At 64.2% G+C, this 55,286-nt stretch carries 58 protein-coding genes, 2 tRNA genes and 1 pseudogene (2 of these 61 only partly in view); 35 read left to right on the top strand and 26 right to left on the bottom strand.

Annotated features, from left to right (window positions below; genetic code table 11):
- Positions 1-212, bottom strand: the start of a protein-coding gene (locus IPK65_11385; GenBank protein ID MBK8163707.1) for an ABC transporter permease. It extends 535 nt beyond the left edge of the window; the window shows 212 of its 747 coding nt (coding positions 1-212); it begins with the start codon at positions 210-212; the stop codon falls past the left edge of the window.
- 59 nt (positions 213-271) lie between these two features.
- Complete coding sequence (locus IPK65_11390) at positions 272-1,792, bottom strand: ATP-binding cassette domain-containing protein (GenBank protein MBK8163708.1); 1,521 nt, start codon at positions 1,790-1,792, stop codon at positions 272-274.
- Between the two features lie 295 nt (positions 1,793-2,087).
- On the opposite strand from IPK65_11390, the gene tsaD reads away from it, so the two are divergent.
- On the top strand, positions 2,088-3,119 hold the full coding sequence (gene tsaD / locus IPK65_11395; protein MBK8163709.1) for a tRNA (adenosine(37)-N6)-threonylcarbamoyltransferase complex transferase subunit TsaD: 1,032 nt from the start codon (positions 2,088-2,090) through the stop codon (positions 3,117-3,119).
- Positions 3,120-3,170: 51 nt separating this feature from the next.
- Here tsaD and plsY read toward each other — a convergent pair whose 3' ends face one another.
- On the bottom strand, positions 3,171-3,755 hold the full coding sequence (gene plsY / locus IPK65_11400) for a glycerol-3-phosphate 1-O-acyltransferase PlsY (protein MBK8163710.1): 585 nt from the start codon (positions 3,753-3,755) through the stop codon (positions 3,171-3,173).
- Positions 3,756-3,877: 122 nt separating this feature from the next.
- On the opposite strand from plsY, the gene folB reads away from it, so the two are divergent.
- Both folB and folK read left to right on the top strand, forming a co-directional pair.
- Positions 3,878-4,234, top strand: a complete 357-nt coding sequence (folB, locus tag IPK65_11405) for a dihydroneopterin aldolase (GenBank protein MBK8163711.1) — start codon at positions 3,878-3,880, stop codon at positions 4,232-4,234.
- Positions 4,235-4,236: 2 nt separating this feature from the next.
- The gene (gene folK / locus IPK65_11410; protein ID MBK8163712.1) at positions 4,237-4,725 is read left to right on the top strand and encodes a 2-amino-4-hydroxy-6-hydroxymethyldihydropteridine diphosphokinase; all 489 of its coding nucleotides are present in this window, start codon (positions 4,237-4,239) and stop codon (positions 4,723-4,725) included.
- A 31-nt stretch (positions 4,726-4,756) separates the two neighbouring features.
- On the opposite strand, the gene IPK65_11415 is transcribed toward folK, so the two are convergent.
- Positions 4,757-5,512, bottom strand: coding sequence for a pteridine reductase (locus IPK65_11415; protein MBK8163713.1), 756 nt, complete (start codon positions 5,510-5,512; stop codon positions 4,757-4,759).
- Between the two features lie 98 nt (positions 5,513-5,610).
- Here IPK65_11415 and IPK65_11420 point away from each other — a divergent pair, with 98 nt between their 5' ends.
- Positions 5,611-6,795: an SAM-dependent methyltransferase gene (locus IPK65_11420; GenBank protein MBK8163714.1), complete on the top strand. Its 1,185-nt coding sequence runs from the start codon at positions 5,611-5,613 to the stop codon at positions 6,793-6,795.
- Between the two features lie 74 nt (positions 6,796-6,869).
- Here IPK65_11420 and lipA read toward each other — a convergent pair whose 3' ends face one another.
- From lipA to IPK65_11480, 12 genes are all read right to left on the bottom strand, one after another.
- A complete protein-coding gene (lipA, locus tag IPK65_11425) occupies positions 6,870-7,847 on the bottom strand; it encodes a lipoyl synthase (protein MBK8163715.1) in 978 nt (325 codons plus the stop codon).
- A 23-nt stretch (positions 7,848-7,870) separates the two neighbouring features.
- The gene (gene lipB, locus IPK65_11430) at positions 7,871-8,512 is read right to left on the bottom strand and encodes a lipoyl(octanoyl) transferase LipB (GenBank protein ID MBK8163716.1); all 642 of its coding nucleotides are present in this window, start codon (positions 8,510-8,512) and stop codon (positions 7,871-7,873) included.
- 26 nt (positions 8,513-8,538) lie between these two features.
- Entirely contained in the window at positions 8,539-8,823 is a 285-nt protein-coding gene (locus IPK65_11435) for a DUF493 domain-containing protein (protein ID MBK8163717.1), read from the bottom strand.
- On the bottom strand, positions 8,792-9,670 hold the full coding sequence (locus IPK65_11440; protein ID MBK8163718.1) for a D-amino acid aminotransferase: 879 nt from the start codon (positions 9,668-9,670) through the stop codon (positions 8,792-8,794). The genes IPK65_11435 and IPK65_11440 overlap by 32 nt, the downstream gene beginning before the upstream one ends.
- A 10-nt stretch (positions 9,671-9,680) precedes the next feature.
- Positions 9,681-10,880 (bottom strand): D-alanyl-D-alanine carboxypeptidase, encoded by a 1,200-nt coding sequence (locus IPK65_11445; GenBank protein MBK8163719.1) that lies wholly within the window; start codon positions 10,878-10,880, stop codon positions 9,681-9,683.
- A gap of 143 nt (positions 10,881-11,023) precedes the next feature.
- Positions 11,024-11,836, bottom strand: coding sequence for a septal ring lytic transglycosylase RlpA family protein (locus tag IPK65_11450; GenBank protein ID MBK8163720.1), 813 nt, complete (start codon positions 11,834-11,836; stop codon positions 11,024-11,026).
- Between the two features lie 37 nt (positions 11,837-11,873).
- Entirely contained in the window at positions 11,874-12,902 is a 1,029-nt protein-coding gene (gene mltB / locus IPK65_11455; protein MBK8163721.1) for a lytic murein transglycosylase B, read from the bottom strand.
- A gap of 2 nt (positions 12,903-12,904) precedes the next feature.
- Positions 12,905-14,032, bottom strand: coding sequence for a rod shape-determining protein RodA (rodA, locus tag IPK65_11460; GenBank protein ID MBK8163722.1), 1,128 nt, complete (start codon positions 14,030-14,032; stop codon positions 12,905-12,907).
- 5 nt (positions 14,033-14,037) lie between these two features.
- Positions 14,038-15,882: a penicillin-binding protein 2 gene (gene mrdA, locus IPK65_11465; GenBank protein ID MBK8163723.1), complete on the bottom strand. Its 1,845-nt coding sequence runs from the start codon at positions 15,880-15,882 to the stop codon at positions 14,038-14,040.
- A 24-nt stretch (positions 15,883-15,906) separates the two neighbouring features.
- Positions 15,907-16,395 carry a rod shape-determining protein MreD gene (gene mreD / locus IPK65_11470; GenBank protein ID MBK8163724.1) on the bottom strand — a complete coding sequence of 163 codons (489 nt, stop codon included), beginning with the start codon at positions 16,393-16,395 and terminating at the stop codon, positions 15,907-15,909.
- Positions 16,392-17,255 carry a rod shape-determining protein MreC gene (gene mreC / locus IPK65_11475; protein ID MBK8163725.1) on the bottom strand — a complete coding sequence of 288 codons (864 nt, stop codon included), beginning with the start codon at positions 17,253-17,255 and terminating at the stop codon, positions 16,392-16,394. Before mreC ends, mreD begins: the two co-directional genes overlap by 4 nt.
- A gap of 75 nt (positions 17,256-17,330) precedes the next feature.
- Positions 17,331-18,377: a rod shape-determining protein gene (locus tag IPK65_11480; GenBank protein MBK8163726.1), complete on the bottom strand. Its 1,047-nt coding sequence runs from the start codon at positions 18,375-18,377 to the stop codon at positions 17,331-17,333.
- 137 nt (positions 18,378-18,514) lie between these two features.
- Here IPK65_11480 and gatC point away from each other — a divergent pair, with 137 nt between their 5' ends.
- The 3 genes from gatC to gatB all read left to right on the top strand — a co-directional run bounded on the left by gatC (position 18,515) and on the right by gatB (position 21,883).
- Positions 18,515-18,802 (top strand): Asp-tRNA(Asn)/Glu-tRNA(Gln) amidotransferase subunit GatC, encoded by a 288-nt coding sequence (gene gatC, locus IPK65_11485; protein MBK8163727.1) that lies wholly within the window; start codon positions 18,515-18,517, stop codon positions 18,800-18,802.
- Positions 18,803-18,851: 49 nt separating this feature from the next.
- Positions 18,852-20,309, top strand: a complete 1,458-nt coding sequence (gene gatA / locus IPK65_11490; protein ID MBK8163728.1) for an Asp-tRNA(Asn)/Glu-tRNA(Gln) amidotransferase subunit GatA — start codon at positions 18,852-18,854, stop codon at positions 20,307-20,309.
- Between the two features lie 143 nt (positions 20,310-20,452).
- Positions 20,453-21,883: an Asp-tRNA(Asn)/Glu-tRNA(Gln) amidotransferase subunit GatB gene (gene gatB / locus IPK65_11495; GenBank protein ID MBK8163729.1), complete on the top strand. Its 1,431-nt coding sequence runs from the start codon at positions 20,453-20,455 to the stop codon at positions 21,881-21,883.
- A 198-nt stretch (positions 21,884-22,081) separates the two neighbouring features.
- Here gatB and IPK65_11500 read toward each other — a convergent pair whose 3' ends face one another.
- From IPK65_11500 to IPK65_11515, 4 genes are read right to left on the bottom strand one after another with little or no spacing between them, the layout of a single operon-like run.
- Entirely contained in the window at positions 22,082-22,519 is a 438-nt protein-coding gene (locus IPK65_11500; protein ID MBK8163730.1) for a M67 family metallopeptidase, read from the bottom strand.
- Between the two features lie 11 nt (positions 22,520-22,530).
- Positions 22,531-23,418 carry a peptide chain release factor N(5)-glutamine methyltransferase gene (gene prmC, locus IPK65_11505; protein ID MBK8163731.1) on the bottom strand — a complete coding sequence of 296 codons (888 nt, stop codon included), beginning with the start codon at positions 23,416-23,418 and terminating at the stop codon, positions 22,531-22,533.
- Positions 23,415-24,497 carry a peptide chain release factor 1 gene (gene prfA, locus IPK65_11510; GenBank protein MBK8163732.1) on the bottom strand — a complete coding sequence of 361 codons (1,083 nt, stop codon included), beginning with the start codon at positions 24,495-24,497 and terminating at the stop codon, positions 23,415-23,417. Before prfA ends, prmC begins: the two co-directional genes overlap by 4 nt.
- Before the next feature lie 6 nt (positions 24,498-24,503).
- Positions 24,504-25,766: a glutamyl-tRNA reductase gene (locus tag IPK65_11515; GenBank protein MBK8163733.1), complete on the bottom strand. Its 1,263-nt coding sequence runs from the start codon at positions 25,764-25,766 to the stop codon at positions 24,504-24,506.
- 243 nt (positions 25,767-26,009) lie between these two features.
- Here IPK65_11515 and IPK65_11520 point away from each other — a divergent pair, with 243 nt between their 5' ends.
- The 11 genes from IPK65_11520 (at position 26,010) to IPK65_11570 (ending at position 35,886) form a co-directional block, all read left to right on the top strand.
- The gene (locus IPK65_11520) at positions 26,010-27,674 is read left to right on the top strand and encodes a tetratricopeptide repeat protein (GenBank protein MBK8163734.1); all 1,665 of its coding nucleotides are present in this window, start codon (positions 26,010-26,012) and stop codon (positions 27,672-27,674) included.
- A gap of 69 nt (positions 27,675-27,743) precedes the next feature.
- Positions 27,744-28,373, top strand: coding sequence for an outer membrane lipoprotein LolB (gene lolB, locus IPK65_11525; GenBank protein MBK8163735.1), 630 nt, complete (start codon positions 27,744-27,746; stop codon positions 28,371-28,373).
- 54 nt (positions 28,374-28,427) lie between these two features.
- Positions 28,428-29,342 (top strand): 4-(cytidine 5'-diphospho)-2-C-methyl-D-erythritol kinase, encoded by a 915-nt coding sequence (ispE, locus tag IPK65_11530; protein ID MBK8163736.1) that lies wholly within the window; start codon positions 28,428-28,430, stop codon positions 29,340-29,342.
- A 23-nt stretch (positions 29,343-29,365) separates the two neighbouring features.
- Positions 29,366-29,440: transfer RNA gene (locus tag IPK65_11535), tRNA-Gln, on the top strand.
- Positions 29,441-29,558: 118 nt separating this feature from the next.
- Positions 29,559-30,497: a ribose-phosphate pyrophosphokinase gene (locus IPK65_11540; GenBank protein ID MBK8163737.1), complete on the top strand. Its 939-nt coding sequence runs from the start codon at positions 29,559-29,561 to the stop codon at positions 30,495-30,497.
- Positions 30,498-30,600: 103 nt separating this feature from the next.
- Complete coding sequence (locus tag IPK65_11545) at positions 30,601-31,281, top strand: 50S ribosomal protein L25/general stress protein Ctc (GenBank protein ID MBK8163738.1); 681 nt, start codon at positions 30,601-30,603, stop codon at positions 31,279-31,281.
- A gap of 33 nt (positions 31,282-31,314) precedes the next feature.
- Positions 31,315-31,920, top strand: a complete 606-nt coding sequence (gene pth / locus IPK65_11550; protein MBK8163739.1) for an aminoacyl-tRNA hydrolase — start codon at positions 31,315-31,317, stop codon at positions 31,918-31,920.
- A gap of 21 nt (positions 31,921-31,941) precedes the next feature.
- The gene (gene ychF, locus IPK65_11555) at positions 31,942-33,030 is read left to right on the top strand and encodes a redox-regulated ATPase YchF (GenBank protein MBK8163740.1); all 1,089 of its coding nucleotides are present in this window, start codon (positions 31,942-31,944) and stop codon (positions 33,028-33,030) included.
- Between the two features lie 130 nt (positions 33,031-33,160).
- Positions 33,161-33,237, top strand: a tRNA-Met gene (locus tag IPK65_11560).
- A gap of 858 nt (positions 33,238-34,095) precedes the next feature.
- On the top strand, positions 34,096-34,932 hold the full coding sequence (locus IPK65_11565) for a hypothetical protein (GenBank protein ID MBK8163741.1): 837 nt from the start codon (positions 34,096-34,098) through the stop codon (positions 34,930-34,932).
- 24 nt (positions 34,933-34,956) lie between these two features.
- Positions 34,957-35,886 (top strand): hypothetical protein, encoded by a 930-nt coding sequence (locus tag IPK65_11570; protein ID MBK8163742.1) that lies wholly within the window; start codon positions 34,957-34,959, stop codon positions 35,884-35,886.
- 316 nt (positions 35,887-36,202) lie between these two features.
- Here IPK65_11570 and IPK65_11575 read toward each other — a convergent pair whose 3' ends face one another.
- Positions 36,203-36,499 (bottom strand): hypothetical protein, encoded by a 297-nt coding sequence (locus tag IPK65_11575; protein MBK8163743.1) that lies wholly within the window; start codon positions 36,497-36,499, stop codon positions 36,203-36,205.
- Positions 36,500-36,694: 195 nt separating this feature from the next.
- On the opposite strand from IPK65_11575, the gene IPK65_11580 reads away from it, so the two are divergent.
- From IPK65_11580 to IPK65_11590, 3 genes are all read left to right on the top strand, one after another.
- Positions 36,695-38,143: a HAMP domain-containing protein gene (locus IPK65_11580; protein ID MBK8163744.1), complete on the top strand. Its 1,449-nt coding sequence runs from the start codon at positions 36,695-36,697 to the stop codon at positions 38,141-38,143.
- Positions 38,144-38,155: 12 nt separating this feature from the next.
- Complete coding sequence (locus IPK65_11585; GenBank protein MBK8163745.1) at positions 38,156-38,902, top strand: response regulator; 747 nt, start codon at positions 38,156-38,158, stop codon at positions 38,900-38,902.
- 174 nt (positions 38,903-39,076) lie between these two features.
- The gene (locus IPK65_11590) at positions 39,077-39,703 is read left to right on the top strand and encodes a hypothetical protein (GenBank protein MBK8163746.1); all 627 of its coding nucleotides are present in this window, start codon (positions 39,077-39,079) and stop codon (positions 39,701-39,703) included.
- 66 nt (positions 39,704-39,769) lie between these two features.
- On the opposite strand, the gene wrbA is transcribed toward IPK65_11590, so the two are convergent.
- Positions 39,770-40,372, bottom strand: a complete 603-nt coding sequence (gene wrbA / locus IPK65_11595; GenBank protein ID MBK8163747.1) for an NAD(P)H:quinone oxidoreductase — start codon at positions 40,370-40,372, stop codon at positions 39,770-39,772.
- A gap of 2 nt (positions 40,373-40,374) precedes the next feature.
- Positions 40,375-40,722 carry an arsenate reductase (glutaredoxin) gene (gene arsC / locus IPK65_11600; GenBank protein ID MBK8163748.1) on the bottom strand — a complete coding sequence of 116 codons (348 nt, stop codon included), beginning with the start codon at positions 40,720-40,722 and terminating at the stop codon, positions 40,375-40,377.
- Between the two features lie 149 nt (positions 40,723-40,871).
- Between arsC and IPK65_11605 the strand changes: the two genes are divergently transcribed.
- Positions 40,872-41,333, top strand: a complete 462-nt coding sequence (locus tag IPK65_11605; GenBank protein MBK8163749.1) for a DUF4398 domain-containing protein — start codon at positions 40,872-40,874, stop codon at positions 41,331-41,333.
- 8 nt (positions 41,334-41,341) lie between these two features.
- On the top strand, positions 41,342-41,905 hold the full coding sequence (locus tag IPK65_11610; protein MBK8163750.1) for a YqhA family protein: 564 nt from the start codon (positions 41,342-41,344) through the stop codon (positions 41,903-41,905).
- A gap of 10 nt (positions 41,906-41,915) precedes the next feature.
- Here IPK65_11610 and IPK65_11615 read toward each other — a convergent pair whose 3' ends face one another.
- Positions 41,916-43,313: an aspartate ammonia-lyase gene (locus tag IPK65_11615; GenBank protein ID MBK8163751.1), complete on the bottom strand. Its 1,398-nt coding sequence runs from the start codon at positions 43,311-43,313 to the stop codon at positions 41,916-41,918.
- A 166-nt stretch (positions 43,314-43,479) separates the two neighbouring features.
- Between IPK65_11615 and IPK65_11620 the strand changes: the two genes are divergently transcribed.
- Positions 43,480-43,749: an acylphosphatase gene (locus IPK65_11620; GenBank protein ID MBK8163752.1), complete on the top strand. Its 270-nt coding sequence runs from the start codon at positions 43,480-43,482 to the stop codon at positions 43,747-43,749.
- A 116-nt stretch (positions 43,750-43,865) separates the two neighbouring features.
- On the opposite strand, the gene IPK65_11625 is transcribed toward IPK65_11620, so the two are convergent.
- The gene (locus tag IPK65_11625; GenBank protein ID MBK8163753.1) at positions 43,866-45,332 is read right to left on the bottom strand and encodes a type II/IV secretion system protein; all 1,467 of its coding nucleotides are present in this window, start codon (positions 45,330-45,332) and stop codon (positions 43,866-43,868) included.
- Between the two features lie 1,115 nt (positions 45,333-46,447).
- On the bottom strand, positions 46,448-47,311 hold the full coding sequence (gene nadC / locus IPK65_11630) for a carboxylating nicotinate-nucleotide diphosphorylase (protein MBK8163754.1): 864 nt from the start codon (positions 47,309-47,311) through the stop codon (positions 46,448-46,450).
- 187 nt (positions 47,312-47,498) lie between these two features.
- Here nadC and IPK65_11635 point away from each other — a divergent pair, with 187 nt between their 5' ends.
- The 11 genes and pseudogenes from IPK65_11635 to IPK65_11685 form a co-directional block, all read left to right on the top strand.
- Positions 47,499-48,287 carry a dienelactone hydrolase family protein gene (locus tag IPK65_11635; protein ID MBK8163755.1) on the top strand — a complete coding sequence of 263 codons (789 nt, stop codon included), beginning with the start codon at positions 47,499-47,501 and terminating at the stop codon, positions 48,285-48,287.
- Positions 48,288-48,652: 365 nt separating this feature from the next.
- Positions 48,653-51,256, top strand: coding sequence for an ATP-dependent chaperone ClpB (gene clpB, locus IPK65_11640; GenBank protein MBK8163756.1), 2,604 nt, complete (start codon positions 48,653-48,655; stop codon positions 51,254-51,256).
- A gap of 777 nt (positions 51,257-52,033) precedes the next feature.
- Positions 52,034-52,285 (top strand): hypothetical protein, encoded by a 252-nt coding sequence (locus IPK65_11645; protein MBK8163757.1) that lies wholly within the window; start codon positions 52,034-52,036, stop codon positions 52,283-52,285.
- Between the two features lie 106 nt (positions 52,286-52,391).
- Positions 52,392-52,595, top strand: coding sequence for a hypothetical protein (locus IPK65_11650; GenBank protein MBK8163758.1), 204 nt, complete (start codon positions 52,392-52,394; stop codon positions 52,593-52,595).
- A gap of 66 nt (positions 52,596-52,661) precedes the next feature.
- Positions 52,662-52,950 (top strand): annotated as a pseudogene (locus IPK65_11655) (helix-turn-helix domain-containing protein).
- A gap of 189 nt (positions 52,951-53,139) precedes the next feature.
- Positions 53,140-53,469: a type II toxin-antitoxin system RelE/ParE family toxin gene (locus IPK65_11660; GenBank protein ID MBK8163759.1), complete on the top strand. Its 330-nt coding sequence runs from the start codon at positions 53,140-53,142 to the stop codon at positions 53,467-53,469.
- Positions 53,462-53,734, top strand: a complete 273-nt coding sequence (locus IPK65_11665; GenBank protein MBK8163760.1) for a helix-turn-helix domain-containing protein — start codon at positions 53,462-53,464, stop codon at positions 53,732-53,734. Before IPK65_11660 ends, IPK65_11665 begins: the two co-directional genes overlap by 8 nt.
- 159 nt (positions 53,735-53,893) lie before the next feature.
- Entirely contained in the window at positions 53,894-54,349 is a 456-nt protein-coding gene (locus IPK65_11670) for a YaiI/YqxD family protein (GenBank protein MBK8163761.1), read from the top strand.
- 104 nt (positions 54,350-54,453) lie between these two features.
- On the top strand, positions 54,454-54,681 hold the full coding sequence (locus IPK65_11675; protein MBK8163762.1) for an addiction module protein: 228 nt from the start codon (positions 54,454-54,456) through the stop codon (positions 54,679-54,681).
- Positions 54,678-54,980 (top strand): type II toxin-antitoxin system RelE/ParE family toxin, encoded by a 303-nt coding sequence (locus tag IPK65_11680; protein ID MBK8163763.1) that lies wholly within the window; start codon positions 54,678-54,680, stop codon positions 54,978-54,980. Before IPK65_11675 ends, IPK65_11680 begins: the two co-directional genes overlap by 4 nt.
- A gap of 45 nt (positions 54,981-55,025) precedes the next feature.
- On the top strand, positions 55,026-55,286 hold the beginning of the coding sequence (locus IPK65_11685) for a MarC family protein (GenBank protein MBK8163764.1). Its footprint extends 339 nt past the window's final position; 261 of the gene's 600 nt are visible here — the first part of the coding sequence; its start codon is at positions 55,026-55,028; its stop codon lies off the right edge, out of view.

Below are 55,286 nucleotides of genomic sequence, written 5' to 3' on the forward strand. Positions count from 1 at the left end.
CCGGACCAGGAGGACCCGAACAGCACCGTCATGATGAGGATTCCCGGTACCATGAAATCCATGTAGTGTTCCGACTGCACGAAGCGCCCGAACAGCTGGCCGAAGATGATCAGCCAGATCAGCGGCTGGATCAGGGTGAACAAGGTCCACATGGGCATCCGCAGCGTGATGATCATGTACTTGTTGAACAGGTGCCACGTGTCCGCCATCATGACTTGATGCTCCGGTACGAAATCTAGAGAGAATGCAGGATGTAAATGTCGCGGCTTATTCAGCCGCGTTCTTTCTTGGTTGGGTCTTGTGACCAGTCCGCCTTGGCCTTGCCATTTTCATCGACCCATTCATTGCCTTTCCAGTCGGAAGAGTCGCCCCAATTACCGATTTGTTCGCCTTTCTTGCCGACCCACTGATTTCCCTGCCACTCGCCGGCTGAAGTTTTATTGTCGGCAATGTCCGTCGCAGGGCCGGAGGGTATTCCGGCGGCCTGTTTTGGCTGGTTTTCCCAGTTGTCCTTGGGTTTTCCGCCCTTGTCGACCCATTCATTGCCTTTCCAGTCGGGTGAAGCGCCCCAGTCGCCTTTTTGCGCGCCGTCCTTGCCCACCCATTCATTGCCCTGCCAGGACTCCGCCTCGGCGGGTGCCGCGGCAGTGGTGTCGCTGGTATTTTCGTTCAGGTCGACCTTGGGTTTGCCATCCTTGTCCACCCACTCATTGCCCTGCCAGTCGGGATTTTCGGCGTCGGCGTCGTAGCCCCACTTCTTGGCCGTCTTCTTCCAGTTGCCACCGCCGCCCTTGCCGGCCCACTGCGTCCACCACTGTTCCGGTTCTTCCTCGCCCGTTTCGACCATGCTGGTGCCGGTGTACTTGAGAAATACATCGTCCAGCGTCGGGCGCGCAAGCGAGAGGGTTTTGACGTGGATGTCGCGATGCGCCGCCTGCTCCATGATCTGGGGCACGCATCCGGCGCCATTCTCGACGTACAGGTGCAGATTGTTCCCGTCCCATACCGCGTCACGTACCAGGCGGGTCTCCTTCAGGGTCGAGGCGAGGGCACGCTCGCCGTCTCCGACTGTTTCAAAGGACACCACTACGGAATCGCCGTGTATTCCGGTCTTCAGTTCTTCCGGCGTTCCCACAATGCGGATCTTGCCTGCGTTGATGATCGATACCCAGTACGAGAGCTTGTCCGCCTCTTCCAGATAGTGGGTGGTGAGCAGGATGGTCAGGCCGAAATTCCTGTTGAGCTCCTCGATGTGTTTCCAGAGAATCTTGCGGCTCCTGATGTCGAGACCGAGCGTAGGCTCATCCAGATAGAGGATTTTCGGGCGATGGATCAGGGCGGTTGCGATATCGAGCTTTCTCGTCATGCCGCCAGAGTAGGCGGTCACCGTCTTGTCGAGGCTGTCACTGAGCTCGAAGTACTCGGCAAGTTCTTCGATGCGCGCCTTGATATCGGCCTTCTTCATACGGTAGAGCTGGCCCTGCAGGGTCATGTTCTCCCTGCCGGTGAGGAAGTAGTCGACGCCCGTCTTCTGCGCCACCACCCCGATCGTCTGCCGCACCTTCTCCGGGTCGATGTCCACGTCGATGCCGCCGACCAGGGCCTGGCCTGAATCGAAGCCGCTCAGCGTGGACAGAACGCGTATGGTGGTCGATTTCCCCGCCCCGTTCGGGCCCAGCAGGGCCATGATCTCGCCTTCCTTCACGCTGAGGTCGAGACCGTTGACCGCGCGCAGGTTCGGCGGGTAGATCTTGGTGAGTTGTTTGACGAAGATTGCGTATTTATCGGACATAGGAAATGATGCCGTCATCTTTCCCCGGGAGGCGGGCGCAGTCTGCTGCCAGACGCCGGATACGGTCAGCGGCGGTAGCAGCAGAACTCAAAACGCCGGGTCTGCCCCGTGACGCGGGGTCTCATTTATCGAAATTCTTGCCGATTCATCAGCCCGGCTGGCAGCTTAGAGTTTGCTACAATCAGCCGAACCGGGAATCGCCATTGTAACGTATCGGCGGGGTTTTTGCCCGCAAAATTTATCGACCGGCCGGCTGCACAAGGTGCGGAACGAGGGCCAGGAGGACATGAGCGGGATGCGGGTCATCGGCATAGAGACTTCCTGCGATGAAAGTGGCGCCGCCATCTATGACGCCCGCGAGGGGCTGCTCGCCCAGAGCATCTACAGCCAGTGCCGCATGCATGCCGAATATGCCGGTGTCGTGCCTGAGCTCGCGTCCCGCGACCATGTGCGCAAGCTCCTGCCCCTGGTCGGCGAGGTGATGCGCGCTGCCGGGACCGGGTGGGATCGGATCGATGGCATCGCATATACCGCCGGCCCCGGCCTGACCGGCGCATTGCTCGTCGGCGCGGCCCTGGGCCGCAGCCTGGCGTGGTCCAGGGGGCTGCCGGCGCTGGCCGTGCATCACATGGAGGGGCACCTGCTGGCGGCCCTGCTGGAGAAGCCTGCGCCGGCCTACCCGTTTGTCGCCCTGCTGGTCTCAGGCGGGCATACCCTGCTGGTCAAGGTCATGGGGGCCGGACGCTATGAAATCCTCGGAGAGACGCTGGACGATGCCGTCGGGGAGGCCTTCGACAAGACAGCCACCCTGCTTGGCCTGCCCTATCCCGGAGGGCCGGCGCTGGAGAGTATGGCGCGGGAAGGAGATCCCGTGCGCTTCAGATTTCCCCGCCCCATGGTGGACCGGCCCGGCCTCGAGTTCAGTTTCAGCGGGCTGAAAACCTTCGCCGCGAACACGATCGGCGAATATCGGCACGTCGCCGGCCAGTCTCGCCTGCGCGCGGATGTGGCGCGGGCATTCCAGGACGCCGTGGTCGATACGCTCGCCATCAAATGCCGGCGCGCCTTGCGCGCCACGCGCCTGAACCGCCTCGTCGTGGCAGGCGGCGTGGGCGCCAATCAGGCATTGCGTCAGAGACTGGCGGAGTTGGCGCGGGAAGAAGGCGGAGAAGTATTCTTCCCGCGTGCAGAATTCTGCACCGACAACGGCGCCATGATCGCATTCGTCGGATGTCTGCGCCTGCAGTCGGGAGAATGGACGCAGGGCGGATTCGATGTCAGGGCGCGGTGGCCGCTCGATGCCCTGGAGGCCATCGCCGCGGAATAAGGTATGGATGTTTTATCCCGGCGCCCACTCCTGCGCCTCCGGCAGCGCGAATCATTTTCTCCCGACCCTGGGCTCCGCGCCGCGCAGCAGATTTCGAATGTTGCTGCGGTGGCGCCACAGCAGGGTCGCGCTCATGATCATAACGACCGTGACGTAAGCTGGCGCATTCATCCAGACGATCACCGGCGCGGCGAGCGCCGCGCATATCGCGGCGAGCGACGAGTACTTGAAGACCAGCGCGGTCACGATCCAGACGGACAGGATCGCGAGTCCCGACGGCCAGGAGAGGCCGAGGATCACGCCGAGCGCAGTCGCCACACCCTTGCCGCCCTTGAAGCCGAAGAAAACCGGGAAGATGTGGCCGGTGAAGGCAAGCAGCCCGACGATGCCGACGGTCAGGGGTTGCAGCGAGAGAAACAGCGCCGCCAGCACTGGAATCAGCCCCTTGAGCAGGTCCCCCAGCAGCACGATGGCGGCCAGTCCCTTGCCGCCGAAGCGCAGTACGTTGGTGGCGCCCGGATTGCCGGACCCCTGTGTGCGTGGATCCGGAAGTCCGCTGAGCTTGCAGGCGATTACGGCAGTCGACAGGGATCCCAGCAGGTAAGCGGACAGGGCAACGCAGATGTCGATGATCATGGACGTGTGTTAGCATCCTCGTTCGTGGGGCTTACTATAATCGAGAACGCCACCGGCAAGATACCTGGCCCGTAGCGCGCGGCGCCGGTCCCCGATCTGGCCGGACGGGCAGGGCGAAGGCAATGGACACCATCTACCTGAGCGATCTCAAGATCGACACCGTGATCGGCATCTTCGAATGGGAGCGGCGCGTCAAACAGACCGTGAGTATCGATCTCGAGATGTCCACCGACGTGGCCCGTGCAGCGAGGACCGATTCGATCGACGATGCGCTGGATTACAAGGCCGTCGCCAAGGCGGTGATCGAGTTCGTGGAAAACAGCAGTTTTCAGCTCGTCGAGACGCTGGCGGAGCGCGTGGCGGAGCTCATCATCCGTCAGTTCGGCGTGGTGCAGGTGCGCCTGCGGGTTAACAAGCGGGGCGCAATCCGCGGTGCGCGCGATGTCGGGGTGATGATCGAGCGGACCCGGTCTGCCTGAGCATGGCGCGGGTCTACGTCAGTATCGGCAGTAACATCGATCGCGCCGCGAATATCCGTGCGGGCGTCGCGCGCTTGCGCGCGCGCTACGATGCTGTCGTCCTGTCTACCGTGTACGAAACCCGTGCGGTCGGCTTCGACGGCGACGATTTTTACAACATGGCGGCCGGTTTCGATACGGAGCGGGATGTGCGCGGTGTCGCCGCGGAGCTGCGCGAGATCGAGCGCGACGCGGGAAGGGGCCGCAGCGCGGAACGTTTCGTCGCGCGCACGCTCGATCTCGATCTGCTCCTCTACGACGAACTGGTGCTCGACGAGGACGGCATCAAGCTGCCGCGCGACGAAATACTCAGCTATGCCTTCATGCTCGGTCCGCTCGCCGAGATCGCCGGCGACATGCGTCATCCGGTGCTGGGCACGAGGATCGACGAGTTGTGGCAGGGATTCGCCCGGACCGGACAGGAGCTCAAGCCGGTGAAGTTTCAGTGGTGACCGGCGTGGAATGTCTGCGGCTGTGCCGGTGTCAGGTATAGAGCGAACGGCCGCCGTCGACGGCGATCACCTCGCCGCTGATGTAGGCCGCATCGCGCGCCAGGAACAGTACCGCGCGGGCGATGTCGTCCGGGGTTCCTTGGCGTTTGAGGGCGGTGCGGGCGATGATCTCCTGCTTCCCCGGGTCGTCAACGCCGTGTTCCGGCCAGAGAATGGCGCCGGGGGCGACGGCATTGACGCGCACCCGGGGGCCGAGTTCACGCGCGAGCGACTTGGTGAGCATGACCAGCCCAGCCTTGGCGATGCTGTAGACGCAGTAGCCCTTGAGGGGGCGTTCGGCGTGGATATCGGCGATGTTGATGATGCATCCGCCGGTGTCCGCGAGCGCAGGTGCGGCAGCCTGGGACAGGAACAGCGGCGCCTTGAGGTTGCTGTCGATCAGTGCGTTCCAGTGCGCTTCAGTGATGGATCCCAGTGCGGTCGGAAAGAAGCTCGAGGCATTGTTCACCAATACATCGAGCCGGCCCCAGATCGCCAGGGTCCGGTCGATGATGGTCGGGAGTGCTTCGATGCGCTGCAGGTCGCCCTGCACCAGTGCGGCGGAGTGCGCCCGGGCATGATTCAGCCGCCGTTCGAGATCATTCGCCGCTTGCGCGGAGGAGCGGTAATGCAAGACAACATTCATGCCCTGATCGTGCAGCGCGCACGCGATGGCCGCGCCGATGCGGTGGGCGGCGCCGGTAACGAGCGCCACCTTGCCTGCAATGTCCGCGCTGTCATTCGTCATACTGGCATGCGTGAAGTGCGGGCGCCGGGCCCTTCCGTCGGGCGATCTTATCACGAGAGCCGCCGCGTGCGTGCGTCCCTCGCCGCCGGTTCATGAGCATGCGCGAAACGCAGCTTCCCGCGCCCGATGCGGCAGCGCGCGAGCACAGCGGGCGGATGACGGCGCGGATCCGGGCCGAAGTGGAACGCTGCGGTGGCCGCATCCCGTTCGCCCGCTACATGGAGCTCGCGCTCTATGCCCCCGGGCTGGGGTATTACAGCGCCGGCAGCGCCAAGCTGGGCGCGGCGGGGGATTTTCTTACCGCGCCGGAGGTGTCGCCACTCTTCGCCTACTGCCTAGCGCGACAGTGCCGCCCGGCCCTGGAGTCTGCAGGGCCGGGGGAGATCCTGGAGTTCGGCGCAGGATCGGGGATGCTCGCCTGTGACCTGCTGCGCGAGCTTGAAGGGCTCGGCGTTCTGCCGCAGCGCTATGCCATCGTCGAACTCAGCGCCGACCTCCGGCAGCGCCAGCAGACACTGCTGCAGGAGCGCATCCCGCACCTGCAGGATCGCGTCGTCTGGCTCGACAGCCTGCCCGAAACTCCGCTCAACGGGGTGATGCTTGCGAACGAAGTGATCGATGCCATGCCGGTGCACCGCCTGATCAGGCAGGACGGCTGGCGCGAGCTGTACGTCGTCTGGCAGGAGGGTGCCGGGTTCGCGTACGAGCCGGGGCCGCTGAGCGATGCGCGTTTGAATGAACGCATCGGGACGATCGTCGCGGCGCTGGGCGCGGAAAATTTCCCGGAAGGCTATGAGCTCGAGATCAACCTTGCCGCGGAAGGCTGGCTCGCTGCTGCGGCGCGCTCGCTCGGGCGCGGCATGATCCTGCTCGCGGACTACGGCTATCCCCGGCGCGGGTTTTATCACCCGGAGCGGCGCACCGGAACGCTCAGGTGCTACTACCGGCACCGCATGCACGCGGATGCGCTGATCCTCACCGGACTGCAGGACATTACCGCCGACGTGGAATTTACCGCCCTGGCCGAGGCCGCGACCGGCGCAGGACTCGAGGTCGCCGGGTATACCACCCAGGCGTACTTCCTGCTTGGCGGGGGGCTCATGGAATGGGAGCAGCGTCTGGTGAACGCCGCCCCGGTCGAGCGCATCAGGCTGGCGCAGCAGATCCGGCGCCTGACCCTGCCCGGGGAGATGGGCGAGCGGCTCAAACTCATGGCGCTGACGCGCGGCTTCAGCGGGCCGCTGCCCGGATTTTCATTCAGGGATGAAAGGGGCAGGTTGTAGGGGGGTAGCCGCAAGCTTGCCGTCATCCCCGTGACCGATAAAGGTCGCGCCGACCATCGCGCCCGAAGCTTGCCTTATGTTACGGCTTCGCCGGCTGCCTGGCGGTCGGCGTGATAGGAGGAGCGGACCATTGGCCCGCTCGCCACGCTGCTGAAGCCGAGGTCGCGCGCCCGCGCGGCGAGGTAATCGAACTCCTCGGGCGGGACGAAGCGCGCCACGGGCAGGTGGAACTTGCTCGGCTGCAGATACTGGCCCAGCGTGATCATGTCGCAGTCGTGCGCGCGGAGGTCGCGCATCACGGCCTCGATCTCCTCCAGCGTTTCGCCCAGGCCGAGCATGAGGCCGGACTTGGTCGGGATCGCGGGACAGCGCTGCTTGAAGCGCTGCAACAGCTCCAGTGACCACGCGTAATCCGCGCCCGGGCGCGCCTGCAGGTACAGGCGGGGGACTGTTTCCAGATTGTGATTGAAGACATCGGGCGGCGTCTGCGCCAGCAGGGCAAGGGCCGGTTCCATGCGGCCGCGGAAGTCCGGCACCAGGATCTCGATGCGCGTGTCCGGGCTGCGTCCGCGTACCGCCTTGATGCATTCCGCGAAGTGCGCCGCCCCACCGTCGCGCAGATCGTCGCGGTCCACCGAGGTGATCACGACGTACTTCAGCCCCATGGCGCGGATCGTAACCGCCAGGTTTTCCGGTTCGGCCGCGTCGAGCGGTCCCGGCTTGCCATGGGCGACATCGCAGAACGGGCAGCGGCGCGTACAGATGGCCCCCATGATCATGAAGGTCGCGGTGCCGTGGCTGAAGCACTCCCCGAGGTTCGGACAGGAGGCTTCCTCGCACACGGTGTGGAGGTGGTGGCTGCGCAGGATCGCCTTGAGTTCCGCCACGCGGGCCCCGGACGGCGCCTGCGCCCGGATCCACTTCGGCTTGCGCGGCGGCGTTACCGTGGGTTCGATCTTGACGGGGATGCGCGCCACCTTGGCTGCGCCGCGCAGTTTGTTGCGTTCCTGAGAGGGGTCGGCCATGGCAGGTGGGCCCGTTCGGCTGTGCATGCGCCCGGGGCACCGGGCGGTGTTCAACCCGCCGTGGCGACGGGATCGGATGCGACGATTCTATCGTATTTCAACCGCCCTGTCAGAACAGCGAGGAAATCCCCGCCGATCCTGGGCAGATCCGCCGCGCTGAAGTCGCCCAGCGCGGAGAGCTGCGTCACCCTGAGCCCGGGATAACCGCAAGGGTTGATGCGCGCGAACGGCGCCAGGTCCATGTCCACGTTCAGGCTTACGCCGTGATAGCTGCAGCCGCGCCGTACACGCAGGCCGAGCGCCGCGATCTTCGCATCGGCGACGTACACCCCGGGGGCGCCGGGACGCCGGGCCGCCCGGATGTCATACCCGGCGAGCAGCTCGATGACGCATTCCTCGAGCAGGTGTACGAAATGTTTGATGCCGAGCCCGCCGCGGCGCAGGTCGAGCAGCGGGTAGATGACGAGCTGGCCGGGGCCGTGGTAAGTGACCTGGCCGCCGCGGTCGGTGCGCACGACCGGTATCGGTCCGGGATCGAGCACATGATCGGACAGGGCCGCGCGACCGAGGGTGAACACGGGCGTATGTTCCACCAGCCAGACCTCGTCATCGGAGGCTGCGGCGCGGGCCTCGGTGAATCCCTGCATGGCGGCTACGACGGGGGCGTAGTCCCGCCGCCCCAGCCGTCTCACCGTCAATCGTTGCGCCGGTTGCGGGTTCACAGCACCATGAGGATGTCGTCATGCGCGCTCAGGGCGCGGTAGATGTCGTCGAGCTGGGCGCGGCTGGTGGCACGGATTTGGACTGTGACGGACTGGTAGTTGCCGTTCCGGCTGAGCCGGCTGCTCACCGCGCCCTCGCCCAGGTCGGGCGCGTGGGCGCGCGTGAGGGTGAAGACGATGGCATCGAGGTCGCACCCCGCCTTTCCGACCACCTTGATGGGGAAGTCGCAGGGGAACTCCAGCAGACTGTCAGCGGAGGGGTCCACGGATGGCGTCGCCATGCTCCTGATAGTCGCGCTTGTACTCCTGGTACCAGTCGATCATGCGCAGCCACAGCGGTCCCGGCGCGCCGGGACCGACCGGGTTGCCGTCGAGCCGGGTCACGGGGAGTATTTCCTTGGTCGAACTCGACAGCCAGATCTCGTCCGCCCGCGCCAGGTCGTCCGCCGAGATCGCCGCCTCGCGCTGCGGTACCCGGTGGTGTGCGGCGAGCTCCATGATCAGGTCGCGCGTGATGCCGGGCAGCAGCCGCGGGCCCTTGGGCGGGGTGACCAGCACGCCGTCCCGGACGATGAACAGGTTGCTGGCGGCACCCTCGGTCGCCTCGCCGTCGCGGATCAGGATGGCCTCCGCCGCCCCGCTGTCGAGCGCCTGCTGGCGCAGCAGGATGTTCGGGAGGAGGGCGATGGTCTTGAGATGACAGTACTGCCAGCGGATGTCGGGCAGAGTAATGGCCGCGATGCCCGCCTGCCGGATCTCTGCCGGGATCGGCGCCAGGGGAGAGCTCATGGCGAATACGGTGGGCGTGCAATCGCGCGGGAAGGCGTGGTCGCGTTTCGCGGCGCCGCGCGTGATCTGCAGGTAGACGGACTGGTTGCCGCCCTGGTTGCGTTCCACCAGACCGTGCAGGATCCGCGTCCACTCCGCATGCGTGTGCGGCGATGCGAGGCGGATGCCCGCCAGGCTGCCGTCGAGGCGGAGCAGGTGTTCCTCCAGCCGGAACAGGCGTCCGCCGTACACCGGGATCACCTCGTACACGCCGTCGCCGAAGATGAAGCCGCGATCGAGCGGGGAGATCGTCGCCTGTTCGAGCGGCAGGAATTCACCGTTGAGATAGACCGTGCCCATTGCGCATTCCTTATTCGAAGAACAGCCGGATCTCATCGGTGATGCGCTGGGCGAAATTCCCTTCCGGGATCTCGCGCAACGCGACCAGCGGTCGTTCCGCGACGCTGGCGCCGTCGAGGGTCACCACAACGGTACCGAGCTGCTGTCCCTTGTGCACCGGCGCGGTGATCGTCGAGTCCATATTCATGGTGGCGTTCAGCCGCTGGTACTGGTTGCGAGGAATGGTGACATAGAGGTCCTGGGCCAGGCCGAGCGGCAGCTCCTCGGTAATTCCTTTCCACACCCGGGCCGTAGTCATCGATGACCCGGCGCCGTACAGGCGGTGGGTTTCGAAGAAGCGGAAACCGTAATTGAGGAGTTTTTGCGTCTCCTGCACGCGGGCGTCGTCGCTTTTCGTGCTCAGGACGACGGATATGAGCCGCATGTTGTCGCGCAGCGCCGAGGTGACCAGGCAGTAGCCGGCGGACTCGGTGTGGCCGGTTTTTACCCCGTCCACCGACTCGTCGCGCCACAGCAGCCGGTTGCGGTTGTGCTGGGTGATGTTGTTGTAGGTGAACTCCCGGAGCGAATACAGCTTGTAGTCCTCGGGAAACGAGGCGATCAGCGCGCGGCTGAGCAGCGCGAGGTCGTAGGCGGTGGTGTAATGATCGGGGTCCGGCATCCCGCTGCTGTTCGTGAAGTGGGTGTCTTTCATCTGCAGGGTACCCGCGAAATTGTTCATCAGTTCCGCGAAGGCGCCCTCGCTCCCGGCCACCTGTTCGGCGAGGGCGACGGTGGCGTCGTTGCCGGACTGCACGATCATCCCCTTGAGCAGGTCTTCCACGCTCACCTGTTTGTTGACTTCGACGAACATGCGCGAGCCCTGGGTACGCCAGGCATTCTCGCTGATGGTTACCGGCTGGTCCCGGCTGATCGTCCCGTTCTGCAGTTCGTTGAAGACGATGTAGGCCGTCATCAGCTTGGTCAGGCTCGCCGGTTCCATGCGCGTGCGGGAGTTGCTCTCGGCGAGGATGTCGCCGCTGTTGAAGTCGAGCAGCACGTAGCTGCCGGCGTTGATGGACGGGGGCGCCGGTGTCGACTGCGCCGGCGAGGGCGCGGCGGCGCCGGCCGCGGCGGCGTACAGGGGCAGAACGGCTGCCAGGACTGCGCACAGGCGCCTGGAAATGCATTTGCCGGTCCGGACATGGGCATCGGTTCGGTGCTGGTTCATGGTATGTGTCGACACTCGCGTAGTTCTCCTGGTTCGGTTGTTGCGGCGCGGTGCGGGCCGGCGCCGTGGGTCTGAATATGTGTCCAGCCAAGGATGGACAGGTGCATGGTGGTTTCTCCGGACGGTCGCGACCGTCCGTTGTCTCAATCGATCACGATGCGGGAATCGTCGAGGCCGAGCTGGGCCAGCTCCCGGCTCATGCGGTCGGCCTCATCGACCCCGGCGATCGGGCCAATGCGGACGCGATATACGGTGCGCTGCTCGATTTCGGCACGCACGATCCGCACGTTCGCGTGCGCCACGGTGCCCAGGCGTGTACGCAGCCGTTCGGCGTTCTCGGCGCTGCTGAAAGCCCCTATTTGCAGATAGAGGCCGGGATTGCCCGGGTGGGCGGCCATGTCAGGGACCGCCCTCCGCTGCGTCTGGTACGTCGCCGGATCCAGCGCGCGCACCTCCACCAGGCCGGTGCCTTCGGCGGTGATGCCGAGCTTGATCGCAGCCGCGTAGGAGAGATCGATCAGCCGGTTGTCCTTGAATGGGCCGCGGTCATTGATCTTGACCACCACCGTGCGGCCGTTCCTGAGGTTGGTGACCTGCGCGTAGGTCGGCAGCGGCAGGGTTTTGTGCGCTGCCGTCATTGCATACATATCGTAGGGTTCGCCGCTCGAGGTGCGCCTGCCGTGGAACTTGGTGCCGTACCACGACGCCACCCCGCGCTCGACATAACCGGCATTGTTGCTCAGCACGTAATAGCGCTGGTAGCCGACGAGGTAGGACGCGGGATTGCCGTATTTGCTGAACGGTTCGGCCCGCGGCACCGCGTCCGGGATGCGTGACACGTCCACGACATGGCCGGGGGCGCCGTCGGACGGTTCGATCCGGGTCAGGTCCGGCAGCGTGCCGCAGGCGGACAGGGCAACGGCGAAGATTGCGCCGAATACGGGGCGGATGGGCATCCGCGGGGCGGTGAGCGGAAACTCTGGCATCTGCGTCTTAGTTGGGCGCCACGATTTCCTGTGGCTGGTTCCGTATCTCCTCGCTGAGCTGATAGACCGCCATGGCGTATAACGGGCTGCGATTATAACGCGTGATCACGTAGAAGTTGTTGAAGCCCAGCCAGTATTCCGGGGCGGCCTCCCCGTCCAGCCGGATCAGGGCGGCCGGCGTATCTTCCGCCACTTCCTCCACCGGCGTCACGCCCGACCGGCGCAGCTCGGCCAGCGGGGTCCTGGGAACCATGCCCTTGTCGATGTAGGCCTGGTACCCGTCGCCCTCCACGCGGGCCGGACTGGTCACCAATTGCCGCTGCTGCCAGCCGTGCTCGCTCAGGTAGCGCGCCACGCTGCCGATGGCGTCGGTCGTATTGTTCCATAAATCCTTCTTCAGATCACCGTCGAAGTCGACGGCGAAATTGCGGTAGCTGCTCGCCATGAACTGCGGTTTTCCCATCGCGCCCGCGTAGGAGCCCTTGATCGTGAGGGGATCGATGCCTTCTTCTCGGGTCAGCAGCAGGTACTGCTCGAGTTCGCCGAGGAAATAGGCGCTGCGGGGCGGATACTCGAAGGCCAGCGTGGCGAGGGCGTCGAGCACGCGGTAGCCGCCGGCCTGGCGTCCGTAAAAGGTCTCAACGCCGATGATCGCGGTCACGATCTCGGGCGGGATCCCGTAGACCTCTTCGGCGCGCGCCAGCGCTGTGCTGTTGGCGGCCATGAATTCGGCTCCGAGGCGGATCCGCTCCGGGGTGAGGAAGATGGGGCGGTACTTGTACCAGGGCTTGCTCTCGGCGGGACGCGAGATCGCGGTGATGATGTCCTCGCGCGTGACGATCTGATCGAACAAGCCGACCATTCCGTCGCGATCGAAGGCATGATCCATCACCATGCGGTCGATGAAGCCGCTGACGTCCGGTCGCGCGGAAAACCCCGGATCCTCAGCCAGGGCGAGGCATGCGTGCGAGGCGAACAGGCCTCCGGCGCAGGAGAGGGCGAGGAGGAGACGGTAGATCTGTCTGGTTGGCTGCATCGTTATGTGGACAGCAGTTTTCTGTGAGTGTGTATCGACATTATGATGCCGAACGACGCCATCAATGTCACCATGGAAGTTCCGCCGAAGCTGATCAGAGGCAGCGGCACGCCAACGACCGGCAGCAGCCCCATCACCATACCTGTATTCACGAAAGTATAGACGAAAAAAGTCAGGATCAGGCTGCCGGACACCAGGCGCGTGAAGGTGTCCTGCGCCTGCGTCGCGATATAGAGACCCCGTATCACGATGAAGGCGTAGATTCCAAGCAGGAACAGGATCCCGATCAAGCCGAACTCCTCGCCGAACACGGCGAAGATGAAGTCGGTGGAGCGCTCGGGGAGGAACTCCAGGTGCGACTGCGTTCCGTTGAGCCAGCCCTTGCCGTATACGCCCCCGGATCCGATGGCGATCTTGGACTGGATGATGTGGTAGCCGCTGCCGAGCGGATCCCGCTCCGGGTCGAGGAACGTCAGCACCCGCATCCGCTGGTAATCATGCAGCATGTACCACAGCAGCGGTGCGCAGGCGGAGACGAGCACGGCCAGCAGCGCGACGTATTTCCAGCGCACGCCCGCCAGCAGCAGGACGAAGACGCCCGCGGCCGCGATCAGCAGCGCGGTACCGAGGTCGGGCTGCTTGGCGATCAGCAGCACGGGAACGAGGATGATCAACGCCGCGATGGACAGATGGCGCACACCGGGCGGCAGCGGCCGGTCGGCCAGATACCAGGAGACCATGAGCGGTACCGCGACCTTCATCATCTCCGACGGCTGGAACCGGAACAGCCCGACGTCGAGCCAGCGCTGCGCGCCCTTGCCGATCTCGCCGAACAGCAGCACGCCGAACAGCAGCGTCAGCGCGATGCCGTACAGCCAGGGCACCCAGCGCTCGACATGGTGCAGCGGGATCTGTGCGAGTACGAACATCACGGTGAATGCGATGCCGAGCCGCATCAGCTGGCCCAGGACAACGTCCATGTCCCGGCCGCTCGAGCTGTACAGGATGACCAGGCTCATCAGGGACAGCAGGATCAGCGCGGCCAGCAGCGGGACGTCGAGGTGCAGTCCGCGCACCAGCAGGCGGGATCCGCGCCGGTCGCCCCAGCGCGGCGGCGCACGGTGCTGCAAGGACGTCACGGCGCGAGACTCCCCAGGTACTGGTCGATCATCTTGCGCGCGATCGGCGCGGCGGCGGTGGAGCCGTGGCCGGCGTTTTCCACCATCACCGCGAGCGCGATGCGCGGGTCGTCGGGCGGAGCGAAGGCGATGAAGAGCGAATGGTCGCGCAGCCTCTCGGCGACGTCCTTTTCCACGTATTTCTCGTCCTGCTTGATGCCGAACACCTGCGCCGTGCCGGTTTTGCCCGCGATCGGGAAGGGCGCCTTGCGTCCGATGGCCTGCGCCGTGCCGCGTTCGCTGCTGACCACGTTTTTCATCGCCGTAAGGATAGCATCCCAGTTGCGCCGGTTCCGGATCGGGACGTTTTCCAGCACGGCTGCGTGCACCGGCTCCTGTTCCGTTTTCCCCGCGGCGCGTACGGTGTGCATGAGGCGGGGCGGCGTGTGCGCACCGTGCATTGCCAGAACCGCGGTGGCATAGGCGAGCTGGAGCGGGGTGGTGAGGGTGTAGCCCTGGCCGATGCCGGTGATGACGGTCTCGCCCGGATACCACGGCTGGCCGCGGCGCGTCCGTTTCCACTGGCGCGACGGCAGCAGGCCGCCTGACTCCTCCTTGAGATCGATTCCGGTCGGTTGGCCGAAGCTGAACTGCGCCAGGTAATCGTGCATGAGGTCGATGCCCAGGTTCGTGGCGAGGTCGTAGAAATAGACGTCGCAGGATTCGACGATCGCCTTCTCCATCGAGGTGAAGCCGTGGCCATGCTCCTTCCAGTCGCGGTATTTGTGCGTGTCGCCCGGCAGCCGGTACCAGCCCGGGCAGAACGTGCTGGTGTCCACGGTGACCTTGCCGCTTTCCAGTCCAGCCAGGCCGATGAAGGGCTTGAGGGTCGAGCCGGGGGGATACTGTCCGCGCAGCGCGCGATTGAACAGGGGGCGATCGATCGAGTTCTGCAGCGCGTTGTAGGTCTCGACGTCGATGCCGGTGACAAACAGGTTGGGATCGTAACCCGGCATGCTGACAAAGGCGAGCACCTCGCCGTTCTGCGGATCGATGGCGACGGCGGCGCCGCGCCGCGCGGCGAATTCCGTCTCGGCGACTCGCTGTACGCCGATGTCCAGGCTCAGGTAGAGGTTCTGTCCGGGAACCGGTGCGGTCTGCTGCAGTTCGCGCAGGGTTCGCCCGAAGGCATTCGTCTCGATCTGCTTGATGCCGACCTGGCCGTGCAGCAGGTCCTCGTAGAATTTCTCCACGCCGGTCTTGCCGATGAAGTCGGTGCCGCTGTAGTCCGAGGTGTCGAGTTCGCCCAGTTCCTCCTCGTTGATGCGGCCGACATAGCCGATCGCATGGGATGCGAGCGTGCCGTGGGGATAATTGCGGATCGCGCGGGCTTCGATCTCGACGCCCGGAAAGAGGTGGCGGTTGACCGCGAAGCGGGCGATCTCCTCGTCGTTCAGGTAGTAGCGCAGGGCGATGCTGTTGAAGGCGCGCTTCTGGCGCACCTGCTTCTGGAAGCGCCGCACGTCCTCGTCGCTGATGGCGATCAGCTTCCGCAGTTCCGCAACGGTGGCGTCCAGGTCGCGGACCTGCTCCGGGATGATCTCCAGGCTGAAGGCGGGCAGGTTCTGCGCCAGCACGACCCCGTTGCGGTCGTAGATGAGGCCGCGTGTCGGCGGCACCGGCACCAGATTGATGCGGTTGACCTCCGACAACGTGGCGAAGTGGTCGTGGCTGATGATCTGCAGATAGACCAGTCGGGCGAGGATCAGCAGCATCAGCCCCAGCACGATGAACAGCGCGACCGCCGCGCGTTCATTGAACAGCCGCGACTCACGAATGTGGTCTTTGATCGTCAGCCGCATCGGGGCAGGTTACCGGGCGTCGGGTCAGGCCACCCGGTAGCGGCGTCGCAGCCGGCGCAGGCCAAGATACATGAGTGGCCACAGCAGCATGCTGCTGAGCGCCGGCAGCAGGAAGACGAGGGCGGGGGGCGGGTTGCCCGAGATGCCCTTGATCCACAGCTGCAGCAGCAGATGGAGCAGCACCAGGATGAACACGCTGACGGCCTGCTGCCAGAGCGGGAACACGCGGATCCGCTGGTAGAGCTGCAGGGTGATGTAGGCGACGATGGCGAGCGACAGGGCGTGCTGCCCGAGCAGTCCCGCGCGCAGCACGTCGAGCAGCAACCCGATGATCCAGGCAAAGCCGACCCCGACGCGCCCGGGCAGTGCCATGCACCAGTAGATAAGCACCAGCGCGACCCATTCCGGGCGGATCATGCCGAGCCAGTCCGGCAGCGGCAGGATGGTGAGGGCGAGCGCCGCCAGGAAGCTGGCGACGATGATCCAGCCGCCGCCGTGGCCCTGGCGGATCATGGCACGCTCCCGGTCGCCGCCGTCGTGTCCGCGGATGGCGTTTCTGCCGGCAGCACCAGCAGCACGACGCGGCTGTGTTCCAGATGTGCGGTGGGTTCCGCGCTGACGATGGCGAAGGGGCTGTCGGGCTGCTTCTCGATGCGCGTGACGTAGGCCACCGGGTAACCCGGCGGGAAGCGCCCGTCCAGTCCGGAGGTGACCAGCAGGTCTCCCGTTGCGATATCGGCGTTGCTCGGCAGATGGAACAGTTCCAGGCGGCTGGGGTCGCTGGTGCCGCGCGCCACCGAGCGCAGGCCGTTGCGATTGACCTCGACCGGAAGGGCATGGTTGGGATCGGTGATCAGCATGGCGGTGCTGGTCAGCGGCGTGACGCTGACCACCTGGCCCATCACGCCGTAGGCGTCGAGTATGGGCTGGCCCTCATGTATGCCCTGCGCACCACCTTTGTTCAGCACGATCTGGCGCGAGAACGGCGCCATATCGACCGAGATCAGTTCGCTGATGAGCAGGCGCTGGTCGATCTGGGCGGTGGAGTCGAACAGGGCGCGCAGGCGGTTGTTTTCCGCCTCCAGGGATTCCAGTTTCAGGAGCTTGGATTCGAGCAGCAGGTGCTGGGCCCTGAGGGTCGCGTTTTCCCGCTCCAGCATGCGCCGCGTGGCGAGGGCCTCCGACATCCACTGGCCGGCGCGGCCGGGCAGGCTGACGAGGTACTGGATCGGGTAGACGACGTAGGCGAGGGCGTCGCGCACATCATCCATGTGATGCTGGCGGTGGTCCACGGTCATCATCGCGATCGATGCGAGAGAGAGCACGGCCACGCGCAGCGTGAGGGACGGGCCGCGGAGAAAGAGCGGTTTTATGGGACACCTCGCGCGGTCACGCCGCCGGACGCCGCCTGCATCATGGTCTGAGGTATGATCGACGCGCCGAGGGCGTCATTCGACCACGAAAATCTCCCCGTTGTGTTCATCGAGCATCTCCAGTGCCCGGCCGCCGCCGCGCGCCACGCAGGTGAGCGGGTCCTCGGCGATGATGACGGGCAGGCCGGTCTCCTCGGACAGCAGCCGGTCGAGGTCGCGCAGCAGCGCGCCGCCCCCGGTCAGCACCATGCCGCGCTCGGCGATGTCGGCGCCGAGTTCGGGCGGTGTCTGCTCGAGCGCGGTCTTGACCGCGCCGACGATGCCGGAGAGCGGTTCCTGCAGCGCCTCGAGGATCTCGTTGCTGTTGAGGGTGAAGGTGCGCGGTATGCCCTCGGCGAGGTTGCGCCCGCGCACCTCGATCTCGCGGATCTCGTTGCCGGGGTAGGCTGAACCGATCTTGTGTTTGATCATCTCGGCGGTGGATTCGCCGATCAGGCTGCCGTAGTTGCGCCGCACGTAGTTGATGATGGACTCGTCGAAGCGGTCGCCGCCGATGCGCACCGAGGCCGCGTAGACGATGCCGTTGAGCGAGATCACCGCCACTTCGGTGGTGCCGCCGCCGATGTCGAGCACCATCGAACCGCTGGGCTCGCCGACCGGCATGCCTGCGCCGATGGCGGCCGCCATCGGTTCCTCGATCAGGTAGACCTCGCGCGCTCCCGCGCCGGCGGCGGATTCCTTGATCGCGCGGCGCTCGACCTGGGTGGAGCCGCAGGGGACGCATACCAGCACGCGCGGGCTGGGGCGGAAGAAGCGGTTTTCGTGCACTTTGCGGATGAAATGCTGTAACATCTTCTCCGTCACGGTGAAGTCGGCGATCACGCCGTCCTTGAGCGGACGGATGGCGGTGATGTTGCCCGGCGTGCGGCCGATCATCAGCTTGGCCTCGGCGCCCACGGCCGCCACGGTGCGCTGCCCGCCCGCCCCCGGTTCCTGGCGGATCGCGACCACGGAAGGCTCGTTCAGCACGATACCCTGTCCGCGGACGTAAATCAGCGTGTTGGCGGTGCCGAGATCGATGGACAGGTCGTTGGAGAAGATGCCGCGCAGGCGTTTGAACATAGGGGCGTCGTCCTTGTTATGGGGGGTGCAGGCCGGGAATACTCTAACAGTGGGTCGGGTTTTCGGCAAGCCGACGGGACGCGTCGCATCGGCTGCATCGCGGGACGCAGCAGAGACTGTAAAAACAGGGGTGAGAGATGTCCTTGAATGACGGCGACGTGAAGCGGATTGCGCGCCTTGCGCGGCTCGAAATCGGCGCGGACGACGTGCCGCGCTACGCGCACGATCTTTCTGCCATCCTCGCGTTCGTCGAACAGATGGGGTCGGTCGATACCGGCGCGGTCGCGCCCATGGCGCACCCGCTCGACGCGGTGCAGCGTCTGCGCGAGGACGCGGTTACCGAAGATGATGCGCGCGCGGCCTTCCAGGCGATCGCGCCGCAGGTGGAGCGCGGACTGTACCTCGTCCCGAAAGTGATCGAATAACCTTCCCGTCCCGCGAACTTAATTTCCGCATACCCGCAGTCGAACGCCGATGCATACCCAGTCGATCGCCGAATTGTCCGCCGCGCTGCGCTCGGGCCGCTTCTCGAGCGAGGAGCTGACCCGGCACTACCTCGCGCGCATCGCCCGGCACGATCCCGGACTGAATTCCTTCATCAGCGTGACGGAGGAGAAGGCCCTCGCGGCGGCGCGCGCGGCCGACGGCCGCCTGCGCTCCGGCGATGCCGGGCCGCTGACCGGCGTGCCCTACGCCAACAAGGACATCTTCTGCACGCGCGGCGTGAAAACCAGCTGCGGTTCGCGCATGCTGGACAACTTCATCGCCCCCTACGACGCCACGGTGGTCGAGCGCCTCGGACAGGCCGGCGTCGTCATGCTCGGCAAGACCAACATGGACGAGTTCGCCATGGGTTCCTCCAACGAGACCAGCTGGTACGGTCCGGTGCGCAACCCGTGGGACCGGGCGCGGGTCCCCGGCGGATCCTCCGGCGGCTCGGCGGCGGCCGTGGCGGCACGCCTGGCCCCGGCGGCGACCGGCACGGATACCGGCGGATCGATCCGCCAGCCGGCCGCGCTGTGCGGACTGACCGGATTCAAGCCGACCTACGGGCGCGTGTCCCGCTACGGCATGATCGCCTTCGCCTCCAGCCTGGACCAGGCCGGTCCGATCGCGACCAGCGCCGAGGACGCGGCGCTTCTGTTGACCGCCATGGCGGGTTTCGATGCGCGCGATTCCACCAGCCTGGAGCAGCCGGTGCCCGATTACCGCGCCATGCTGGATGAGGCCGCCGTCGCGGGACTGACCATCGGTCTGCCGCGTGAATATTTCGGAGCGGGGCTGGACGCCGGCGTCGCGCGCGCAATCGAGGAGGCGATCGCCGTATATCGCCGCCTGGGCGCCAATGTGGTTGAGATCAGCCTGCCCAACAGCGCGCTGGCGGTGCCGACCTACTATGTGGTCGCCCCGGCCGAATGCTCTTCCAACCTGTCGCGTTTCGACGGCGTGCGCTTCGGCCATCGCTGCGCGGAGCCGCGCAACCTGCTCGACCTGTACGAACGCAGCCGTGGCGAGGGCTTCGGGGCCGAGGTCAAGCGCCGCATCATGATCGGCACGTATGTGCTGTCAGCCGGCTATTACGACGCCTACTACCTCAAGGCACAGAAGCTGCGGCGCCTGATCAGCGAGGATTTTCGCCGCGCCTTTGCCGAGGTTGACGTCATCCTGGGGCCGACGGCGCCGACCCCGGCGTTTCCGCTCGGCGCCAAGCAGGACGACCCGCTGACCATGTACCTGTGTGACATCTACACCATCGCGGTCAACCTCGCCGGGCTGCCCGCGCTGTCGCTGCCCTGCGGTTTCGCCGGCGGGCTTCCGGTCGGGCTTCAGCTCACCGGAAACTATTTCGACGACGGCCGCCTGCTGGGGCTGGGTCACGCCTACCAGCGCGAGACCGACTGGCACCGGCGCATCCCGCCGGGATACGAATGACGTGAGGCGTGAGGGGTGAGACGTGAGGAGTAAGACAAAAGGGCTGTTGAATTTTTCCACCTCACTCCTCACCCCTAACGCCTCACCTGTCTAAAATAGAGCGCAACCAGAATGGAAATCATGAACAGAGCGAGTGGTCGCTGATGGACTGGGAAACCGTCATCGGGCTGGAGACGCACGTCCAGCTATTGACGAAGAGCAAGATCTTCTCGGGCGCCTCCACCGCCTACGGGGCTGAGCCCAATACCCAGGCCTGCGCGGTGGACCTCGGCCTGCCCGGCGTGCTGCCGGTGCTGAACCGCGAGGCGGTGCGGCTGGCGGTCAAGTTCGGCCTGGCGATCGGGGCGACCATCCAGCCCCGCTCCGTGTTCGCGCGCAAGAACTACTTCTATCCGGATCTGCCCAAGGGCTACCAGATCAGCCAGTACGAGCTGCCGATCGTTTCGGACGGCCGCCTGGAGATCTCACCCGAGGGCGGGGACGCAAAGACAGTCACCATCGTGCGCGCCCACCTGGAGGAGGACGCCGGCAAGTCGCTGCACGAGGACTTCCACGGCATGAGCGGCATCGACCTCAACCGCGCCGGTACCCCGCTGCTTGAGGTGGTGACCGCACCCGACCTGCGCTCCGCCGCCGAGGCGGTGGCCTACATGAAGAAGCTGCACACCCTGGTGCGTTACCTCGAGGTCAGCGACGGCAACATGCAGGAGGGCTCCTTCCGCTGCGACGCCAACGTGTCCGTCCGCCCGCGCGGCAGTGACAGGCTGGGCACGCGCACCGAAATCAAGAACCTCAACTCCTTCCGCTTCGTCGAGCGTGCGATCGAGTTCGAGATCGCGCGCCAGATCGAGGTGCTCGAAGGCGGCGGCAGGATCGTGCAGGAGACGCGGCTGTACGACCCCGACCGCCACGAGACGCGCCCCATGCGCAGCAAGGAGGAGGCCTACGACTACCGCTACTTCCCCGACCCCGACCTGCTCCCGGTGGCGCTCGACGAGGCCTTCATCGCGGTGGTGCGCGGCACCTTGCCGGAATTGCCGGACGCCAGGCGCGATCGCTTCATGCGCGAGTTCGGCCTGACCGCGTACGAGGCGGAGGTGCTGACCGCGAGCCGCGAGCTGGCCGATTACTACGAGGCCGTCGTGACCGCCTGCGCCAGCCCGAAGCCGGCGGCGAACTGGGTGATGGGAGACCTGCTCGGCGCGCTCAACAAGGAGGGGCGCGAGATCGGCGCCTCCCCCGTCAGTCCCGCCCTGCTGGGCGGACTGGTCCGCCGTATCGACGACAACACCATCTCCGGCAAGCTCGCCAAACAGGTGTTCGAGGCGATGTGGTCCGGCGAGGGAGACGCGGATGCGGTCATCGCCAGGAAAGGCCTGCGCCAGATCACCGACAGCGGCGCGATCGAGCAGGCGGTGGACAAGGTGCTCGCCGACAATCCGCAGCAGGTCGAGCAGTTCCGCGCCGGCAAGGACAAGGTGATCGGCTTCCTGGTCGGCCAGATCATGAAGGCGACCCAGGGCAAGGCCAATCCGGCGCAGGTGAATGAGTTGCTGTTAAAGAAACTGAAGTGAGGCGTGAGGGGTGAGGAATTAGGGGTAAAAGAAGAAAAATACTAATTTAAAAAGTACTGGACAAGGAAAATGCAGCGAGCAAACTCCTGTCGCCTCACGCCTCACGCCTCACGCCTCACGCCTCACGCCTCACGCCTCACGCCTCACGCCTCACGCCTCACGCCTCACGCCTCACGCCTCACGCCTCACGTATTGTGTTCATTCTTCAATTTCCAGCGTTACTTCGCTTGCCCCTCCCGCCCGGATCCGGTATCCCCGCATCTCCAGCACCCCCTTGGTGTCGAGCGAGATGATCAGGTATACGGCATCGGGATAGCCGGCCTCGGCGATGTCGACAGTCGAGGGCGCGGCGGGGCTGGCGGGGTGCGAGTGGTAGATGGCAAGCAGATCCTCGCCCGACTCACGCATTTCGCGCAGCGCGGCGATCTGGGCCCGGGGATCCATCCGGTAGCGGGAGCTCGGATGCGGGGCGGTGTTGGCGACGCGGATGCTGCGCGAGGCGCCGCCCCCGCGGGCGCTGATCAGGCCGCAAACCTCCTGTCCCGGAAGGACGCGGGCGTGATCGAGCAGCTCGTTCACGATGCGGCGCGGCAGCCGGAGCGCATCGTCCGCATGACTGCTCCCGTCCGTCGTCAATCCCCGTGCGTTCACGTGGCGGGATCCCCCCGGTGACTGGCCGCTGTCGCCCGCCTGTGTCCGCCGATGTCGACACGGTGTTCGATCCGGTCATATCCGCGCTGCCGGAGCAGGTCGGCGACGGCGTCGGCCTGGTCGTAACCGTGCTCGAGCAGCAGCCAGCCGTCGGGGACCAGGTGCGCCGGCGCCGCGGCGACGATGCGTGCGATCGCCTCCAGTCCGTTGCCGCCGGTGGTCAGCGCCACGCGCGGTTCGTGCGGCAGGTCGCCCTGCTGCAGGTGAGGGTCGCCGGCGTCGACGTAGGGTGGATTGGAGACGATCAGATCGAACCGTTCTCCGTCGAGCGCAGCGCACCAGTCACCCAGGCGGAACTCGACCTCCGCGGCCCCGAGTCGCGTTGCGTTTTCCCGCGCAATCTCGAGCGCCGCGGGGCTGATGTCGGTCGCTACGACACGGGACGCCGGGCGCTCCAGCGCCACGGTCAGCGCGATGGCGCCGCTGCCGGTGCCGAGGTCGGCAACGCGCCGGGGTGCGCCGTCAGGCAGCCGTTCCAGCGCGAGGTCGATCAGGAGCTCGGTCTCCGGCCGGGGGATCAGCGTGGCGGGGGTGACACGGAAGCGGCGCGACCAGAATTCGCGCTCGCCGGTCAGGTAGGCGATCGGTTCGCCCTGGGCTCGGCGCGCGACGAGGTGGCGGAAGCGCAGCATGGCCGCGGGATCGGGCGCCATCTCAGGGCGCGCCAGCAACTGCGTGCGCGAGCGCCCGATGACGTGGCCGAGCAGGACCTCGGCGTCGAGGCGCGGGCTGTCGCTGCACGATGCAAGCTGGCGCGTGGCCCAGGCCAGTGTCGCCTGGACGCTGGCTGCGGCGGACAGAGCCGGGTCGGCGGTCAGGGTCATGGCGCGAGGGCCGCCAGCTCTTCGGCCTGGTGTTCGTTGATGAGGGGGTCGATGACCGGGTCCAGATCGCCTTCCATGATATCGCCGAGCTTGTACAGGGTCAGGTTGATGCGGTGGTCGGTGAGGCGTCCCTGCGGGAAATTGTAGGTCCGGATGCGTTCAGAGCGGTCGCCGCTGCCGACCTGCAGGCGGCGCGCCTGCGCCTGTTCGGCCTGCTGTTTCTCGCGCGCCTGCGCGGTCAGGCGGGCCTTCAGCAGCGAGAGGGCGCGCGCGCGGTTCTTGTGCTGCGAGCGTTCGTCCTGGCATTCGACCACGATGCCGCTCGGCAGGTGCGTGATGCGGATCGCCGAGTCGGTCTTGTTGACGTGCTGGCCGCCCGCGCCCGAGGCGCGGTAGGTGTCGACCCTGAGGTCGGCCGGATTGATGTCGACCTCGCCGACCTCCTCGGCTTCAGGGAGGATCGCCACCGTGCAGGCCGAGGTGTGGATGCGTCCCTGCGCCTCGGTGGCGGGGACGCGCTGCACGCGGTGGGTGCCGGATTCGAATTTCAGGCGCGAGTAGACGCCGCGGCCGATGACGCGGCTGATGATCTCCTTGTAACCGCCGTGCTCGCCGTGGCTGGTGCTCAGCACCTCGATCTGCCAGCGCCTGCGCTCGGCATACATCGAGTACATGCGGAACAGATTGCCGGCGAACAGCGCGGCCTCGTCGCCGCCGGTGCCGGCGCGGATCTCGAGAAAGATGTTCGCATCGTCGAGCGGATCGGAGGGTATCAGCAGGCGCTTGACCTCGGTCTCAAGCCGTTCGTCCTCCTGCCGGACCCGTTTCAGCTCTTCCTGCGCCAGCGCGCGCACGGCGGGATCCTTGTCTCCGAGCATCTCCTCCGTCGCGGCGATCTCGGCGCGGTTGTCGCGGTAGGCGTCGAAGGCGGAGATGAGCGGGCCGAGCTGGGCGAATTCCCTGGACAGCTCGCGGAAACGCTGCGTCTGGGCGATGGTGCCGGCGTCTGACAGCAGCGCCTGCAGTTCCTGCAGGCGCTCGGCCAGTGAGTCCAGCTTGCGCTCGATGGACGGCGTCAACACGGATTACTCGTCCGGATCCTTCAGGTCGAGCAGCTCGCGCGCGGCGCGCAGCAGGTCGTTGCGCCCCTCGAAGCCGGCACGGCGCATCTGCGCCGTCAGGTCGTGCGCGAGCTTGTTGGTCAGCGCGTAGGCGAGGAGCGCGAGGACCTTGTCGGGATCGGCGCCGCTGCGCAGCATGCGGCGGGCCTTTTCCAGTTCTCCCTCGCGCAACGCCTCGGCATGATCGCGGTATGCGCGGATGGCGGTGACGGCGTCGAGCGAGCGCAGCCAGCCCATGAAGCGCAGGGTCTGCGCATCGATGATGTCCTCCGCCTGCAGCGCGGCCTGCTGGCGCGAACGCAGGCCCTCGTCGATGATCTCCTTGAGGTCGTCCACGGTGTAGAGGTAGACGTCGTTGAGCGAGCCCACCTCGGGCTCGATGTCGCGCGGCACGGCGATGTCGACCATCAGCATGGGCCGGTGCCGGCGCGCCTTGACCGCGCGCTCCACCGCGCCCTTGCCGAGGATGGGCAGCTGGCTCGCGGTAGAGGAGATCACGATGTCGGCTTCGGCGAGGTAGGCCGGGATCTCGGCCAGCGTGATGGCCAGCCCGTTGACGGCTTTCACCAGGTTCTCGGCGCGCGCCAGCGTGCGGTTGGCGATGATCAGGCGCTGGATGCCGTTTTCGCGCAGATGGCGCGCGGCCAGCTCGATGGTGTCGCCGGCGCCGATGAGCAGCGCGGTGTGTCCCGCGAGCGAGCTGAAGATCTGCCTGGCGAGGCTCACGGCCGCGAACGCCACCGATACCGGGCTCGCCCCGATCGCGGTATCGGTGCGGATCTGCTTGGCGACGGAGAAGGTGTGCTCGAACAGCTTGTTGAGGAGCTTGCCTACGGTCCCGGCCTGTTTGGCCGCTAAATAGGCATCCTTGATCTGTCCAAGGATCTGGGGTTCGCCCAGGATCATGGAGTCCAGCCCGCTCGCCACCCGCAGCAGGTGCCTTACCGCGCCCTGGTCGGGATGAGTGTAGAGATAGGGTTCGATCTCCTCCGGGCGCAGCTTGTGGTACTCGCGGAACCAGTCGATGACGATGCGGCCGTCCGGCTGGTCGAGGCAGCATACCAGCTCGGTGCGGTTGCAGGTGGACAGTATGGCCGCCTCGCTGATGTGGACGTTCGATGTGAGGTCGCGCAGGATCGTCGGCAGCCGGTCGGGCGGGAACGCCACGCGCTCCCGCACCGGCAGAGGAGCCGTCTTATGATTGAGGCCGATGGCGACTAACGGCATGGATGTCCGCCCGGCGTATCCGTGCACGCCAGCAATGTCTTGGTTCGGGTTTGATGAGCAGGGACAATTTTAACTGATTTTCTTGAGATAAAAGGCTATTATTGTGCTGTCAGACTGTCCCCGGAAGCGCCTGATCAAGCCTTCCCGCTTTTGTCCACGAAGGACCGGCATATGCGAAGCTCACCTTTAACTGTTCTGGCGGGAGTCCTCTGTGCGGGGCTTTCCGCCTGTTCCACTATGGGCGTGCACGAACAGGGGGCCGCATTCGCGCCGGCGTCCGCGGCGGGGGAAACCGCGCACGGAGCCGCTCCGGATTTCCCCTCCATAGAGCTCAGCGGCGAGCTATTGTATCAGATCCTCGAGGCCGAGATCGCGTTGCAGCGCCGCCACTACGACGTCGCCGGGGCGCGTTATCTCGAATTGACTGAGGCGACACGCGATCCGCGCTTTGCAGAAATGGCGACGAAGATCGCCATCTTCTCCCGCGATGACGCCCACGCCCTTCAGGCCGCGCGGCTCTGGACGGAGCTCGATCCCGCCCAGATCGAGGCGCATCAGATGGTGGTCGTCGCCTCCATCAGGACGGGCGAGGTGGATGCCGCCCTGCCGCACATAGAATTTCTGCTGGAACCGCGCGAAGGGTTCGAAGATGGATTCAATCTCATCGCCAGCCTGCTGAGCCGCGATGAGGACGTTGCCGCCGCATTACAGCTTCTGGAGCGGTACATCGCCGGGCACGACGACAACCGGATGGCGTATTTCAATTACGCCCAGTTCGCGGTCCGCATGGGGCAGCTGGCCAAGGCGGAGGAGGCGATTGACCGCTGTCTCGCGCTGGAGCCAGGCGCGGTCGACGCCATCGCCCTTCGCGTCAGGGTGCTGCAGCAGCAGAGACGTGAAGCGGAGGCGCTCAACTTCATGGCGGAGTCGGCGCGGCGGTTTCCCGAGGATACGCGGCTCGGCCTGATGTACGCCCGCATGCTGGTCGACGCCAAACGGCTGGAAGAGGCGACCGCGCAGTATGAGCTGGTGCTCGGCCGGATGGGGCCCGACACGGACGTCCTGCTGGCTCTCGGGATGATCAACCTGCAGCTCAACCGCCTCGGCGATGCGGAGAAATACCTGCTCCAGGCCGCGCAGGACAAAGGCGCAGGCAACGATGCACTGTTCTATCTGGGCCTGCTCGAGGAAGGTCGCAACAACGCCGCCGCCGCCATCGGACACTATGCCGCCGTGGCGGGCAGCAGCCTGTATCCCGAGGCGCGGATACGCATCGTGGTTCTGCTCGCCGGTGAAGGGCGCATGGACGAGGCGCGCGAACAGCTGAACACCCTGCGTATGCAGTTCCCCGACCAGCAGAAACGCCTCTACCAGGTCGAGGGCGAGATTCTGCGCGGCGCCGGCCGGAGCGAGGAGGCGATGAAGGTCCTCAGCGCGGCGCTTGATTCCAGCCCGGGCGATTTTGACCTGCTCTACCAGCGCGCCATCACGGCGGACTCCCTGGGCCAGATGGACGTCTTCGAAGACGACCTGCGCGCCATTATCGAGCGCGATCCCGACAACGTCGACGCCCTCAATACGCTCGGCTATACGCTCGCTGACCGCACCGACCGCTACGAAGAGGCCTACGTGTACATCCAGCGCGCACTCGCCCGGAGCCCGCAGAACAACGCGATCCTGGACAGCATGGGCTGGGTGCTGTATCGCCTGGGCAATCACAAGGAGGCCATCAAGTACCTGCGCCGTTCGCTGGAGATCAAGCAGGATCACGAGGTCGCCGCGCATCTGGGCGAGGTGCTGTGGGTCTCCGGCGCGCGCGAGGAGGCGATCAACGTGTGGGAACAGGCGCTGGAGCTGTTCCCGGACGACAAGCTGCTGCTGGATGTCATGAAACGATTCGGCCAGTGAGCGCGCGGACAGACTCCATGGCCGCCGTGGATTGAGCTTCCGCCCGATGCCTTTCGTGCCCCGTATGCGATGATCCGTCGCTGCTCCTTCCCGCGAATACTGACGGGAATCCTGCTTCCCCTGCTCGTCATCTCCTGCGCCTCGGTGCCGGACGGCCCGTCGCTGCCGCACGGGGAGACCGACACCGCCTGGTCCGCGCGCCGCGCGGCCCTGCAGGGGATGCAGTCCTGGGATTTCAGCGGCCGCATCTCGGTGAGCGGCCCGGATGGTTCCTGGAACGCGCGTATCCGCTGGGCCCAGCGGGGTGATGCCTACGACATCGATTTCATGTCGCTGTTCGGGCAGAGGGTGGCGCGGATGGAGAGCAGCGGGGGCGCCGTGGCACTGCAGCTGCCGAACGAGGAACCGCTGCGCGCCGCGACCGCCGGAGAACTGCTGGCGGCGAGCTTTGGCTGGTCTGCGCCGGTTGACGCACTGCGTTACTGGGTGCTCGGGACTCCGCAGCCGCGGCATGAGGCGACGACCCGGCTCGACGGGCGCGGCCGCCTGTCCAGCCTCGAGCAGGAAGGCTGGCGTATCGAGTATCCGCAGTACATCGGCGTCGGGGGGGCGGCAGGCGACCTGCCCCGCAAGCTCACCCTGGAGGGCGCGTCCCTGAGCATCCGCCTGGTGATCGATGACTGGTATCTCGCGGAGTGAGTGAGACTCCGGTCCTTGTGGCGTATACTGTCGCGGTTTCCGCAGGCCCCGCCGATGAGTTTGACCGACACGCCATCCCGTAATGAAAATCCCGCCCCGCAGCCGGATCCCGGGCGCGGCTGGCCGGCGCCGGCCAAGATCAACCGCTTCCTGCACATCACCGGCCGCCGCGCCGACGGTTACCACCTGCTGCAGACGGTGTTCCAGTTTCTGGACTATTGCGACACCCTTGATTTCGCCCTGCGCGCCGACGGCGTCATCCGCCGTGCCACGCCCGTGCCCGGTATCGATCCCGAGGCCGACCTGGCCGTGCGTGCTGCACGCCTGCTGCAGCGCCACGCCGGGGTCCCGGACGGGGCCGACATCGGCCTGGTGAAACGCATCCCGCTGGGGGGTGGCCTGGGGGGAGGGAGTTCGGATGCCGCGACCACACTGTGCGCGCTTAACTGTCTATGGAATCTTGAAATTCCGCTGGATGAGCTGGCCGCCCTGGGATTGAGGCTGGGGGCGGATGTCCCGGTGTTCGTGCACGGGCAGGCGGCGTGGGCGGAGGGCGTGGGCGAAGTCCTCACCCCGCTGTCGCTGGACGAGCCCTGGTACCTCGTGGTGTCTCCGGATGCACAGGTATCCACCGCCGAGATCTTTGCCGCGCCGGAATTGACACGCGACAGCGATGCCCTCACAATAGGCGGCTTTCTTTCGGGCGATCATGGGGTTAATGTGTGCGAGCCGGTCGTGCGTGCGCGCTATCCCGCGGTGGCCGAGGCGCTGGACTGGCTGAGCCGTTACGCGCCCGCCCGCATGAGCGGGACCGGTGCCTGTGTGTTCGCGCCCTTCGTCGAGCGGCGCGCGGCCGATGATCTGCTGCGGCGTCTGCCTGCGGACTGGCACGCCTTCGTGGCCAGGGGGCGCAATCGTTCGCCCCTGCTGGCCAGGGTCGCGTTACACTGTGCGGGGCGTGCGCGGTGATCAGCCCGGGCGGGAGGAATGCATGGGGTGTCGCCAAGCGGTAAGGCACGGGATTTTGATTCCCGCATACCCAGGTTCGAATCCTGGCACCCCAGCCAATTATGCCCGGGCGACGCCGCGGGCCGGGATGACACATTTGAACATGCAGTGTGATACCAGGGGTGCGCAGGCGTGAACTTTACCACTGACAGCGAATCCGGCGGGATCTTCCGGCAGATGGTGGTGTTCAGCGGAACAGCACATCGCCTGCTGGCGCAGAGCATCGTCGCCCGCCTGAATCTGACGCTCGGCCAGGCCAACGTCGACCGCTTCAGTGACGGCGAGGTCCACATCGATATCGCCGAGAACGTGCGCGGCAAGGATGTGTTCATAGTGCAGCCGACCAGCGCGCCGACGGATACCCACCTGATGGAGCTGCTGCTGATGGTGGATGCGATACGCCGCTCCTCGGCCTACCGCATCACGGCGGTGATCCCGTATTTCGGCTATTCGCGCCAGGACCGGCGTCCGCGTTCGGCGCGCGTTCCGATCAGCGCCCGCGTGGTGGCGGACATGATCACCAACGTCGGCACCGACCGCGTCCTGACAGTGGACCTGCACGCCGACCAGATCCAGGGATTCTTCGACATCCCGGTGGACAATGTGTACGCCTCGCCGGTGCTGCTGACCGACATCTGGCGCAGCAAGTATCCGCGCGTGATCGTGGTGTCGCCGGACGTCGGCGGGGTGGTGCGCGCGCGCGCGATGGCGAAGCAGCTCGGCGGCGCCGACCTGGCGATCGTCGACAAGCGCCGTCCCGGTCCGAACATCGCCAAGGTAATGAACATCATCGGCGACGTACGCGACCGCACCTGCGTCATGCTCGACGACATGGTGGACACGGCGGGCACCCTGTGCGAGGCGTCGCGCGTACTGAAGGAGGAGGGCGCCGCCAAGGTGGTCGCCTACTGTACGCATCCGGTGCTGTCGGGAGCGGCCGTGGAGCGCGTCAACACTTCCGTGCTCGACGAGCTGGTGGTGACGGACACCATCCCGCTGTCGGCGGACGCGGTGCTGTCTCCCAGGATCCGCCAGCTGTCGGTGGCGGACATGCTGGCCGAGACCATGCGCCGCATCAATGCGGAGGAGTCGGTCAGCTCGATCTACATGGATTGACCGGCGGTCCGCGGCCGCGGGGCGCGGGGTTCTACGGGGTTTTTTGGGTCGGTTCCGGCTGGTCGCGGCCGGTGCCGGTGTTGGGTAACTGAGGAGAAATATCATGAACGTGAGTTTTGAACTGAATGCGCAAGTCCGTCACGACAGCGGGAAGGGAGCGAGCCGCCGCCTGCGCCGTGAAGGCAAGGTGCCCGCCATCATGTACGGCAGCGGGCAGCAGCCCGTGAGTCTTGTGCTGGACCATGACGCGGTGCGGCACAGCCTGGAGAACGAGGCCTTTTACTCGCACATCCTCACCGTCAACGTCGACGGCCAGGCGGTGCAGGCGGTGCTCAAGGATCTCCAGCGCCACAGCTACCGTCCGATCATCATGCACATGGATCTCCAGCGCATCAGCGAGACCGAGGAACTGCGCATGCATGTTCCGCTGCACTTCATCGGCGAGGCATCAGCCCCCGGCGTCAAGCTGGGAGGCGGTATCGTTTCGCACCTGGTGACGGACGTCGAGGTTACGTGTCTGCCCAGGCATCTGCCGGAATACCTCGAGGTGGACGTCAGCAGCCTGCAGCTGAACGAGACCCTGCATCTTTCCGACATCAAGCTGCCCGAGGGCGTCAGGATCATCGCGCTGACGCACGGGGCCGAGCATGACCTGCCGGTGGTGTCGATCCATGTCCCGCGCGCGGCCGTCGAGGCCGAAGCCGCACCTGCAGCGGAGGCCGTGGCGGCCCCGGCCGCAGGCGAGGCCAAGCAGGAAGGCGAGGCGAAGGGCGGCAAGGGCTAAAAGGGCTAAGACACGAGCGCCGGGGCGGCCTTCTTGTCGGCGCCGATCGAAGTCATCGCCGGCCTGGGAAACCCGGGCGGCGACTATCAGGATACGCGCCACAATGCGGGTTTCTGGTTGCTCGACGATCTTGCGCGGCAACTCGGTGTCGAGTTCAGGGCGGAGCGCCGTTTCCATGCGGAGACGGCGCGCGCCGATCTGGACGGACACCCCTGCCACTTGCTCAAGCCCGTCACCTTCATGAACCGCAGTGGCCAGGCGGTCGCCGCGCTCGCGCGTTATTACCGCGTTCCACTCGAGAGGATCCTGGTGGTGCACGACGAGATCGACCTGCCGCCGGGGATTGCGCGGCTCAAGCGCGGCGGCGGGCACGGTGGGCACAACGGGCTGCGCGACATAATCGAGGTGTTCGGCGGCGCGGCGGATTTCCTGCGCCTGCGCCTGGGGGTGGGGCGGCCGGCCAGCAGCGACGACGTGGTGAACTATGTGCTGCACGCACCCTCGGTTACGGACCGCGCCCTGATACGCACGGCGATCGACGATGCCATCGCGGTGCTGCCGCTAGTCGTGTCCGGTGAGGCCGGGCGCGCCATGAACCGGCTCCACCGCCGCAGGGACGACAACGCAAAGCCGGAATAGCAACGGCAGGAGCTTTCGAATATGGGATTCAAATGCGGCATCGTCGGACTGCCCAACGTGGGCAAGTCGACGCTGTTCAATGCGCTGACCAAGGCCGGCATCGACGCGAGCAACTATCCGTTCTGCACCATCGAGCCGAACGTGGGCGTGGTCCCGATGCCGGACCCGCGCCTGGCGGCGCTCGCCGCCATCGTCAGGCCGCAGCGCGTGCTGCCGACCACCATGGAGTTCGTCGACATCGCGGGTCTGGTGGCCGGCGCCTCCAAGGGAGAGGGGCTCGGCAACAAGTTCCTGGCGCATATCCGCGAGACCCAGGCCATCGCCCATGTGGTGCGCTGCTTCGAGAACGACGACATCGTGCACGTCGCGGGCCGGATTGATCCGCTGGCGGACATCGAGACGATCGATACGGAACTGGCCCTGGCGGATATGGAGACTGTGGAGCGCGCACTTGAGCGTATCGCGCGCCAGACCCGCAGCGGGGACAAGGAGGCCCTGGCGCGGCAGGCCTTGCTGGAGAAACTGCGCGCGCATCTCGATACTGCGGCACCGGTGCGATCCCTGGGACTGGGCGACCAGCTGGACAAACTGCAGGATCTGCACCTGTTGACAGCCAAGCCGACGATGTACATCGCCAACGTGGCGGAGAACGGCTTCGAGAATAATCCGTTGCTCGACCGCGTGCGCGCCTTCGCCGCGGCGGAAGGCGCCGAGGTGGTGCCGGTGTGCGCGGCGATCGAATCCGAGATCGCGGAACTGCCGGATGAGGAAAAGGCGGAGTTCCTCGCCGACCTGCATCTGGACGAGCCCGGCCTCAACCGGGTGATCCGGGCCGGTTACCGCCTGCTGAAGCTGCAGACCTATTTCACCGCCGGTGAGAAAGAGGTGCGCGCCTGGACCATTCCGGTCGGCGCCACCGGCCCGGAGGCGGCCGGGGTGATTCACACGGATTTCCAGAAGGGTTTCATCCGCGCCGAGGTCATCGCCTATGCCGATTTCATCGCCTGCAATGGCGAGCAGGGCGCGAAGGAGGCGGGCAAGTGGCGCCTGGAAGGCAAGGAGTACATCGTCCAGGACGGCGATGTCATCCACTTCCGGTTTAACGTCTAGGCGAGGAGGCTGTCGGACGGTAATCTAAAAAAGAAAAGTCGACGACCCGGCCGTTTCGTACTTGTCGCGCTGCGAGCGAATTCGGTATGATTATCTGCCGCTTTCCTCTCTATCCTTCGCACTGCATTCCGGCTATGTAGCTCAGTCGGTTAGAGCACAGCATTCATAATGCTGGTGTCCCTGGTTCGAGTCCAGGCATAGCCACCATCTTTCCATCCGAATAATGGCTCATGGCATCGGGCGCATGCTGCCGTTTGAGAATCAGGTTCTCAGGCGGCGCCATGAGCCCATGCGGATAGCGCCTTCTCATGTCCGCGCGACGCGCTTCCAGCCTGTGGTTTCAGATGTTCATCGCAGTAGCTCCCGGGGAAACGACGTTGTCGGCTTACAGTAAATTCGCTTTGTTCACGGAGGAATGCCTGGCATTTCACAACGATGTTCCGGTGGGGCGTGGTGCTGGTGGTGCTAGAGGTACACCGCTGATCGCCACGCCACCCTGTGTTCAAACGTCCGGGTCTCAATGCCTCATACATAGCGCGATTGACAGGCGCGGATCGTGAATGTGGCTTCTTATTGATATCTAAAAAAATTGATCCGATGTGCAAAATTCATTGATATTTAAGAAACTAACAATGTGCAAAAATTATGGAGAAATTAAGGAAAAACTTTGACTGCAATCACCAATTGTGATTAAACTTGCCCTGAGTGTCTGGTCGGAAGGCGGTTCTGAGCGATTCCCCGGATGGAAGGTTGTGTAGCCCAGTGTTGCGCATGCACTCGGTTTCTCAGGGAGGTTTCTCATTAAGGACAATATAAGACACTGTTATATATATAATTTATAACAGTTTCTGCTCATAATATATTCATTGGGAGAGACAAATGAAGAAACTAACTTCTCTGTCCTTGGCGCCAGCCGCGATTTTCATCAGCGGCGCTGCCATGGCGGCACCGATCGGTGGCTACGACGCGTGGACGGTTAACGCGGGTACCATCACGGCGACCTGCCCGGCGGGCCATACGTGTTCCAACCTGGATGCCACCGGCAACGGCATTCTGCAGCAAAAGATGGTGGACAACGCTGACACCACCGTTTCCTACTTCCGTACCATCGTAGTCGACGAAGGCACCACCGCGACGGACCTGGCCTCGGTACAGGCCCTGGGTTTCCGCGTTGAAGGCCAGATCGGCATCGACGGCGGCGGCGGCAACAACTACACCAACCGCAGCGTGATCAAGGGCGGCTCGATCCTGGGCAACGACCAGATGTCGACCATGGCCGAAGTCAACAGCGGCGCCCTGCAGGCGGGCAGCCTGGCCCCTGTCGTATTGGACCAAGAGCAGGGCCTGGGCTCGACTGCCCGTCGCATGGACTGGCATTTCCATGAGAACGGCGTGCACTACCTCGAGTTGAACGCCTACTCCTCCGGCGGTGTTGCCGGCGGCGGCACGGGCAACGAGGGCGCCATCACGGTGCGTCGTTCAGGCAACCTGACCCTCGGCGGCACCCTGACGCTGGATCCGAGCATCACTGAAGGTTCCCAGACCTTGGCCTATGCGGCCGGCAACTCCGTCACGGCGGTGTGGCTGACGCAGGCGGCCTCGGGCGTCGGTTCCTTCACGAACCGGACCCTCGGTCTGCAGCGCTATACCGTGGTGACGGGCGCAGGCGGTCCCAAGACCAACGTCGGCGGCACCTCGATCGACGCGAGCAACAGGGATGGCGCGGGTAACTTCGCGATCACCCTGAATGCCACCGGCTCCGAGATCAGCGGTACGCAGTTCGGCTGGAACAATGCCCTGTTCGGTAACACGCCCCAGGAGTACTTCACCAACTCGCTCAACAGCGCGTTGGCAGCTCCCCCGGCGCCGGGTACCTACACCAATGACTTCGTCATTCCCTAACGACGCCTAGACAGGAGAGTAATCATGAATCGCAAATATATAGCTTTGGCGATGGCGTCCGCGGGAGGGTTGCTGATTTCGGGTTCAGCCCTGGCGGGTTCCGCCGCAGCACACAATGCACCATTGAGCTTTGACCAGTACTCGGTCACCAACGGCACCATCACCGATACCTCGGTTGAGTGCGCCTCCACGTGGACCTGCGTGTCCCTGGATGCCACCAGCCCCGGTTTGCTGATGCAGCAGGTCACCGATCCGGGTAACGGCGTCTCCTTCATCCGCACCATCGTGGTGGAAGAGAACGCGAACGGCACGACGGCTGCGGGCCTGACGTTCTGGCAGGAAGCCCAGACGTATGCCAGCGGTGTCCTCAACAACAACATTGCCTTGACACAGGGAATTGTGGATGGCGGCATGGACTTCCGCGTCGACATTTACGAGCAGGCCTTCCGTACGGACGGGGATATCTCCATCCCGACCAGCGGCGGCGGCGGCGCGGAGATGTACATGAACCAGACGATCGCCACGGCCGGTCAGACCTTCCAGCAGGATGGCGTGAACGGCAACGCGCGTCAGCGCATCGACCAGGTCCAGGGCACCAACCCGGGCAAGTTCACCTATGCCTCCATCGACGGCGCGGCGTTCATGCCGACCGTGGGCGGTACGCTGGGTGGCACGGTGATGCCGGCGCTGGCCTATGCCTCGACGGACGGCATCAGCGTGGTGTGGATCGGTGCGGATCAGCCGGGTAACTACGCGGCCTCGCTGCGTCAGTTCGGTTACCAGGAATTCCGCAACTGGGGTTCGATCGCGGTGACCGCTCCGGGCACCAACGTCGCGGCCGGCTCCTCGAGCTACATGGCGCAGGGCCCTCTGGGCCAGTTCACCGCCAACGGCTCGTGGGACTGGGATGCGGCGCTGTGGGATCTGGGCGCTGCGCCCTCCGGCCCGCCCTGATCGTAGTTTTGTAGCAGTACGGGTCGCAGTCTGACCCAGGATATATCATCCCAAAGATATATCCGCGTTAGTGGTAGCAACGTCAGTTAGGGGGGGCATTGCCCCCCCTTTTTTTGTTTCCGGTTTCCTGCGACTTACCGAAATCCTCCAGATGCACCGGGCTGAAACGGGGTGCGATCCTCCATTCTGCGCATCGAGGTAATGGGGAGGATAAGTATCTATCCCGTCAGGACCGGCGCGTGCAATACCGTTCGAAGCGGCCTGGATGACGGCTTCTCCGGCTCATGTGAGCGATACGACTGGCTCGCGGGTTGATTTACAGACGCAGCAGATTCAGTATGCGCAAGCCGCCGCCTTCAATGACCTCGTAGGATACTTCCACCATATCGTTGACCGAGAGAGGGATCAGTGATTCCCGGGATGCGATGAAACGGATCGGCGCTTGCGACTCGGCGTCAAGGATGACGAAGGTGTTGCCGGCCCGGTCGATGGACACGATGTTGCCCATATGCATATTCTCGCCCAGGCTGTCGCAGGCGTTCGCCGGACCTGAAGCAAGCAGGACGGCGGATAACAGTGCAGCAGTTGAATATTTCATGACTTGATCCTCCATGGGTTGGCCCGGTCTGCCCCAGATTAACCCCATGGAGCATCATTCGCCAAGCCGCTGCGCCATCTCTATGGCGTTCCAGGTGGCGGTTCAATAAACTGATGCCATGTACGTGAAATCGCACGCCGCGTGTCTGCATCTGGCGCCGTATCGGCGTGCGCACCTCATTGGATACCCGCGCCTTTCCTGCAAGCGTGTATGAATCTGTCGATACGGCATAAGATCTTCCTGATATTGCTGTTATCGATCGGTCTCGTGGTGACGAGCATGACGGTGCTGATGACCTGGTCGCTGGAGCAGGTATTCGTACGCTTCATCGATGGTCAACAGCAGACGAGGATTCAAGGCATCGCGCAGCGCATCGAGAGGGAATACATCGAGGGTAGCGGCTGGGAGCGTCTCGATGAGAATCAGCTTCTGTGGGCGCAAATGCTGCTCGGGAACATCGATAATACGGTACAGCACCGTCCCGAGCTGTTCACGCCATCATCCACAGGGCACGCCGAGATCGTCCGGGACCGTGATCTGCTGCTGGCCCAAATCAAGCTTACCGAAGGCGGCTTTCTGCAGGCGGACCGCCGGGTCATGCTGCTCGACGCGGACAAATCGATCATCTACGGCGAGCCCGAGCTGGCGGACCTGCTTACCCTGCGTCCGATCACCGTCGACAAGCGCACCGTCGGCTACCTCGGAGTACTGCCCGGACCGTCGCTGGCGGACCTGAGCGCAGCCCATATACTCGACCAGCAGACCGACGCCTTCGCGTTCATTGCGCTGACGGTGATGCTGGTATCCGCGCTGCTGGCCTACGCGTTTGCGGACCGCCTGATACAGCCATTGCGCGCCATTACCGAAGGTTCGCACGCCCTGGCGGCCGGGCATTACGATTCACGCGTCCCGGTCCGGGGTTCGGATGAGCTGGGCCGGCTCGCACGGGATTTCAACAGCCTCGCCGAGGCGTTGCAGCACAACGAAGGGATACGCCGCCAATGGGTTGCGGACATCTCGCACGAAATACGCACGCCGCTGGCTGTATTGCGCGGGGAACTCGAGGCCCTGCAGGACGGCGTGCGGTCACTGGATAGCAAGGCGGTCAATTCCCTGCATGGGGAAATCCTGCGCCTTAATCGCCTGGTGGACGATCTTTACGAGCTGTCCATGACCGATCTCGGCGCCTTGCAGTACCGCAAGACCTTGGTGGATCCCGTCGCCATCCTGCTCGACGACCTCAAGTCGCACACCGAAGAGTTCCGCGCCGTCAATATCGATGTCACGCTGGAGAACCGGCTTGCCGAGGCAATATCCCTCAGCGCGGACCCGGACAGGCTGGAACAGCTGTTCTACAACCTGCTGGGCAATACGCTGCGCTATACGGACGCCGGTGGCCGCCTGCTGATCCGGGTGAGCCGGGACGAGCAGCAACTGATCCTGGATTTCATGGATTCCGCGCCGGGTGTTCCGGAGGAGGATATGCCGCGCCTGTTCGACCGGCTTTACCGCGTCGAGTCCTCCCGCAGCCGTGCCTTCGGCGGTGCGGGACTCGGGCTGGCCATTTGTCGTAATATCGTGCATGCCCATGGCGGGACCATCTCCGCGCAGACTTCCAGCCTGGGCGGACTGTGGGTGCGTGTCACGCTGCCTCTGTAGGAAAGGATCGAAATGAATGACGTGAGCTCTCAACGGATACTGGTGGTCGAGGACGAGGACAAGCTGCTTCAGCTGCTGCAGGACTATCTCGCCGACGCCGGGTTCACCCCGTCCGGGCTCAGGGACGGCAAGAAGGTGATCCCGTGGGTGCGCGAGCACAAGCCGGATCTCATCCTGCTGGACATCATGCTTCCCGGCCAGGACGGCCTGGAGATCTGCCGGGCGATACGCTCCTTCAGCCAGGTGCCGATCATCTTCATCACCGCGCGGGTGGAGGAGATCGACCGCCTGCTGGGACTGGAACTGGGCGGGGACGACTATATCTGCAAGCCGTTCAGCCCGCGCGAAGCCATCGCGCGCATCAAGGCGGTACTGCGGCGGCTGGCGGCCGCGGAGCATCCCGCCGCCTCTTCCGGAAATATATTGTCGCTGGACCTGAACAGCCACCGTGTCTGGGCGGGAGAGCGCAGCGTGGTGCTCACCACGGTCGAGTTCAAGCTGCTGGAGACCCTCCATCGCGAACCGGGCCGGATATATTCCCGCGCGTACCTGATGGATCGCATCTACCAGGACAGCCGAATCGTTTCCGACCGCACGATCGACAGCCATATCAAAAAGCTGCGGAAAAAACTCGCAGCCCTGATCCCCGACATGGAGATCATCCACTCGGTGTACGGCGCGGGATATCGTTACGAGCCCGTAGCTTCCGCGGGGGATACATCCACAAATCACAAGGATACAGCCGAGGTTTCACGATAGTTACCGATTCTTTCCCGAATTCATGCGCAGTCCGCCCGCATCCTTGCACTGGTCACGGCGGACGCCATTCGACCTGCGACTCACGACGAGTCATCGTCAATCCCTCTGAGGGCAGCTCACCGATTGTCCGCCTGAACATCCCAGCAACCGCGTCAGTAGAGCGGGGATCAGGCCATGATCGATTACAACCGGCGGCTTCTGTTCGTCCATATCGCCAGGACCGGCGGCACGAGCATCGAAACCGTGTTCGCCGGCATCGACTGGTGCCATATCGATCTGCCGACGAAGCACCTGTCCGCCGCGCAGGCGCGCGCCTGCTACGGTGAGGAAATCTGGAACAGCTTCACCAAGTTCACCGTGGTGAGAAATCCCTGGGACAGGCTGGTGTCCATGCGGGCGGCGGGATCATGGTGCTTCGATGAGCGGTGCGCCCGGGGCTGTGACATGAAGGCATTCCTGGAGCAGCTCAGGCCGCATCCGAACGAGAGGTATCAATCGCTTTTCTATCACGAGGTGATTGATGAAAAACTGGACCACGTGCTCCGCCATGAATCCCTGCAGCAGGATCTGTCGCGCATGTTGATGGGCCGGGGGCTCGCGCCCGTCGTCCTGCCGCATGTGGAGGCCACGCGCAGGGAACACTACAGCCGCTATTACACGCCGGAGTCGGCGAAGATGGTCAGGACGATGTTCAGGACGGACATCGACGACTACGGTTACCGCTTTGAGCTGGCCACTTTCGCGCGGGACGCCGCCAGCGGTCCCCTGTCACGGTATCCCGGCATGCTCTCGGGCGCCTGACCGCGCCTCTCACCGTCGATCTCCCTCAGAATCATTTACAGGCAACGGTGCGCAATTTAGCAAGGGCTATGCGCCGCCGCGTCCGAGGCTGGCCGCGGTCTCCGCGACTCGCCGTCCAAGCGCGCGGCAGAGGCGTTTTTCCTCCTCGGTCAGCGGTCGTATCCCGTCGAGCCCGGCGGTATGGCTGGGACCGTAGGGCGTGCCGCCGCTCACGGTGTTCATCAGGTCGGACTCGCTGTACGGAAGACCGAGCAGCAGCATGCCGTGATGGAGCAGGGGAAGCATCATGGATAGCAGCGTGCTTTCCTGTCCGCCGTGCAGCGTCCCGGTCGAGGTGAATACGGCGGCGGGTTTCCCGATGAGCGCGCCCGACAGCCACAGGGAGCTGGTACCATCCAGGAAATACTTGAGCGCGGCCGCCATGTTGCCGAAGCGCGTCGGGCTGCCCAGCACGAGCCCGGCGCACTCCGCCAGGTCGTCATGGGTCGCGTAAGGCGGCCCGTCGGCCGGGATGGTGTCCTCCACCGCCTCGCAGACCGTCGAGACCGCGGGCACCGTGCGCAGGCGCGCGCGGAAACCGGGCACCTCCTCCACCCCGTGAGCGACCTTGTGGGCCATGGCGGCGACGTTGCCATGGCGGCTGTAATACAGTACGAGGATCTCGGGCATGGTTACAGGATGTCCAGAACCTTCTCGGGCGGACGGCCGACGACGGCGCCCAGATCCGTCACCACGATCGGACGCTCGATCAGGACGGGATGCTCCGCCAGGGCGGCGATCAGCTGATCGCGGCTGAGGCCGGGGTCGTCCAGCCGGAGGTCGCGGTAGGCCGACTCCTTCTTGCGCATGAGATCCCGCGGCTCCATCCCCAGGCGGTCGAGCAGTTCCTTCAGCCGTTTCTGCCCGGGCGGATCCTTCAGGTATTCCACGATTGTCGGTTCGATGCCGTACTTGCGCAGCAGTTCGAGCGCCTGGCGCGATTTGGAGCAGCGCGGATTGTGATAGAGGGTGACGTCCATGGGCTTCCCGGCGGGCCGTTGGGTGATTGCGTCATTCTACTCCGCCGTTTCTTGACAGCCTATAGGTCGGGTGATAGTTTGCCAATAAAAACGAGACCTTGGCGATATCCGCCGAGCGTTTCCCAGACCTCCCGATGTGTGCGCATGGCATGTTCGCAACGATGATCAGGATTGCCGGTTTCGCCGTCCTCGCGGCGATTGGCCTGGCGGGCTGTGCCACTGCGCCGATGCAGGAGATGAGTGACGCCCGCCAGTCGGTGCAGGCCGCGCACGAGGCCGGCGCCCGCGACTACGCCTCCCACAACCTCCGCATCGCCGCCGAATACCTGGAAGAGGCCGAACGCGAACTCGAGCTGCGCTATTTCAGCCGCGCGCGGCACGACGCCGTGGTGGCCAGGAGCGAGGCGCAGAAGGCGCGCAACGTCACCCTCGCCATCCGTGAGGCCGAGGGCGAGATCGACCGATCCGGCGCCTCAGAGGACGTGGTGCGGCAGGCCACCGACCTGCTGCTCGACGCGATGCAGGCGGCTGTCGAGGGCAAGGACAAGAAGGCCATCCGCCTCGCCGACGAGGCCAGGACCCTGCTGCAACAGCCTGCTGCCGCGCCCTGATCTCGCGGATGAAGCGCATCGAGCGGATCTTTGAAGGGGCGCTGTGGAACAGCCGCTACATCGTGCTGCTGGCGGTGATCTCCAGCCTGCTGGCCGGCGTCGCGATGTTCTACATGGCCACCATCGACGCCGTCTTCATGCTGGCGCACCTGGGCGACTACGCCTCGCCCGCGCTCGAGGACGACGCGCGCAGCGAGCTGCGCGGCGCCGCCATCACCCATGTGGTCGAGATCGTGGACGGTTACCTGCTGGCGACGGTGATGCTGATCTTCGCGCTCGGCCTGTACGAGCTGTTCATCAGCAAGATCGACCAGGCGACGCACGCGGAGAATTCCTCCAACGTGCTGCTGATCGACAGCCTGGACGACCTCAAGGCCCGCCTCGCCAAGGTGATCCTGATGATCCTCATCGTGAAGTACTTCGAGCATGCGATCGCGATGGAATTCGAGTCCCCGCTCGACCTGCTCTATCTGGCCGGCGGCATCACCCTGATCGGCCTTGCCCTGTATCTGACGCACGCCGGCGAACACAAGGACGGGGCGTCCGCGGACCGGTCCGGCGCCGCGCACTAGGCGCCGCGGCCTAGTCGATACGACCGTCGCGCGCCGCCTTCAGCACCAGCGCGTCGAACTCCTCCGCCGACAGCAGCCCGCGTTCCGCCACCAACTCGCGCACCGGGCGTCCGCTCTGCTCCGAGGCCTTGGCCACCTCGGCCGCAGCCGCGTAGCCGATGCGCGTATTGAGCAGCGTGGCGAGGCCGACGCTGGCGTGGAGGAATTCCCGGCAGCGCTCGCGGTCCACGCGCAATCCCTTCAGGTTGCGTTCCGTCGCGGCTCTGATCGCGTTCGTCAGCCAGTCCATCGCGTCGAACAGGGCCGAGCCCAGCGCCGGCATCATCACGTTCAGTTCGAGCTGGCCGGCCTGCGTCATCGCCGCCACCGCGGCATCCTGGCCCAGGACCTGGTAGCACACCTGGTTCAGCATCTCGAACATCACCGGATTGACCTTGCCGGGCATGATGCTCGAGCCGGGCTGCACCGCCGGCAGCACGATCTCGCCCAGGCCGGTGCGCGGGCCGGAGGCGAGCAGGCGCATGTCGTTGGCGATGCGCGTCAGCTCCAGCGCGAGGTCACGGATGGCGGAGGACAGCTGCTGCACGTCGTACATCGACTGCATCTGCGCGGCGAGGTCGGCTGCCGGGCGGATGGGCTCGCCGGTCAGGCGCGCCAGTTCGGCGGCGACGTTGGCGACATAACCGGGCGCGGTATTGAGGCCGGTGCCGGCGGCGCTGCCCCCGAGACCGATCTCGCACAGCAGCGGGCGCACGGCCTCGATCCGGCCTGCGCAGCGGCGCAGCGTCCACGCGTAGGCGGCGAATTCGCGTCCCAGCGTGGTCGGTACCGCATCCTGCAGGTGGGTGCGGCCGCTCTTGACGGTATCTCCTTCGCGCGCCGCAATTGCAGCATATTCGTCCGCCATCGCGCGCACCGCCGCGCACAGGCGCGGCAGCTTGGCGAGCGCCGCGAGACGGATGGCGGTCGGGATGGTGTCATTGGTGCTCTGGCCCATGTTGACGTGGTCGTTGGGGTGCACCGGCCGGTATTCGCCGCGCTTGCCGCCGAGCGCGACGCTGGCCAGGTTCGCGATCACCTCGTTGCTGTTCATGTTGTGGCTGGTGCCGGCGCCGGCCTGGAAGCGGTCGACGACGAACTGGTCGATAAACTCGCCGGCCAGGATGCGGTCGGCGGCGGTGATGATCGCCGCGGCGAGTGTGTCGTCGAGCCAGCCCGCCTGCCGGTTGGCGGCCGCCGCGGCGCGCTTGATGCGTACGTGGGCGAGCACGAAGTCGCGGTCCGGGCGCCTGCCGCTGATCGGAAAGTTGTCCACCGCACGCTGGGTCTGGATGCCGTACCAGGCGCCGTCGTGGACCCGGATCTCGCCCAGGCTGTCTTTTTCGTTGCGAAACGTGCCGCTGCTCATGCTGTCGCCTTCTGCCGGATGATATGGGAATGAGACGGGCGCGGACGCTGGCCGCGCCGCCGCGTATACTGGCGGTGCAATGGGGCAGATATTACGTGACGGCCGCATGCATGAAAAGCCGTTTCCCGCGCGGCGCGCGCAGGTTCCCGCCATGACACAGACGACCATGGTTCCATGCATCCGCTGCCAGGTTTCCGGGCGCGTGCAGGGCGTGTACTACCGCGCCGCGACCCGGCGCCAGGCGCAGGCGCTCGGACTGACCGGCTGGGTGCGCAACCTGCCCGACGGCCGCGTCGAGCTGGTCGCGATGGGGGATGAGCGCCGCTTGCACGAGCTGCGCGACTGGCTGTGGCAGGGCCCGCCGCGCGCCGAGGTCGTCGCCGTGGAGTGCGCGCGCGCGGAGCATCCGCCGCTGCCGCAGTTCGAGGTCAGGTGAGACGGTGACGGGAAAGAAATGGGGACAGATTTATTACCCTCGGACGGGGACAGATTTATAAATCTGTCCCCTATACCGCTTCCGGGGAAAATAAATCTGTCCCCATTTTTAGATGATTACTTGATGCACACCGTGCGTACGGTGTGCAGGTCGGTGATGCCCTGGAGCACCTTCTCGATACCGTCCTGCTTCAGGGTGCGCATTCCCTCCTGCAGGCCCAGCGCCAGCATCTCCGAGACCTGGGCGTGATCCAGGATCTGCTTCTTGAGGGCGTTGGTCGCGTAGAGCAGCTCGTGGATGCCGAGCCGGCCTTTGTACCCTGTGTCGTCGCAGGTCTTGCAGCCCTTGGGGTGGTAAAGCGTGAACTTGCCGTTCGTGGTGAACTTCTCCCGCCATTCCTTCAGCACAGTGTCGTATAACGCCTGTTTCTCGTCCTCCGGCGCTGTGGGCGCAACCAGCTCGTAGCAGTATTCCGCGACCATTTCCCGGATTTCCTCCTCCGTCGGCTCGAACGGTACCTTGCAGGCGACGCACAGGCGCTTGGCGAGGCGCTGGGCCAGGATGCCGATCAGGGCGTCGGCGAAGTTGAACGGATCCATGCCCATGTCGAGCAGGCGGGTGACTGTCTCCGGCGCCGTGTTGGTGTGCAGGGTGGACAGCACCAGGTGGCCGGTGAGCGAGGCCTCGATGCCGATGCTGGTGGTCTCCTTGTCGCGCATCTCGCCGACCATGATGATGTCGGGGTCGGCGCGCAGGAAGGAGCGCATCGCCGCCGCGAAGTTGAAGCCGATCTTCGGCTTCACTTCCACCTGGCGCAGGCCGCGCTGGGTGATTTCGACCGGGTCCTCCGCGGTCCAGATCTTCACGTCGGGTGTATTCAGGTATCCGAGCACGGAGTGCAGCGTGGTCGTCTTGCCCGAGCCCGTCGGGCCGCACACGAAGATCAGGCCGTAGGGTTTGGAGATCATGCGCTTCAGGGCGGTCATGTTGCGCTCCGACAGCCCGATCTTCTCCAGCGGCACCGGCTCGCCGCTCGCCAGGATGCGCATGACCACGTCTTCCATGTCGGCCGCCGTCGGGATGGTGGCGACGCGCAGCTCGATCTTCAGCATGCCGAATTTCTTGAAGTCGATCTTGCCGTCCTGCGGCTTGCGTTTCTCCGAGATGTCGAGTTCGGCCATGATCTTGATGCGCGCGACCACCGCGCTGCGCATCTTGGCCGGGATCTCGTAGTAGTTCTTCAGGTCGCCGTCCTTGCGGATGCGCACGATGGTCTTCTTCTTGCCCGGATAGGGTTCGATGTGGATATCGGATGCGCCCTGCTGGTAGGCATCGATGATGATCTTGTTGACCAGCTTGACGATGACGTTGTCCTGCACCGAGGTCTCGCCGTATTCCTCCTCCTTGCCGTCCTTTTCGGTGTCGTCATACCCGAGGGTGAAGTCGTCGAGCGACTCGCTTTCGATGGCGGACATCGAGTACAGCGTCGTGATGGTGTGCTCGATCTCCTCCTTCGAGGCCATCACCGGCTCGACATACAGGTTGGAATGGAAGCGCACGGCGTCGAGCGCCTCGCGGTCCATCGGGTTTTCCAGCGCGATGACCAGCTTGTTGTTGAAGTAGTGCACCGGCACGATGCCGTGCTTGCGCACCAGGTCCTCGGGGATGTACTTGATCGCCTCCGGGTTGATCTTGAACTTGCCCAGGTCGATGAACGGGATGCCGAGCTTTTCGGACAGGGCCTGCATGATCTCGCCCATGTTGATGGTGCCGAGCTCCATCAGCACCTGGCCGATCTGCATGTTCTTGCCCTGGGTGCGGTACAGCTTCTGCGCCTCCAGGGCGTCGTCGAGATTCTGCTGCGTGATGAACTTTTCCTTCACCAGGATTTCGCCGAGGCGTAGCTTGGGGGCCGCCTTGTGGTGGCGGAGCACCTCCTCCAGCGCCTCGGTGGTCTCGACGTTCTTCAGCGCGGCGGCGTGCACCTCGGCCGAATCATCCACTAACGGCACCTCCACCGCCTCCGCCACCTCCGCCGCGGCGTCGGCCGGCGCCTCCGCGGGCGTCAGGCGATACTGCTCCGTCGAGGTGTGCGGCACGAAGGCGTGGCAATAGCGCTGGTTCGGCAGCATGGGGTACAGGTAGAGCCCGCCGGCATCGCTGCGGTATCCGAGGGTGACGTCCGACAGCGTGCTGCCATCCTTCAGCTCGATCCGGTACTGGAGGATGCGCGAGCCCTGGTTGGCGGGTTGCGCGGCCTTTTCCGGCGCGAGCTGCTCCGGCGCCCACGCGCGCGGTTGCGGGAGCTGGAAATACCTGAACCTGGTGAAGGCGATGTCCTGGGTCGCCCCGCCGTCGACGGCGACGGAGATGGATTTTTCGTCGCGCTGGAACTTCTGCAAAGTCCCGGAGAGGGTGGTGCCGTCATGCAGGACCAGCTCGATCTGCTCCCCGGCCTTGAGGGCATTCTTGATATCGATCTCCGCCAGCGGTGGCGGCAGGATCGGAAGGATATGGCTGGGCTTGAGCTTCTGTGCCGGGGACGATGACATGGCTTGTTCCTGAGTTTTCCCTTCATTATCAAGGGTCTGTGAGCGAATGGCCGGCGCACCGGCGTGCCGGCGCGGCCGGATGGCCGTTCCCTTCCAGGCCCCTGAGGCCGGGCAGCTATGCCCGGATTTTCAGACCCTTAGGCTATTTATCGGACAAAGCGCAAACGCATTGAGAGGTCGGTCGCAAAAACATCCTTGGTCAGTGCGCCGATGGAGATGCGATCCACCCCGGTCAGGGCGATCGCGCGGATATTGTCGAGCGTAATGCCGCCCGAGGCCTCGAGCAGGGCCTGTCCCTGGTGGCGGTCAACGGCCTCGCGCAGGGTATCGAGGTCGAAATTGTCCAGCAGCACGATGTCGGCCCCGGCCGCGATGGCCTCGGCCGCGCCGTCGAGGTCCTCCACCTCGGTCTCGACCGGCAGGCCGGTGCCGAGCGCGCGGGCGGCCTCGATCGCCCGCGTGATCGAACCGCTGGTCGCGATGTGGTTCTCCTTGATCAGGATGCCGTCGTAGAGCCCGAGGCGATGGTTGGCGCCGCCGCCGCAGCGCACGGCGTATTTCTGCGCGCGGCGCAGCCCCGGCAGTGTCTTGCGCGTGTCGAGCAGGACCACCGGAAGGTCCCCTATGCGCGTGCGGTAGGCCGCGGTCCGGGTCGCCGTGCCGGACAGCGTCTGCAGGAAGTTGAGCGCGGTGCGCTCGCCGGTGAGCAGCGTGCGCGCCGGCCCGTGCAGGCGGCACAGCGTCTGTCCCGCGGAGATCGCTGCGCCGTCCGCCAGCGTCCACTCCACCGTCACACCGCCGCCGAGCTGTGCGAATACCGCCTCGAACCAGGCCTGGCCGCACAGCACGGCCGACTCGCGGCTGATCACCGCGCCCTCGGCGCGCAACTCCGCCGGCACCAGGCGCGCCGTCACGTCGCCGCCGCCGACGTCCTCGGCCAGCGCGCGCGCGACATCCTCGCGCACGATGGAAGCCTCCGGCCCCGCCATTGTCCGGGAGTCTGTCTTCATATCCCTGTTTCCTCGCCGCGCTGCGTCGTCGGATACGGCCGATTGTCACATATCCGGCGGCCGGATGAATTCCATTTTACATGCCCTCCGGATCGCGTCACCGCCGCCCCGGATCGCCATGGCATCCATGGGCGCAAATGCGGATAATTGGGGCACGACCCCAAACGGCACGGCAAGGAGAGAAGGCATGAAACCGCTCTGGATCGGCACGCTCTTGTTCACCCTCGCGCTCGGCGCGGCAAACGCCGCCGTCGTCACGAAGGAGATCGACTACACGGTCGACGGCACCACCCTGAAGGGCTATCTGACCTATGACGACGCCGTCAAGGGCGCGCGCCCCGGTGTCCTGGTCGTCCACGAATGGTGGGGCATGAACGACTATGCCCGCAAGCGCGCGCGCATGCTGGCGGAGCTCGGTTACACCGCCTTCGCCCTGGACATGTACGGCGACGGCAAGCACGCCCATCACCCCGATGAGGCCGGCAAGTTTTCCAGCGAGGTCATGAAAAACCAGGAGCTGGCGCGGGCGCGTTTCAACGCCGCGCTGGAGGTCCTGCGCAAGGTAAAGACCGTCGATCCGCAGCGCGTCGCCGCCATCGGCTACTGCTTCGGCGGCGCGGTGGCGCTGCAGATGGCCCGCTACGGCACGGATCTCGCGGGCGTGGTCAGCTTCCACGGCAGCCTCGCCCCGGTCAGCCCGGCCGAGCCCGGCGCCATCAGGGCGAAACTCCTGGTCCTGACCGGCGGCGACGATCCCTTCGTCCCGGCGGAGCAGGTGGAGCAGTTCAGGCAGGAGATGGACACCGCGAAGGCGGATTACCGGGTGATCGTCTATCCCGGCGCCAGGCACAGCTTCACCAGCGTCGAGGCGGACAAGTACGGCAAGGAATTCAACCTGCCGCTGGCCTACGACAAGGCGGCCGACGCGGCCTCCTGGAAGGAGATGCAGGACTTTTTCGATCAGGTCCTCAAGTGAGCTCAGATCTCGCCCTGTCCGCTCTCCCGTAGCCCGGATGGAGCGTAGCGGAATCCGGGGGTCTCAGGATTCCCCGGATTCCGGCGCTTCGCGCGTGCATCCGGGCTACATGGTGCGCTTGAATGTCCCGCGCAATGGCCCTATATCAGTCGGGGAATAACAAGGCGGACGGCCCGGGCAATACCGCGCCGCCGCCGGGGATCCGGAAGACACGGATATTCGATCAATTCCGGGGGCCTCTGATTAAGTATTGACCGTCATTCCCGCGGAAGCGGGAATCCAGGAAGGTAATACTGGATGCCCGCCTGCGCGGGCATGACGAATTAATCGATTCTCCCCGTTGCCATAGACCGGAGTGCATTGCCATGCGCATGGACAAGCTGACCACCAAATTCCAGGCGGCGCTCGCCGACGCCCAGAGCCTCGCCGTCGGGCGCGACCACCAGTTCATCGAGCCCGCCCACCTGATGACCGCGCTGCTCGACCAGCAGGACGGCACGGTCAAACATCTGCTCGGGCGTTCCAATGTCGACGTGAACGCGCTGCGCGCCCAGCTCGGCAACCTGCTCGACCGCCTGCCCAGCGTCGAGGGCACACCCGGCGAGGTGCACGTCTCGAACGACCTCGGCCGCCTGCTCAACGTCACCGACCGGCTGGCGCAGAAGCGCAACGACCAGTACATCTCGAGCGAGCTGTTCGTGCTCGCCGCGCTGGAGGACAAGGGCGAGTTCGGCACCCTGCTGCGCAAGGCGGGTGTATTGAAGGCCGCCATCGAACAGGCGATAGACGCCATGCGCGGCGGCCAGAAGGTCGACGACCCCAACGCCGAGCAGACGCGCCAGGCGCTGGAGAAATACACCATCGACCTGACCGAGCGCGCCGAGCAGGGCAAGCTCGACCCCGTCATCGGGCGCGACGACGAGATCCGCCGCACCATCCAGATCCTGTCGCGCCGCACCAAGAACAACCCGGTGCTGATCGGCGAGCCGGGCGTCGGCAAGACCGCCATCGTCGAGGGCCTCGCCCAGCGCATCATCAACGGCGAGGTGCCGGAAGGCCTCAAGGGCAAGCGCGTGCTGTCGCTCGACATGGCGGCGCTGGTAGCCGGCGCCAAGTTCCGCGGCGAGTTCGAGGAGCGCCTGAAGGCCGTGCTGAAGGAGATCGCGCAGGACGAGGGCCGCATCATCGTCTTCATCGACGAGCTGCACACGATGGTCGGCGCCGGCAAGGCCGAGGGCGCGATGGACGCCGGCAACATGCTGAAGCCCGCGCTCGCCCGCGGCGAGCTGCACTGCGTCGGCGCCACCACGCTGGACGAGTACCGCAAATACATCGAGAAGGACGCCGCGCTTGAGCGCCGCTTCCAGAAGGTGCTGGTGGATGAGCCGAGCGTGGAGAGCACCATCGCCATCCTGCGCGGCCTGCAGGAGCGCTATGAGCTGCACCACGGCGTCGATATCACCGACCCGGCCATCGTCGCCGCGGCGGAGCTGTCGCACCGCTACATCACCGACCGCTTCCTGCCCGACAAGGCCATCGACCTCATCGACGAGGCCGCCTCGCGCATCAAGATGGAGATCGACTCCAAGCCGGAATCGATGGACAAACTCGACCGCCGCCTGATCCAGCTCAAGATCGAGCGCGAGGCGGTGAAGAAGGAGAAGGATGAGGCCTCGCGCAAGCGTCTCGCGCTGCTCGAGGACGAGATCGCCAAGTTGGGCAAGGAATATTCGGACCTGGAAGAAATCTGGAAATCCGAGAAGGCCCAGGTGCAGGGCAGCGCCCACATAAAGGAGGAGATCGACCGCGTGCGCGCCGAGATCACCCGGTGGCAGCGCGAGGGCAAGCTCGACAAGGTCGCCGAGCTGCAGTACGGCAAGCTGCCGCAGCTCGAGGCGCAGCTGAAGCACGCCGAAAAGGCGGGCGGCGGCGCGGCGCAGAACAGGCTGCTGCGCACCCAGGTCGGCGCCGAGGAGATCGCCGAGGTGGTGTCACGCGCCACCGGCATCCCGGTGTCGAAGATGATGCAGGGCGAGCGCGAAAAGCTGCTGCAGATGGAAGATCGCCTGCACGCGCGCGTGATCGGCCAGGACGAGGCGATCAAGGCCGTGTCCAACGCGATCCGCCGCTCGCGCGCCGGCCTGTCCGATCCGAACCGCCCCAACGGCTCCTTCCTGTTCCTCGGCCCCACCGGCGTCGGCAAGACCGAGCTGTGCAAGGCGCTCGCCGCCTTCCTGTTCGACACCGACGAGGCGATGGTGCGCATCGACATGTCCGAGTTCATGGAGAAGCACTCGGTCGCGCGCCTGATCGGCGCCCCGCCCGGCTACGTCGGCTACGAAGAGGGCGGCTACCTCACCGAGGCGGTGCGGCGCAAACCGTATTCCGTGATCCTGCTCGACGAGGTCGAGAAGGCGCACCCCGACGTGTTCAACGTGCTCTTGCAGGTGCTCGACGACGGCCGCCTGACCGACGGCCAGGGCCGCACCGTCGATTTCCGCAACACCGTCATCGTGATGACTTCAAACCTCGGCTCGCAGGTGATCCAGGAACTTGCCGGCGAGGAGAATTATGAAAAGATGAAGTCCGCCGTGATGGAGATCGTCGGGCAGCACTTCCGCCCCGAGTTCATCAACCGCGTCGACGAGGTGGTGGTGTTCCATCCGCTGACATCACAGCAGATCCGCGCCATCGCCGACGTCCAGCTCGCGAACCTGAAGAAGCGCCTGCGCGAGCGCGGCATGGACCTCACCGTCACCACCGCCGCCCTCGACCAGCTCGGCGCGGCCGGCTTCGATCCCGTCTACGGCGCGCGCCCGCTCAAGCGCGCGATCCAGACCGCGATCGAAAACCCGCTCGCCAACGAGATCCTCGCCGGCCACTTCATCGAGGGCGACGTGATCGAGGCGGATCTGAAGGACGGGGTGCTGGTGTTCAAGAAGAAGGTGAGGAAGGCGAGTGCGGCGTGAATGATAAGCTGCTTGCTATTAGATAGGGTTCTACAATGTTGGAAATCTTCAGCGACATAAAAAGCCATTTCGACAGCTTGCAAGATCGCCTTGATGTATTTGGGAAATATGGAGTTCAGGTTGAGGGGTGGTTGAAAGGAGAGCTCCTGTTTAAGCTAAGTAAAATGAAGGACGAAGGCCTTATATTCGATTTCGATCGAGAAGTGTTAATTATGGGGACTAAGAAAAGATAGATCTGAGGATAACAACTAACGATAGGGCTCAGCATTGGGTAGAGTTAAAGAATTAGACCAGTAAACAAAAAAGGAAGGTCTTATGACCCAAAATTCTACTTTGGTGATAAACACGTAGGCATTTTTAATGATGTCGAAAAACTTAAATCTATATCGGAACCAAAATGGTTGGTGATATTAATAACGCCCAATACGACTAATGAAAAATGGGAAGAAGGAGTTCGGATTTTTGAGATTAAATACAATATCAATATTGAATCACATCAATCGCCTTCAATGTTCCAGGAGAATTATTTCTTAGGGTTGATTAGCATAAAATAAACTGCGGAAGAAAAGCCAATGTAACGGTGTAAAGTCTTGCGCCGCTACAATTTCTTACTATAAGACTTAGCGTCGTTATTTTAAGGGGGGCAATCCAATGCGATATAGTTATTGGGTTACTAATAAGCATCTTCTGATATGCGCAGCATTCATCTTTACAATTCTTGTCGTATCATCCCAAGTCGTTGCAGGTAAATTATATAGCCCCGCTGAATTACGTAGCATGGTAAAAAGCGGTAATTATCCACCTCAAGGAAAGGTTACGGATACTGAGACCCAAGCAATGAGCTTTCGTGCTTGTACGGAGCAAATCAATCAGATTATAGGCTCCATAACGCCAGAATATCCTGTAGAAATAATTGTCGATACGCAGATCATGAAAATGATAAAAGCGTGGACTAATGACGGAGCGATTACACTTACATGTAGCGGACCTGATGAAAAATTTACTTTCACCACGGCACCGTATAAATGAGCAAACAGAATAACATCATCAAAAGGGTCAGTACCCTTTGTTGATCGAGCTTTGATTCCCTTGATCCGTTCCTTGGCTCGAATGTCAGGCGCCGAGTGAGGCCAGATTGGACATATCCTTATTACTCTGGGGTCTGCTGTTCAGCTCGATCGGGCTCGGCTTCTTCATCTATGGCAGGAAGCAGAAGGCGGTCGTTCCGCTGGTGTGCGGGCTGGCCCTCATGATCTATCCGTACTTCGTCTCCAGCACGTTTCCGCTCGTCTCGATCGGGGCCGTGCTCATGGCCATTCCGTATTTCGTCAGGATATAGGTCAAGATCAATGGGATCTTCTGGCGAAAGCAGTCAAAGAGCTGGTGGCTTCCTGGAGGCAGAGAAATGAGCAAAGCGTACACTGAAATATCTGCCGGCCTGAAGGAGGCGATCTCCCACGCCAAGGGAAAGAAAACCAGGACTCAGGATGCATCGCCATGAACCTATCGACGTCAAGGCCATTCGCGAGAAGACCGGGATGAGCCAGCAGCGGTTCTGCGCAACCTTTGGGATTTCGCTTGGTACCCTGCGTCATTGGGAGCAGGGCTTGCGTGCCCCGAGAGGTGCGGCGCGGGTGTTGCTCAAGGTGGTTGCTAGTAACCCGAAGGTGGTAATGAAGGCAATTGGCGAATAGCCGGGAATAAATGAGGGAGAATTATTTTTTCTGCCCCGGTTATTTCCGGATAAGACATTGGCTTTATTGATTTCAAGGTGACCGCTGTGTAATTTCTTTCGCGAAAAGAGATTTTGTTCCTGCTGTCAGCCACAGGGAGGTGGCCGCCATGATGTACAGCTCTGTTGCTTCGCTTGACGTTATACGTCAATGACGTATAACATGCCGTTGTTCACCTTTATCGAAACGAAACTGTTTTCACGGCTGGCAAGCGATTATCTGTCGGATGAGGAATACGCCTTGCTGCAGGGTACGCTGGCCGCGAACCCGGAGACTGGAAATCTGGTGCCGGGTTCAGGCGGTGTGCGCAAGCTGCGCTGGGCGCAGCCGGGCCGGGGCAAGCGGGGCGGGGTGCGTGTCATCTACTATGTCAGGTCGAGTGCAGGCATGATCTGGATGCTGACGATCTACGCGAAGAACGAGGCGCAGAATATTCCTGCGCACATCCTGCGCGAGATCCGGGAGGAGATCGATGGCTAAGGCGAAGCGCAACGTCGGCGTGGAGATTCTCGAAGGCATCCGCGAGATCAGGCGCGGGGAGCATGGCCGCGTCATCAACCTGCCGTCCATCGCCGCCATTCGCGAAGGCACCGGCCTGTCCCAGTCCCGCTTTGCCGAATTGCTGGGTGTTTCCGTGCGCACGCTGCAGGAATGGGAACAGGGGCGCCGGGCGCCGACCGGCGCGGCGCGCACGCTGCTGATGATCGCGCACAGGAATCCGCGCGCCTTGCTGGATGTGTCTTGAAATGAGAGCCGGACAATCGGGCAGACCACGTCTTCAGGATTCGGAAGGATGGAGAAAGTGGGTTGGTACCTTTCTCTGCCAGCGGCAGTGTGGTCCGCTCCAAGGGATCAAAAAGCCACGTTGCAAAGCGGGTCGTCAAGCATCAGAAGGACATGCAAATTGGAAATATGGATAGACGCAGATGCATGCCCGGTTGTCGTAAAGGAGATTTTATTCCGGGCGGCAGAACGGACAAAAACCAGGGTAACGCTGGTTGCAAATCAGGATATTAAAATCCCGCCTTCAAGGTATGTTACCTGCCTGCGCGTGATGCCGGGTTTTGATGTTGCCGACAATGAGATTGTTAAGAGGGTAAATGACGGCGATCTGGTCATCACAAGTGACATACCCCTGGCGGATCTGGTTTTGACTAAAGGTGGTTGTGCCTTAAGCCCGCGGGGTGAGTTATTCACCCATGAAAATATCAAATCCAGGCTTAATATAAGAGACTTTATGGATACTCTGCGCAGCAGCGGTATACGCACAGGCGGGCCATCCACCCTGAGTCAAAGCGATCGCAAGGCGTTCGCGGACCATCTCGATAAGTGGCTTTTCAATAAGCAGATAAATCTGTAAGTATTAGCTGCGGATCACCTGGTCCGGGGATAATCGGGTACAACCCCATTAAATCAACGTTGATGCAGGTATAGAATTGAGTTTCGGACGATGGAGGTATGGATATGGCCGCTACTCTGAAGGAATTGGAACAGCTGGCTCGGGCCCTGGAGGCCGAGGAGCGGGCGAAACTGGCCGAGGCTCTGCTCGAGTCGCTGCACTCTCCGCTCTCGGACATCGAGGCGGCCTGGGCGCGGGAGATCGAAGACCGCGTCGCCGCTTTTGACCGTGGTGAAATGAAGAGTTACGCGGCTGAGGATGTGTTTGCGGAAGCGCGGCGCACATCGCGGTGAAACACGCCAGGTTTGTTGCCGCCGCCCGGCGTGAGTTCCTGGCACAGGTAATCTACTACAACGAAGAAGAATCCGGACTTGGTGCCCGCTTTACGGCTGCGGTCGAAGAGGCTGTTATCCGGGCCCTTGCCTTCCCGCTCGCCGGGTCACCTGCGACCCGGAGCACGCGGCGAGTCTTTGTCAAAGACTTCCCCTTTGCGGTCGTATATCGACCCCATGCCGACGGCATTACGGTGTTCGCGCTCGCGCATCACTCGCGCCAGCCGGGTTACTGGAAATTACGTGTTCAGGAGCGCTAGACAGTTGGCAGACAGGACGGGTGGTATTGTCACACAAGGAAAATCATGGCGCTGTTCCTGAGTCTGTGGATCAAGCTGTTCTTCGTGCTGACGCCGTTCTTCGGACTCACGATGTTCCTCAGCATGACGGAAGGGTATGACGAGCACCGTCGGCGCAAACTCGCCCTGGCGGTGTCCGCGGCGGTGGCGATGCTGTGCCTGATCCTGTTTTTCGCCGGCCGGCAGATCTTTTCGCTGTTCGGCATCACGCTGGATTCTTTCCGCATCGGTGCCGGCGTGCTGCTGATGCTGTCGGGTATCGCGCTG

Source organism: Gammaproteobacteria bacterium, assembly GCA_016712635.1.
Taxonomy (GTDB): domain Bacteria; phylum Pseudomonadota; class Gammaproteobacteria; order SZUA-140; family SZUA-140; genus JADJWH01.

What these genes read in the sequence shown, in the direction of transcription:
- IPK65_11390 (MBK8163708.1), bottom strand. Translation starts at nt 1,792, where the DNA reads ATGTCCGATAAATACGCAATCTTCGTCAAACAACTCACCAAGATCTAC.
- tsaD (MBK8163709.1), top strand. Translation starts at nt 2,088, where the DNA reads ATGCGGGTCATCGGCATAGAGACTTCCTGCGATGAAAGTGGCGCCGCC.
- plsY (MBK8163710.1), bottom strand. Translation starts at nt 3,755, where the DNA reads ATGATCATCGACATCTGCGTTGCCCTGTCCGCTTACCTGCTGGGATCC.
- folB (MBK8163711.1), top strand. Translation starts at nt 3,878, where the DNA reads ATGGACACCATCTACCTGAGCGATCTCAAGATCGACACCGTGATCGGC.
- folK (MBK8163712.1), top strand. Translation starts at nt 4,237, where the DNA reads ATGGCGCGGGTCTACGTCAGTATCGGCAGTAACATCGATCGCGCCGCG.
- IPK65_11415 (MBK8163713.1), bottom strand. Translation starts at nt 5,512, where the DNA reads ATGACGAATGACAGCGCGGACATTGCAGGCAAGGTGGCGCTCGTTACC.
- IPK65_11420 (MBK8163714.1), top strand. Translation starts at nt 5,611, where the DNA reads ATGCGCGAAACGCAGCTTCCCGCGCCCGATGCGGCAGCGCGCGAGCAC.
- lipA (MBK8163715.1), bottom strand. Translation starts at nt 7,847, where the DNA reads ATGCACAGCCGAACGGGCCCACCTGCCATGGCCGACCCCTCTCAGGAA.
- IPK65_11435 (MBK8163717.1), bottom strand. Translation starts at nt 8,823, where the DNA reads ATGGCGACGCCATCCGTGGACCCCTCCGCTGACAGTCTGCTGGAGTTC.
- IPK65_11440 (MBK8163718.1), bottom strand. Translation starts at nt 9,670, where the DNA reads ATGGGCACGGTCTATCTCAACGGTGAATTCCTGCCGCTCGAACAGGCG.
- IPK65_11445 (MBK8163719.1), bottom strand. Translation starts at nt 10,880, where the DNA reads ATGAACCAGCACCGAACCGATGCCCATGTCCGGACCGGCAAATGCATT.
- IPK65_11450 (MBK8163720.1), bottom strand. Translation starts at nt 11,836, where the DNA reads ATGCCCATCCGCCCCGTATTCGGCGCAATCTTCGCCGTTGCCCTGTCC.
- mltB (MBK8163721.1), bottom strand. Translation starts at nt 12,902, where the DNA reads ATGCAGCCAACCAGACAGATCTACCGTCTCCTCCTCGCCCTCTCCTGC.
- mrdA (MBK8163723.1), bottom strand. Translation starts at nt 15,882, where the DNA reads ATGCGGCTGACGATCAAAGACCACATTCGTGAGTCGCGGCTGTTCAAT.
- mreD (MBK8163724.1), bottom strand. Translation starts at nt 16,395, where the DNA reads ATGATCCGCCAGGGCCACGGCGGCGGCTGGATCATCGTCGCCAGCTTC.
- IPK65_11480 (MBK8163726.1), bottom strand. Translation starts at nt 18,377, where the DNA reads ATGTTCAAACGCCTGCGCGGCATCTTCTCCAACGACCTGTCCATCGAT.
- gatC (MBK8163727.1), top strand. Translation starts at nt 18,515, where the DNA reads ATGTCCTTGAATGACGGCGACGTGAAGCGGATTGCGCGCCTTGCGCGG.
- gatA (MBK8163728.1), top strand. Translation starts at nt 18,852, where the DNA reads ATGCATACCCAGTCGATCGCCGAATTGTCCGCCGCGCTGCGCTCGGGC.
- gatB (MBK8163729.1), top strand. Translation starts at nt 20,453, where the DNA reads ATGGACTGGGAAACCGTCATCGGGCTGGAGACGCACGTCCAGCTATTG.
- prmC (MBK8163731.1), bottom strand. Translation starts at nt 23,418, where the DNA reads ATGACCCTGACCGCCGACCCGGCTCTGTCCGCCGCAGCCAGCGTCCAG.
- IPK65_11515 (MBK8163733.1), bottom strand. Translation starts at nt 25,766, where the DNA reads ATGCCGTTAGTCGCCATCGGCCTCAATCATAAGACGGCTCCTCTGCCG.
- lolB (MBK8163735.1), top strand. Translation starts at nt 27,744, where the DNA reads ATGATCCGTCGCTGCTCCTTCCCGCGAATACTGACGGGAATCCTGCTT.
- ispE (MBK8163736.1), top strand. Translation starts at nt 28,428, where the DNA reads ATGAGTTTGACCGACACGCCATCCCGTAATGAAAATCCCGCCCCGCAG.
- IPK65_11540 (MBK8163737.1), top strand. Translation starts at nt 29,559, where the DNA reads ATGGTGGTGTTCAGCGGAACAGCACATCGCCTGCTGGCGCAGAGCATC.
- IPK65_11545 (MBK8163738.1), top strand. Translation starts at nt 30,601, where the DNA reads ATGAACGTGAGTTTTGAACTGAATGCGCAAGTCCGTCACGACAGCGGG.
- ychF (MBK8163740.1), top strand. Translation starts at nt 31,942, where the DNA reads ATGGGATTCAAATGCGGCATCGTCGGACTGCCCAACGTGGGCAAGTCG.
- IPK65_11565 (MBK8163741.1), top strand. Translation starts at nt 34,096, where the DNA reads ATGGTGGACAACGCTGACACCACCGTTTCCTACTTCCGTACCATCGTA.
- IPK65_11570 (MBK8163742.1), top strand. Translation starts at nt 34,957, where the DNA reads ATGAATCGCAAATATATAGCTTTGGCGATGGCGTCCGCGGGAGGGTTG.
- IPK65_11575 (MBK8163743.1), bottom strand. Translation starts at nt 36,499, where the DNA reads ATGGAGGATCAAGTCATGAAATATTCAACTGCTGCACTGTTATCCGCC.
- IPK65_11580 (MBK8163744.1), top strand. Translation starts at nt 36,695, where the DNA reads ATGAATCTGTCGATACGGCATAAGATCTTCCTGATATTGCTGTTATCG.
- IPK65_11585 (MBK8163745.1), top strand. Translation starts at nt 38,156, where the DNA reads ATGAATGACGTGAGCTCTCAACGGATACTGGTGGTCGAGGACGAGGAC.
- IPK65_11590 (MBK8163746.1), top strand. Translation starts at nt 39,077, where the DNA reads ATGATCGATTACAACCGGCGGCTTCTGTTCGTCCATATCGCCAGGACC.
- wrbA (MBK8163747.1), bottom strand. Translation starts at nt 40,372, where the DNA reads ATGCCCGAGATCCTCGTACTGTATTACAGCCGCCATGGCAACGTCGCC.
- arsC (MBK8163748.1), bottom strand. Translation starts at nt 40,722, where the DNA reads ATGGACGTCACCCTCTATCACAATCCGCGCTGCTCCAAATCGCGCCAG.
- IPK65_11605 (MBK8163749.1), top strand. Translation starts at nt 40,872, where the DNA reads ATGTTCGCAACGATGATCAGGATTGCCGGTTTCGCCGTCCTCGCGGCG.
- IPK65_11610 (MBK8163750.1), top strand. Translation starts at nt 41,342, where the DNA reads ATGAAGCGCATCGAGCGGATCTTTGAAGGGGCGCTGTGGAACAGCCGC.
- IPK65_11615 (MBK8163751.1), bottom strand. Translation starts at nt 43,313, where the DNA reads ATGAGCAGCGGCACGTTTCGCAACGAAAAAGACAGCCTGGGCGAGATC.
- IPK65_11620 (MBK8163752.1), top strand. Translation starts at nt 43,480, where the DNA reads ATGGTTCCATGCATCCGCTGCCAGGTTTCCGGGCGCGTGCAGGGCGTG.
- IPK65_11625 (MBK8163753.1), bottom strand. Translation starts at nt 45,332, where the DNA reads ATGGACCGCGAGGCGCTCGACGCCGTGCGCTTCCATTCCAACCTGTAT.
- nadC (MBK8163754.1), bottom strand. Translation starts at nt 47,311, where the DNA reads ATGAAGACAGACTCCCGGACAATGGCGGGGCCGGAGGCTTCCATCGTG.
- IPK65_11635 (MBK8163755.1), top strand. Translation starts at nt 47,499, where the DNA reads ATGAAACCGCTCTGGATCGGCACGCTCTTGTTCACCCTCGCGCTCGGC.
- clpB (MBK8163756.1), top strand. Translation starts at nt 48,653, where the DNA reads ATGCGCATGGACAAGCTGACCACCAAATTCCAGGCGGCGCTCGCCGAC.
- IPK65_11645 (MBK8163757.1), top strand. Translation starts at nt 52,034, where the DNA reads ATGGTAAAAAGCGGTAATTATCCACCTCAAGGAAAGGTTACGGATACT.
- IPK65_11660 (MBK8163759.1), top strand. Translation starts at nt 53,140, where the DNA reads ATGACGTATAACATGCCGTTGTTCACCTTTATCGAAACGAAACTGTTT.
- IPK65_11665 (MBK8163760.1), top strand. Translation starts at nt 53,462, where the DNA reads ATGGCTAAGGCGAAGCGCAACGTCGGCGTGGAGATTCTCGAAGGCATC.
- IPK65_11675 (MBK8163762.1), top strand. Translation starts at nt 54,454, where the DNA reads ATGGCCGCTACTCTGAAGGAATTGGAACAGCTGGCTCGGGCCCTGGAG.